The organism is Saccharothrix sp., from assembly GCF_031180885.1.
In the GTDB taxonomy this organism is placed as follows: Bacteria; Actinomycetota; Actinomycetes; order Mycobacteriales; family Pseudonocardiaceae; genus Actinosynnema.
The window spans coordinates 112,256-154,416 of record NZ_JAPSLK010000017.1; the positions used below are offsets into that span (position 1 = coordinate 112,256).

Annotated in this window: 43 protein-coding genes and 1 tRNA gene (1 of these 44 cut by a window edge); 27 read left to right on the forward strand and 17 right to left on the reverse strand. The window is 71.4% G+C overall.

The genetic code is table 11. From position 1 onward, the window contains the following. From RIN75_RS21260 to RIN75_RS21285, 6 genes are all read left to right on the forward strand, one after another. Positions 1–753 carry the 3' portion of a hypothetical protein gene (locus tag RIN75_RS21260; protein WP_309113734.1) on the forward strand. The gene continues 360 nt to the left of window position 1, outside the view, so only the last 753 of its 1,113 coding nucleotides appear in the window; the start codon falls outside the window, past its left edge; the stop codon is at positions 751–753. 51 nt (positions 754–804) lie between these two features. Continuing rightward, positions 805–1,281 carry a hypothetical protein gene (locus RIN75_RS21265; protein ID WP_309113735.1) on the forward strand — a complete coding sequence of 159 codons (477 nt, stop codon included), beginning with the start codon at positions 805–807 and terminating at the stop codon, positions 1,279–1,281. A 318-nt stretch (positions 1,282–1,599) separates the two neighbouring features. Next, a complete protein-coding gene (locus RIN75_RS21270) occupies positions 1,600–2,115 on the forward strand; it encodes a hypothetical protein (RefSeq protein WP_309113736.1) in 516 nt (171 codons plus the stop codon). A 31-nt stretch (positions 2,116–2,146) separates the two neighbouring features. Further along, on the forward strand, positions 2,147–3,076 hold the full coding sequence (locus RIN75_RS21275) for a hypothetical protein (protein WP_309113737.1): 930 nt from the start codon (positions 2,147–2,149) through the stop codon (positions 3,074–3,076). A 34-nt stretch (positions 3,077–3,110) separates the two neighbouring features. Then, positions 3,111–3,848: an SDR family oxidoreductase gene (locus RIN75_RS21280; protein WP_309113738.1), complete on the forward strand. Its 738-nt coding sequence runs from the start codon at positions 3,111–3,113 to the stop codon at positions 3,846–3,848. 15 nt (positions 3,849–3,863) lie between these two features. After that, positions 3,864–4,211, forward strand: coding sequence for a MerR family transcriptional regulator (locus tag RIN75_RS21285; RefSeq protein ID WP_309113739.1), 348 nt, complete (start codon positions 3,864–3,866; stop codon positions 4,209–4,211). Here RIN75_RS21285 and RIN75_RS21290 read toward each other — a convergent pair. After that, entirely contained in the window at positions 4,195–5,862 is a 1,668-nt protein-coding gene (locus tag RIN75_RS21290; RefSeq protein ID WP_309113740.1) for a fumarate hydratase, read from the reverse strand. The two genes, RIN75_RS21285 and RIN75_RS21290, sit on opposite strands and share 17 nt — an antisense overlap. Positions 5,863–5,951: 89 nt before the next feature. Between RIN75_RS21290 and RIN75_RS21295 the strand changes: the two genes are divergently transcribed. After that, positions 5,952–6,866, forward strand: a complete 915-nt coding sequence (locus RIN75_RS21295) for an aminoglycoside phosphotransferase family protein (RefSeq protein ID WP_309113741.1) — start codon at positions 5,952–5,954, stop codon at positions 6,864–6,866. Positions 6,867–7,213: 347 nt separating this feature from the next. On the opposite strand, the gene RIN75_RS21300 is transcribed toward RIN75_RS21295, so the two are convergent. The 4 genes from RIN75_RS21300 to RIN75_RS21315 form a co-directional block, all read right to left on the reverse strand. Beyond that, positions 7,214–8,206, reverse strand: coding sequence for a sigma-70 family RNA polymerase sigma factor (locus tag RIN75_RS21300; protein ID WP_309113742.1), 993 nt, complete (start codon positions 8,204–8,206; stop codon positions 7,214–7,216). Positions 8,207–8,400: 194 nt separating this feature from the next. Further along, a complete protein-coding gene (dtd, locus tag RIN75_RS21305) occupies positions 8,401–8,826 on the reverse strand; it encodes a D-aminoacyl-tRNA deacylase (RefSeq protein ID WP_309113743.1) in 426 nt (141 codons plus the stop codon). Further along, entirely contained in the window at positions 8,823–10,307 is a 1,485-nt protein-coding gene (locus RIN75_RS21310) for a methyltransferase (RefSeq protein ID WP_309113744.1), read from the reverse strand. The genes dtd and RIN75_RS21310 overlap by 4 nt, the downstream gene beginning before the upstream one ends. A gap of 54 nt (positions 10,308–10,361) precedes the next feature. Continuing rightward, entirely contained in the window at positions 10,362–11,855 is a 1,494-nt protein-coding gene (locus tag RIN75_RS21315; RefSeq protein WP_309113745.1) for a helix-turn-helix domain-containing protein, read from the reverse strand. A gap of 92 nt (positions 11,856–11,947) precedes the next feature. On the opposite strand from RIN75_RS21315, the gene RIN75_RS21320 reads away from it, so the two are divergent. After that, entirely contained in the window at positions 11,948–12,262 is a 315-nt protein-coding gene (locus tag RIN75_RS21320; protein WP_309113746.1) for a DUF3099 domain-containing protein, read from the forward strand. Here RIN75_RS21320 and RIN75_RS21325 read toward each other — a convergent pair. Together RIN75_RS21325 and RIN75_RS21330 are read right to left on the reverse strand one after the other, a co-directional pair. After that, positions 12,244–13,134 carry a sugar kinase gene (locus RIN75_RS21325; protein WP_309113747.1) on the reverse strand — a complete coding sequence of 297 codons (891 nt, stop codon included), beginning with the start codon at positions 13,132–13,134 and terminating at the stop codon, positions 12,244–12,246. The genes RIN75_RS21320 and RIN75_RS21325 overlap by 19 nt on opposite strands. Continuing rightward, complete coding sequence (locus RIN75_RS21330) at positions 13,131–14,036, reverse strand: pseudouridine-5'-phosphate glycosidase (RefSeq protein WP_309113748.1); 906 nt, start codon at positions 14,034–14,036, stop codon at positions 13,131–13,133. The genes RIN75_RS21325 and RIN75_RS21330 overlap by 4 nt, the downstream gene beginning before the upstream one ends. Before the next feature lie 31 nt (positions 14,037–14,067). On the opposite strand from RIN75_RS21330, the gene RIN75_RS21335 reads away from it, so the two are divergent. Then, the gene (locus tag RIN75_RS21335) at positions 14,068–14,316 is read left to right on the forward strand and encodes a DUF3039 domain-containing protein (RefSeq protein ID WP_309113749.1); all 249 of its coding nucleotides are present in this window, start codon (positions 14,068–14,070) and stop codon (positions 14,314–14,316) included. A gap of 183 nt (positions 14,317–14,499) precedes the next feature. Here the strand turns inward: RIN75_RS21335 and RIN75_RS21340 are convergent, their stop codons facing one another. After that, on the reverse strand, positions 14,500–15,576 hold the full coding sequence (locus RIN75_RS21340) for a YihY/virulence factor BrkB family protein (protein ID WP_309113750.1): 1,077 nt from the start codon (positions 15,574–15,576) through the stop codon (positions 14,500–14,502). A gap of 133 nt (positions 15,577–15,709) precedes the next feature. On the opposite strand from RIN75_RS21340, the gene RIN75_RS21345 reads away from it, so the two are divergent. The 5 genes from RIN75_RS21345 (at position 15,710) to RIN75_RS21365 (ending at position 22,670) form a co-directional block, all read left to right on the forward strand. After that, positions 15,710–17,428: a DEAD/DEAH box helicase gene (locus RIN75_RS21345; RefSeq protein WP_309113751.1), complete on the forward strand. Its 1,719-nt coding sequence runs from the start codon at positions 15,710–15,712 to the stop codon at positions 17,426–17,428. 639 nt (positions 17,429–18,067) lie between these two features. Further along, positions 18,068–19,201, forward strand: a complete 1,134-nt coding sequence (locus RIN75_RS21350; protein ID WP_309113752.1) for a substrate-binding domain-containing protein — start codon at positions 18,068–18,070, stop codon at positions 19,199–19,201. A 71-nt stretch (positions 19,202–19,272) separates the two neighbouring features. Next, positions 19,273–20,046: an ATP-binding cassette domain-containing protein gene (locus RIN75_RS21355; RefSeq protein ID WP_309113753.1), complete on the forward strand. Its 774-nt coding sequence runs from the start codon at positions 19,273–19,275 to the stop codon at positions 20,044–20,046. Between the two features lie 10 nt (positions 20,047–20,056). Further along, positions 20,057–21,496 carry an ABC transporter permease gene (locus tag RIN75_RS21360; RefSeq protein ID WP_309113754.1) on the forward strand — a complete coding sequence of 480 codons (1,440 nt, stop codon included), beginning with the start codon at positions 20,057–20,059 and terminating at the stop codon, positions 21,494–21,496. 1 nt (position 21,497) lies between these two features. Then, positions 21,498–22,670: an ROK family protein gene (locus RIN75_RS21365; RefSeq protein ID WP_309113755.1), complete on the forward strand. Its 1,173-nt coding sequence runs from the start codon at positions 21,498–21,500 to the stop codon at positions 22,668–22,670. A gap of 90 nt (positions 22,671–22,760) precedes the next feature. Here RIN75_RS21365 and RIN75_RS21370 read toward each other — a convergent pair whose 3' ends face one another. From RIN75_RS21370 to ppgK, 3 genes are all read right to left on the reverse strand, one after another. Further along, positions 22,761–22,940, reverse strand: a complete 180-nt coding sequence (locus RIN75_RS21370) for a hypothetical protein (RefSeq protein WP_015800348.1) — start codon at positions 22,938–22,940, stop codon at positions 22,761–22,763. A gap of 637 nt (positions 22,941–23,577) precedes the next feature. After that, positions 23,578–24,885 carry an RNA polymerase sigma factor gene (locus tag RIN75_RS21375; RefSeq protein ID WP_309113756.1) on the reverse strand — a complete coding sequence of 436 codons (1,308 nt, stop codon included), beginning with the start codon at positions 24,883–24,885 and terminating at the stop codon, positions 23,578–23,580. Positions 24,886–25,084: 199 nt separating this feature from the next. Beyond that, positions 25,085–25,846, reverse strand: coding sequence for a polyphosphate--glucose phosphotransferase (ppgK, locus tag RIN75_RS21380; protein WP_309113757.1), 762 nt, complete (start codon positions 25,844–25,846; stop codon positions 25,085–25,087). Between the two features lie 96 nt (positions 25,847–25,942). Here ppgK and RIN75_RS21385 point away from each other — a divergent pair, with 96 nt between their 5' ends. Beyond that, entirely contained in the window at positions 25,943–26,740 is a 798-nt protein-coding gene (locus tag RIN75_RS21385; RefSeq protein WP_309113758.1) for an inositol monophosphatase family protein, read from the forward strand. A gap of 87 nt (positions 26,741–26,827) precedes the next feature. Here the strand turns inward: RIN75_RS21385 and cei are convergent, their stop codons facing one another. Continuing rightward, on the reverse strand, positions 26,828–27,562 hold the full coding sequence (cei, locus tag RIN75_RS21390) for an envelope integrity protein Cei (RefSeq protein WP_309113759.1): 735 nt from the start codon (positions 27,560–27,562) through the stop codon (positions 26,828–26,830). 430 nt (positions 27,563–27,992) lie between these two features. On the opposite strand from cei, the gene RIN75_RS21395 reads away from it, so the two are divergent. After that, positions 27,993–28,292, forward strand: a complete 300-nt coding sequence (locus tag RIN75_RS21395) for a DUF4193 domain-containing protein (RefSeq protein WP_121003693.1) — start codon at positions 27,993–27,995, stop codon at positions 28,290–28,292. Between the two features lie 152 nt (positions 28,293–28,444). On the opposite strand, the gene RIN75_RS21400 is transcribed toward RIN75_RS21395, so the two are convergent. Beyond that, positions 28,445–28,918 carry a DUF3093 domain-containing protein gene (locus RIN75_RS21400; protein ID WP_309113760.1) on the reverse strand — a complete coding sequence of 158 codons (474 nt, stop codon included), beginning with the start codon at positions 28,916–28,918 and terminating at the stop codon, positions 28,445–28,447. 24 nt (positions 28,919–28,942) lie between these two features. Here RIN75_RS21400 and dut point away from each other — a divergent pair, with 24 nt between their 5' ends. Next, entirely contained in the window at positions 28,943–29,410 is a 468-nt protein-coding gene (gene dut / locus RIN75_RS21405; RefSeq protein ID WP_309113761.1) for a dUTP diphosphatase, read from the forward strand. Between the two features lie 7 nt (positions 29,411–29,417). Then, positions 29,418–30,041 (forward strand): DUF3710 domain-containing protein, encoded by a 624-nt coding sequence (locus tag RIN75_RS21410; RefSeq protein ID WP_309113762.1) that lies wholly within the window; start codon positions 29,418–29,420, stop codon positions 30,039–30,041. Here the strand turns inward: RIN75_RS21410 and RIN75_RS21415 are convergent. After that, positions 30,038–30,703, reverse strand: coding sequence for an alpha/beta hydrolase (locus RIN75_RS21415; RefSeq protein WP_309113763.1), 666 nt, complete (start codon positions 30,701–30,703; stop codon positions 30,038–30,040). The two genes, RIN75_RS21410 and RIN75_RS21415, sit on opposite strands and share 4 nt — an antisense overlap. A gap of 109 nt (positions 30,704–30,812) precedes the next feature. Here RIN75_RS21415 and RIN75_RS21420 point away from each other — a divergent pair, with 109 nt between their 5' ends. Together RIN75_RS21420 and RIN75_RS21425 are read left to right on the forward strand one after the other, a co-directional pair. Continuing rightward, positions 30,813–31,190, forward strand: a complete 378-nt coding sequence (locus RIN75_RS21420; RefSeq protein WP_309113764.1) for an OB-fold nucleic acid binding domain-containing protein — start codon at positions 30,813–30,815, stop codon at positions 31,188–31,190. Next, entirely contained in the window at positions 31,187–31,864 is a 678-nt protein-coding gene (locus tag RIN75_RS21425) for a DUF3159 domain-containing protein (protein WP_309113765.1), read from the forward strand. Before RIN75_RS21420 ends, RIN75_RS21425 begins: the two co-directional genes overlap by 4 nt. Before the next feature lie 12 nt (positions 31,865–31,876). Here the strand turns inward: RIN75_RS21425 and RIN75_RS21430 are convergent, their stop codons facing one another. The 3 genes from RIN75_RS21430 to RIN75_RS21440 form a co-directional block, all read right to left on the reverse strand. After that, the gene (locus tag RIN75_RS21430) at positions 31,877–32,518 is read right to left on the reverse strand and encodes a LysE family translocator (protein WP_309113766.1); all 642 of its coding nucleotides are present in this window, start codon (positions 32,516–32,518) and stop codon (positions 31,877–31,879) included. 74 nt (positions 32,519–32,592) lie between these two features. After that, complete coding sequence (locus tag RIN75_RS21435) at positions 32,593–33,249, reverse strand: TrkA family potassium uptake protein (RefSeq protein ID WP_309113767.1); 657 nt, start codon at positions 33,247–33,249, stop codon at positions 32,593–32,595. A 1-nt stretch (position 33,250) separates the two neighbouring features. Continuing rightward, on the reverse strand, positions 33,251–33,955 hold the full coding sequence (locus RIN75_RS21440) for a potassium channel family protein (protein WP_375295998.1): 705 nt from the start codon (positions 33,953–33,955) through the stop codon (positions 33,251–33,253). Positions 33,956–33,996: 41 nt separating this feature from the next. Between RIN75_RS21440 and RIN75_RS21445 the strand changes: the two genes are divergently transcribed. The 7 genes from RIN75_RS21445 (at position 33,997) to RIN75_RS21475 (ending at position 41,914) form a co-directional block, all read left to right on the forward strand. After that, positions 33,997–35,997 carry an APC family permease gene (locus tag RIN75_RS21445; protein ID WP_309113769.1) on the forward strand — a complete coding sequence of 667 codons (2,001 nt, stop codon included), beginning with the start codon at positions 33,997–33,999 and terminating at the stop codon, positions 35,995–35,997. Then, positions 35,994–37,223: a class I SAM-dependent RNA methyltransferase gene (locus RIN75_RS21450; protein ID WP_309113770.1), complete on the forward strand. Its 1,230-nt coding sequence runs from the start codon at positions 35,994–35,996 to the stop codon at positions 37,221–37,223. Before RIN75_RS21445 ends, RIN75_RS21450 begins: the two co-directional genes overlap by 4 nt. A 71-nt stretch (positions 37,224–37,294) precedes the next feature. Further along, positions 37,295–39,193, forward strand: a complete 1,899-nt coding sequence (gene dxs, locus RIN75_RS21455; RefSeq protein ID WP_309113771.1) for a 1-deoxy-D-xylulose-5-phosphate synthase — start codon at positions 37,295–37,297, stop codon at positions 39,191–39,193. A gap of 73 nt (positions 39,194–39,266) precedes the next feature. Further along, positions 39,267–39,325 (forward strand) — tRNA-Ser (locus tag RIN75_RS21460). A gap of 111 nt (positions 39,326–39,436) precedes the next feature. After that, entirely contained in the window at positions 39,437–40,069 is a 633-nt protein-coding gene (locus RIN75_RS21465) for a slipin family protein (RefSeq protein ID WP_309113772.1), read from the forward strand. Between the two features lie 34 nt (positions 40,070–40,103). Next, positions 40,104–40,778 (forward strand): response regulator transcription factor, encoded by a 675-nt coding sequence (locus tag RIN75_RS21470; protein ID WP_309113773.1) that lies wholly within the window; start codon positions 40,104–40,106, stop codon positions 40,776–40,778. Then, entirely contained in the window at positions 40,775–41,914 is a 1,140-nt protein-coding gene (locus RIN75_RS21475; protein WP_309113774.1) for a HAMP domain-containing sensor histidine kinase, read from the forward strand. The genes RIN75_RS21470 and RIN75_RS21475 overlap by 4 nt, the downstream gene beginning before the upstream one ends. Positions 41,915–42,161 lie beyond the last annotated feature (247 nt).

Genomic DNA, 42,161 nt, shown 5'->3' on the forward strand with positions numbered 1-42,161 from the left:
AACGCTTTCGGCGACGACTACCCGTACGCGCTGTGCCCGGCGCAACCCGATGTGGTGGAGTACGCGCGCGCGTTGGTGTCCGAGGTGCTGGAACTGGGGCAGCCGGACGGGATCGTGCTGGAGGCGTGCGGGCCGTTGGGGTTCGTGCACGGCGGCCACCACGAGAAGACCGACGGCACCGATTGGACTCCCGTTCAGCAGAAGTTGCTGTCGCTGTGCTTCTGCTCGGTGTGCGCTGCTCGGTATCCCGAGGGGACCGCCGACGCGGTGCGGGCCGGGGTCGACGGTGGTGCGGAGTCGGTCGAGGAAGCGTTGGGGGAGTTGGCGTCGGACGTCCGGGCGGTCCGGACGGGCGTGTCACGCGACCTGCGGCGGGAGTTGGTGGCGCTGGCGGGTGACGTGCGGGTGGTCGTGCACGCGACGGCCGATCCGTGGGGCACCGGGCCGTTCGCGACCGTGGCGGACGGGGTGGGCGCGGAGGTCGACGTGCTGACGTTGACCTGTTGGCCGGGGCCGGAGGTGGCGGTGCCCGCGATCGAGGCGTTGCGGGCGTTCGACGTGCGGACGGCCGCTTACGTCCTGGGTCTGCCCCCGCGAGCCGTCGACGGGGACGAGCTGTTGGCGGAGTGGCTGGCGTATGCCAAGGCCGGGGTGGAGGAGTTCCACGTCTACCACGCCGGACTCGCCTCTTCAGCCAGGCTGGACGCGCTGCGGCACGCCGTCCACGGCATCCGGAGTCACCTGAACGGGTAACTGTGAAAAGGGCGGAGCAACCCGGTGCGCGGGCGGCTCCGTCCTCCCGACATGAGAAGCCTAGGAACCGTCATCGGCGCGGGCGCGCTGCTCCTGCTGACCGCCTGCGCTTCGACCCAGCCCTCGGTGGCCCCGGGCAACAGCGGTCCGACGCTGACCACCGCGCCGAGCACCGCGCCCTCCGCCGAGGAACCGGAATTCGACAGCCCCGTGCCGCCGGGCGCCAGGGAAGTGCCCAAGGAGAAGGTCGACGCCGCCGCCGTCCCCGAGGACCGGCCGCGCACGGTGTGGACCGAGGGCGACGGCAGCACCATCGGCCTGGTCGCGCAGGAAGCGGGCTGCGGCAAGGCCAGCGTGGAGGTCGCCGAGCAGGGTCCGCAGGTGGTGAAGGTGGTGATGGTGGAGACCACGCCCAAGGAGTCCCAGATCTGCACCATGGACATCCGCTACCCACCGCTGACCGCCAAGCTCGACGCCCCGCTGGGCCAGCGCGTGGTCGTTCTGACCACCAGGCAGGACCAGAAGTAGGTCCAAGCCTGTTGGACGCTCGCGCGGTTCCGGGGCCGGCAAATACGCGAGCGTCCAGCAGCCTGTCCCCCAAGACGCCCGCCGCTCACGTGCGGCGGGACCAACGTTCCACCTCTCCCCCCGGTGCCCGGTCGCGAGGCCGCGTCGGCTTGTCGTGCCGCGTTTCGCTCCGATCACGTTCTTCGATCGGAGCGAAACGCGGCACGACGGGCCGACTAAAGGCGGGCTCGCCGCGACGCCGGAGGCGGCGCCATCCAACACAGCCCCGTCGGCCGGGCACCTTGCAACCCTTGCGCGGCGAAGTACCGTCCTACGGCTATGAGGAAGTTCGCCGTCGCCCTCGCCGCGCTCGCCCTGGCCGGCTGCACCAACAGCACGCCGACGTCCCCGTACCCAGGCGGCACGTCGCCCGGCGGTCAGTCGACGGCCACCGCACCCTCGTCACCGTCGACAACGTTGTCATCGCCGACCGACCGACCTCAGCCGCCGCCGCAGTCGAGCGCCGAGCCGTTGCCGGGTGGTCCGACGCCGGTGCCGGCCGAGCGAATCGACGCCAGCACGTTGTCCGAGCTTTACAAGAAGGACGTTCAGGTTTCGGCAGACGGTCGGACCCTGCGCGTGATCGGTCTCGCGGGTGGCTGCAAGCGGGCGTCGGCCGAGGTCGCGGCGCAGGCGGCGGACCAGGTCTGGATCACGCTCGTCACGACCTACTACCCGCCCGCCGGCGGTGGCCTGTGCACCCAGGAGTTGTACGACGTGCCCCTCAACGTCACCCTGGACGCCCCGCTGGGCGACCGCCGAGTGGTCCTGGAGTCCCGTGAAGACACCGCATGACCACCCGATCGGGTGATCTAGCATTCGGCGGATGCCGATCCCCGACGCGTTGAACACCGCCTTGGCGGACCCGAAGTTCTGGGCGATGTACTGCTTCGAAGAGGACTTCGAGGGCTACGACGAGTACTTCGACGAGGACAACCACGTCCTCGCCTTCCCGCTGGGCGGCGGGTACTCGCTCGACCTCGACATCAGCGACTCGTACTTCGACCTCGGCCTGCGGGTGCCGGGTGCGGACGAGCCGGTCACCGTCGGCTGGTCCGACGAGGCCCACTTCCACCCGCACACCCTGCGCTGGGACGAACTGGACCTGGTCTGCCGGGCCGCTGCCCTGGTCGACCCCGACCTGCGCCACCCCGGCCCGGGGCTCGCGCTGCTGAGCCGGTTCGTGGTGATCAGCGCGTACGACGACATCGACACCATCGAGTCACTGCTGCACGCCGCGTTCACCGGCCTCAAGCCGAAGGACGCCGAGGGCTTCTGGCCCGACGCCGACGACATCGCGGGCCGCGTCGACTTCCGGCACCAGGCCGTGGTGTGGCACCGGGACACCGACGGCAACTACAGCGTGCACAAGGACATCACGGCGTTCGACGGCACGGACGTCTACAGCACCCGCATGCGCGGCTCGGAGTTCCCGTGGGCGGACTGGAGGTCCATGCTCGACCAGGCCGAACGCACCCTCGCCGGCGCCGTCGACCCGACCTGGCTGGAACCCCTGGCCGTCGGCAAGCTCCTCGACCGCGCCGTCACCGACCGCGACCCGGCCGCCGCACCGGAACTGGCCCGCACCCTGGCCGACGCCGGCTGCGCGAACCAGACGATCCTGAACGCGCTCACCGACCCGGTCCACCCCGCCGAAACCGCGTGGGTCCTCGAACTCCTCAGCACCGCCCCGCGCGGCACCCTGCTGCGCGGCCTGCCGACCACCGACGCCCGCGTGTGGTGGCCGCGCGCTTGACCTTCACGCGGGCGTCAATCTTTACGTTCGCGGCATGACGTTCAACGGCAAGGCAGTGATCGTGACGGGCGGCGGCACGGGCATCGGGCGCGCCACCGCCCGCAGCTTCGCCGAGCGGGGCGCGCGGGTGCTGGTCGTCGGCCGCACCGCCGCCCGGCTCGCGGAGACCGCCGAGGGCCTGCCCGGCATCCACCCGCTCGCCCTCGACATCGCCGACCCGGACGCGCCGGGCACGATCGTCGACACGGCGGTGCGCGAGTTCGGCCGGCTCGACGTGCTGGTCAACAACGCCGGCGTGGTCCGGCACGGCTACGACCGCGACGCGGTGATGGACATGGTGACGACCAACCTGCTGGCCCCGTCCCACCTCGCCGAAGCCGCCCGCCCGCACCTCGCCGAGTCCAAGGGCGTGATCGTCAACGTCAGCACGTCGATCGGGCAGCGGGGCTGGCCGATGCCGGGCGGCGCGCTGTACGCGGCCCTGAAGAGCGCTTTGGAGTCGCTGACCCGCAGCTGGGCCGTGCAGTTCGCGCCGGACGTGCGGGTGGTCGCCGTCGCGCCCGGTCCGATCGCCACGCCGATCGGCCTGCACCAGGGCCTGACGCCGGAGCAGAACACGGCGGTGCAGGAAGCCCTGGTCGCGCACGTCCCGCTGAAGCGGATCGGGCGGCCGGAGGAGGTGGCGTTCTGGATCACCCGACTGGCGAGCCCCGAGGCCGCCTTCACGACCGGTGTGGTGCTGCCGGTGGACGGGGGCGCGGTCGTCGCGTGACGTACCGTCGGACGGGTGAAGATCGGGGAGTTGGCGCGGGTCACCGGGGTGTCGACGCGGGCGTTGCGGTTCTACGAGGAGAACGGGCTGCTGGAGTCCGACCGCCTGGCCAACGGCTACCGCGTCTACCCGGACACGGCGGTCGCGCGCGTCCGCAACATCCGGAACCTGCTGGACCACGGCCTCACGCTGGAGGACGTGGCCCACTTCAGTAGCTGCCTGGATGGTGACGTGATGTCGGCGAACCCCGATCCCCAACTCGTGGCCGTCGCGCGGCGGAGGTTGGCCGTCCTGGACGAACGCATCGAAGCGCTCGTCCAGGTCCGCGACCAACTGGCCGAAGCGCTTACTTCCGGAAGGTGATCTGGAAGGTCGGCGCGGAGGTCTCGGCGAAGAAGTCGTTGCCCTTGTCGTCCACCACGATGAACGCCGGGAAGTCCTCCACCTCGATCTTCCAGACCGCCTCCATGCCCAGCTCGGGGTATTCCAGCACCTCGACCTTGCGGATGCAGTCCTGCGCCAGCCGCGCCGCCGGGCCGCCGATCGAGCCCAGGTAGAAGCCGCCGTGCGTCTGGCACGCGTTCGTCACCTGCGCCGACCGGTTGCCCTTGGCCAGCATCACCATCGAGCCGCCCGCCGCCTGGAACTGCTCGACGTAGGAGTCCATGCGGCCGGCCGTGGTCGGGCCGAACGAGCCGGACGCGTAGCCCTCGGGCGTCTTCGCCGGACCGGCGTAGTACACCGGGTGGTCCTTCATGTACTGCGGCATCGGCTCGCCCGCGTCGAGGCGTTCCTTGATCTTGGCGTGCGCGATGTCGCGGGCCACCACCAGCGGACCGGTCAGCGACACGCGGGTCTTCACCGGCAGCTTCGACAGGGTCTCGCGGATCTCCGCCATCGGGCGGGTCAGGTCGATCCGGACCACCTCGTCGGACAGGTCCTCGCCCGGCACGTCCGGCAGGAACTGCGCCGGGTCGCGCTCCAACTGCTCCAGCCACACGCCCTCGGGCGTGATCTTCGCCTTGGCCTGGCGGTCCGCGGAGCACGACACCGCGATGCCGACCGGGCAGGACGCGCCGTGCCGGGGCAGCCGGATCACGCGCACGTCGTGGCAGAAGTACTTGCCGCCGAACTGCGCGCCGATGCCGAAGTTCCGGGTCAGCTCCAGGACCTGCTGCTCCAGGTCGACGTCCCGGAACGCGTGGCCCGCGGCGGAGCCCTCGGTCGGCAGGTGGTCCAGGTACCGGGCGGACGCGAGCTTGGCGACCTTCAGGTTCTGCTCGGCGGACAGCCCGCCGACGACCACGGCCAGGTGGTACGGCGGGCACGCGGCCGTGCCCAGGGAGCGCAGCTTCTCGTCCAGGAACCGGGCCAGGCGCGCGGGGTTCAGCAGCGCCTTGGTCTCCTGGTACAGGAACGTCTTGTTGGCCGAACCGCCGCCCTTGGCCATGAACAGGAACTCGTACTTGGGTTCCGTGCCGGGCGCGGAGAACAGGTCGATCTGCGCGGGCAGGTTGGTGCCGGTGTTCTTCTCGTCCCAGAAGGTGACCGGCGCCATCTGCGAGTACCGCAGGTTCAGCTCCTGGTAGGCCTCGAAGATGCCGCGCGAGAGGGCTTCCGCGTCCGTGCCGCCGGTGAGGACGGACTCGGTGCGCTTGCCCATGACGATCGCCGTGCCGGTGTCCTGGCACATCGGCAGCACGCCGCCGGCGGAGATGCACGCGTTGCGCAGCAGGTCCATGGCGACGAACCGGTCGTTGCCGCTGGCCTCGGGGTCGTCGACGATCGCGCGCAACTGCTTGAGGTGCGACGAGCGCAGCAGGTGCTGGATGTCGCGGATCGCCTCCTTGGCGAGCAGCGTCAGCGTCGACGGCTCGACCTGGAGGAACTTCCGGCCGGCGGCTTCGACCACGGACACGCCTTCGGAGGTGACCAGGCGGTACTCCGTGGTGGTGTCCGGGCCGAGCGGCAGGACGTCGGTGTACTCGAAAGCTGTGGTGGGCACTGCGGGCACGTCGCGGGCTCCCTTGCGCGCGTTCGGGTTCCGACGAACCTATACCCAGCGGTCCGGTCCGGTCCCTCCACCGTGGTGTGATTCGCGTCGTGGTGGAGAGCACTTCGAAGCGGCGGCTGGGTGTCGGGGAACTCGACGCGGTGGTGCGGGAGGCGTTGGGCGTCGGTCTCGCGTCTTCTGCCGAGCTGACCGAGGGCATGTTCAACACGGCGTACCGGCTGACGACGGTCGACGGCCGCGAGGCCGTGCTGAAGGTCGCACCGCCCGCCGATGTGCCGTTGATGACGTACGAGCGCAACCTGATGCGCACGGAGGCCCTGGCCTTCTCCCTGATGGCTGCTCGCGGCCTGCCGGTCCCGTCGGTGTTGCTGGCCTCGGACGACCTGCTGCTGATGACCGCTTTGCGGGGAACCCCTTGGAACGCGGCTGCTCTGTCGGACGCCGAGCGGGCGGCGCTGCGGCGGGAGCTGGGGGAGATCGTGCGGGCGCTGCACGGGATCACCGGGGACGTGTTCGGCTATCCCCAGGGGCCCAACGGGTCGACGTGGCGGTCGGCGTTCCTGGCGATGGTGGACGCGGTGCTGGCGGATGCGCGCCGGTTCGGGGTGGAGCTGCCGGACGTGCGGCCGGCGTTCGCGGCGCGGGCTCACCTGTTGGACGAGGTGACGTCACCTGTGCTGGTGCACTTCGACCTGTGGGAGGCCAACATCTTCTTGGCGGACGGCCGGATCGAGGGAATCATCGACCCGGAACGGGCGATGTTCGGCGACCCCTTGGCCGAGTTGGCAACGGTGGCCCTGTTCACAGACGTGGATGCGGACTTCTTGGCCGGCTACGGACGCAGCGAACCGTTCACGCCGGCGGAAGAGACCAGAATCGCCCTGTACCGGGCATATCTCTGCCTGATCATGATTGTCGAGGGCGTGCCGCGGGGTTACAGCGGTGAAGAACGTGACGCGCACGTGGCGTTCTTCCGGCAGAAGCTCGCCGAGTACCTGGGCTGACGACCACCGCCGCGAGGCCGCGTCGGCTTGTCGCGTCGCCTTTCCCGACGATCATGCTTTCGATCGGCGGGAAGCACGGCGCGACGAGTCGACTTTCAGGCGGCCTCGCCGCCGCGACGCCAGTCGCGGCCGAAAATGCGGAAGGCCGGGCCGGCCCCCGACCGCCCCGACCTTCCTCAGCGTGCGACAGCCCTCGCGAGATGGGGCGGGGGTGTCGCAAAGCTCGTGTAACACGCGACCGTGCCGTGATCGGCGTCACAAGTCAACACGGCTGAACGGGTGATCCGCGTCACCGGCCGGCGCAGCCCGCAGTCGCCGGCCGGTGCACCGCGATCAACCGACGATCACTAGCTGGCGTAAGCGCGCAGCTTGGCGGCCCGCTCGCCCTGCCGCAGCTTGGCCATGACCTCGCGCTCGATCTGCCGCACCCGCTCCCGCGACAGCCCGAACTGCTTGCCGATCTGGTCCAACGTGCGCGGCTGGCCGTCCTCCAGGCCGTAGCGCAGCCGGATCACCGCCTGCTCGCGCGGCTCCAGCGTGGCCAGCACGCGGCGCAGGTCGTCCTGCAGCAGGCCGGAGATGACGGCGCTCTCCGCGTCCGTCGCGTCGGAGTCCTCGATGAAGTCGCCCAGCGGGGCGTCCTCCTCGGTGCCGACCGGCATGTCCAGGCTCACCGGGTCGCGGGCGTGGTCGAGCAGGTCGGCCACCTTGTCCGGCGTCAGGCCCGATTCGCGCGCCAGCTCGTCGTTGGTCGCCTCACGGCCCAGCTGCTGGTGCAGGTCGCGCTTGATCCGCGCCAGCTTGTTCACCTGCTCGACGAGGTGGACGGGCAGCCGGATGGTGCGGCCCTGGTCCGCCATTCCCCGGGTGATCGCCTGGCGGATCCACCACGTCGCGTAGGTCGAGAACTTGAATCCCTTGGTGTAGTCGAACTTCTCCACCGCGCGGATCAGACCCAGGTTCCCTTCCTGGATCAGGTCGAGCAGCGGCATTCCACGGCCGGTGTATCGCTTGGCCAGCGAAACGACCAGGCGGAGATTCGCTTCGAGCAAGTGGTTCTTCGCGACGTGGCCGTCGCGGATCAGCTGGCGCAGTTCCCCCTTGCGCGTGGCCGACAGGTTCGAGCCCGTCTCCAGCATGTGCTGGGCGAAGACCCCCGCCTCGATCCGCTTCGCGAGTTCGACCTCCTCGGCCGCGGTGAGCAGCGCTGTCTTCCCGATCCCGTTCAGGTACACCCGAACCAGGTCGGCGGCCGGGCCCTGGGCGTCGAGGTCGAACTCGGCGCTCGTGGTGGTCGTGTCGCTCTCGACCTCGCGGTCGAGGACCTTCGGGACGGTCATGGAGCTTCCCTCCCCCTTGTCGCGGGCTGGCAGTGCGGTCACGCATCCCGCGCTGCGCTGCGCGAGGTTGCCTTTCGGCTGTCATCGGGGGAAACGTTCGCCGGTGCGAAATGGTTCCCGCCTCCCCGATCTGAGAGACGTCAGTGCCGTCACAGCGGTTGCGCCACGAATCCTGAGATTTGGCTGAGAAGGATCTAGAGTTCCACCAACACGGTGAAGGGACCGTCGTTCACACTCCGCACCGACATCATCGCCCCGAACCGCCCGGTTTCCACCCGAGCGCCCTTCTGGCGCAGTTCCCGCACCACCGCGTCGACCAACGGCTCCGCGTGCTCGGGCCGTGCGGCGGCGGTCCAAGACGGCCGCCGACCCTTCCGCGTCTCTCCGTAGAGTGTGAATTGGCTCACAACGAGCAGGGGTGCGCCGGTCGTGGCGCACGACTCCTCGTCCCGCAGGATGCGCAGCTCGTGCAGTTTCCGCGCCATCAACGGGGCTTTGGCCTCGGTGTCGTCGGCGTGGACGCCCAGGAGCACGAGAAGTCCCGGCTCGTCGATCGCGCCCACGCGCTCCCCGTCCACGGTCACCTCCGCCTCGGTGACCCGCGCCACAACTGCTCTCACGCCGGCACCACCATGCCGTGCCGCACCAGCTCCCGGACGACCGGCAACGCCGCGTGCGCGAGGTCCTCGGCCGACAGGTCGTTGGCGTAGGCCAACAGGGTGATCAGGTCTTCCAGGGGCAGCGCGCCCCGGAAACCGGCGAGCAGGCGCGCGGCGGTCTCGTCCAGCTCGTGCTGCCACCCCGGCCCGTCCGTGCGGTGCAGGCGGCGCACGACCGACGCCCAGCCGTCCTCGGCCGGCGCGGAGACCTCCTCCAGCAGAACCGTCTCCGGCACGGTGAACCGGGTGGCCAGGAGCGCGTCGTTGTCGTGGGTGCGCAGCCACTCGACCCGGTCCAGCCAGGCCGCGGACTCCGGCCCCAGCGGGTCGTCGTAGGCGTGGCGCAGGTCTTCGCAGACCACCTCGGGGTGCGCGGCGTCGGTCCGGCGCAGGGTCACGAAGCCGAAACCGATGCCCTCCACGTCCTGCTCGGCGAACCAGTCCAGCCAGGCCGACGCCTTCGCGCGGCCCTCCTCGGACCGGGGGTCGACGCCCGCGTCCCGCAGCCACGTGCCGACGTAGAGCGTGGGGTCGGCCACGTCCCGCTGGACGAACCAGGCGTCCACGTTGCGCGGCAGCCACGACGAGACCCGGTCCGCCCAGTCCTCGCCACGCCGGTGCAGCCAGGACGCGAGGAGCTGGCCGATCCCGCCCTCGCTGAGGAACGACGGCAGCTGCCGCACCACGAGCGCGCTCGCGTCGTCCCCGCCCAACCCGGAGTCGCGGTAGACGTAGTCCACCCGCGGCGGCCCGACCACGAACGGCGGGTTGCACACCACCTGGTCGAACTTCCGGTTGCGCAGCGGCGCGAACCACTCGCCCTGCCGGAGTTCGACGTCGATGTCGTTGAGCCGGAACGTCCCCTGCGCGAGCCGGAGCGCCCGCTCGGACACGTCCGTCGCGGTGATCTTGCGCGCGTGCCGGCTGGCGTGCAGCGCCTGGACCCCGCAGCCCGTGCCCAGGTCGAGCAGCGTCTCGACGGGTCGGCGTGACGTCGCCCGGGCGAGGCTGATCGACGCGTGCCCCACCCCGAGCACGTGATCGGCCGGCACCGGCCCGCCCCGCTGCTCGGAGTCCAGGTCCGCGATCACCCACCAGGACCCCTCGTCGTCCCCGTACGGCCTGATGTCCAGGCCCGCGCGCACCCGGTCCCCGTCCCGGACCAGCACCTGCGCGCCCACGGCCTCGTCGAGGTCCAGGCCGTCCAGCGCCTTGCGCACGGCGGCGGGCTCCTCGGCGTCGCCGAGCAGGAACAGCCGGACCAGGGTGCCCAGCTCGCCGGCGTCGGCGGTGGCGCGCCGGGCGGCCTCCGGCTCACCCCGGCCCAACGCGGCGTGCGCCTGGGGCCCGAGGACGTCCACGACCCCGTCGGCGTCGTACCCGGCGTTCTGGAACGCGCCCCGCAGGCGCGCGGTCAGCGATGTGGAGAGATCAGGAAGCACACCGGATTCTCCCACTCCACCCCGACCGGGTCCCGATTGAGCTATGCGCACGAATCAAAGAAAGATGGCGAGAGCGATGGCCATGGCGAGTCGCTGGTCCGCGTCCTCCAAAGGAAGTGGCGTGACTTCAGCCATTTTCTGCATCCGATAACGCAACGTGTTCGGGTGAACCGAAAGCGCCCGAGCCGCCTCCCGGGCGTCACCCTGAGCCGCCAGCCAAGCCCGCAAAGTCGCCGCGTACTGGGTCCCGTGCTCCTCGTCGTGCCGCACGAGTTCCGCCACCGGCCCGCGCGCCGGCAGCCGGCCGCTCGACGCGACCGCGGCCAGGCGCCGGAGCAGGACCTGCGCCCACGAGTGGTCGTACACGACCGGGTCACCCGTCGAGAGGGCCAGGCACTCGTCGGCTTCGTGCCGCGAGGCGGGGAGCTGGGCGGCTTCCGCCCGCCCCCCGATCCCGGTCTCCAGGACGACCTCCGGCGGCAGTTCGCGGCGCAGCGAACGGACCCAGTCGATCGCCGCCGCCGGGTCGTCGCCGCACGGCAGGACGGTGTAGAGGACGTTGCCGAACAGGGCGCTCCGGCCCGGCCTTGACCAGCCAAAACCGGCGGTTGCGCGTTCGAAGGCGAGCAGCGCCGCGCCGTGCTCGCCCTCCCCGGCGTGGGCCTGCACCGCGATCACCCGCAGGTCCGTGCTCGGCAGGCCCAACCGGGGCAGGTTGGCCCCGCTGTCCAGCGCCCCGATGACCAGGTCGGCCTCGGCCTGCCGCTCCAGGTCCGCCGAGGCGCGTGCCCGCAGCAGGTGCAGGGCGGCGGTGCGAGCCCCGTCCGCCAGGGCGGCGTGGCGGGCCGGGTCGACGTCCTGGTCGACCTCCACCCACACCGACCCGAGGAGTTCCCGACCGGCCCGGACCGCGGCCACCAGCCGGCCCCCGAGCTGGTCGGTCAGCTTGGGCACGAACAGCGGCTCGTCGCTGCGGGACAGGTGGGTGAAGACGCCGTACTCGTCCAGGGCCTGCCGCGCCTCCTCCGGCACCCGCCGGCCCAGGATGGTCTGCACCCGCACCTGGTCCACGCCCTGCTGCCGGTACGAGTAGGCCAGCACGCGGGACTGCTGGTCCTCGATGGTGACCGGGCCGCCCACCACGGCGGCGATGGCGTCGGCCACCGCGAACAGGTCGCCGGAGCCCTTGCGCCGGCCGCCCAGGACCAGGGTCTGCGCCACGTTCGCCAGCTGCCCCCACGGCACCGAGGGCTCCACCAGCAGCACCGCCGCGCCCGAGCGCTTGGCGGCCGCGATCACCCGTTCGTCCAGCGGCGGCCGGCCGTGCAGGACCACGGCCGCCGCGGCGGTCGAGCCGACCAGGCGCGCGGCGGCTGTGGGGGTGGGGACGCCCAGGCCGAGGAGGACGTCGTCGGGGGCGGCGGTGGCGGGTTCGGCCGGGTCGTGCAGGGCGACGCCGCGCAGTTCGACGTCCCGGCCGCGGGGCGCGCAGCTCAGGTGCGTGCCCAGGCTGCCGAGCACGTCCACCAGCCGATCAAGGGCCACCACTCCTCGGATCGTACGGTCACCCTGTGCGAACGTGCGCGAATACACCGCCCTGACGGTGTCGCCGGGGACGGCGCAGTGGGACTATGGGACACATGGTCGACCACGAGCGCGACGGCACTCCGGTGCTGATCACCGAAGCGGCGCCCTCCTACGAGGAGCAGCACGCCGCTCGCAAGCGCAAGTACGCGATCATGATGGGCGCCCGCATCCCGTGCCTGGCACTGGCCATGGTCTTCTACCAGACGTGGTGGCTCGCGCTGCTGTTCCTCGTGCTGTCCGTGCCGCTGCCGTGGATGGCGGTGCTCATCGCGAACGACCGGCCCCCGCGCAAGGCGGAGAAGGCCAACCGGTTCGTCAAGGAGCACCGCGCCCTCGAAGCCCCCGGGCATCAGGTCATCGACGGCTGAGCCCTCGCCACCGGCTGTGCCCCCACGTGGGAAACGGCCGAAGCCGCCGCCCGGACGCCCCCGGCCAGGGACTCCGCCCGGGACGCGCCGCTCAGCCACGCCGCGAGCAGCCCGGCGTCGAACGCGTCCCCGGCTCCGGTCGAGTCCACGCACTCCACGTCCAGCGCCGGCGCCGACAGCACGCCCTCCCGGTCGACCCAGCTCGCGCCGTCCGCGCCGGAGGTCAGCGCGACCGCGCCCACCACGTCCAGCAGTTCCACCGCACTGGCCGGCTCCGGTGACCCGGTGAGCGCGACCAGTTCCTCGGTGTTGGGCAGCAGCAGGTCGACCCCGGCGATGTCGTCCAGGAACCCGTCGTAGATCAACGCCGCCGACTGGGGGTCCACCGAGGTGGTCAGCCCGGCCTCCCGCGCCGCGCGCAGCACCGCCAGCCCGGCGGGCCGGGACGAGGCGTCCAGCAGCACGTACCCGGACAGGTGCAGGTGCCGGACCCCGGCCAGCAGGCCGGGGTCGAGGTCGCCGGGGGAGAAGCGGGCGTTCGCGCCCCGGTCGGGCAGCATCGTGCGCTGGCCGGTGTCGTCCACCAGCACCACGACGCAGCAGGTCGCGGCCTCCGTGTCCACGGCGAACGCGCACCGCACGCCCGCCGCCGTCAGCTCCGCGTGCACCTGCCGCCCGGCGGAGTCCGCGCCCACGCGCGCGACCAGCGTCGGCGTCGCGCCGCACGCCGCCAGCCACACCGCCGTGTTCGCGCCCGCCCCGCCGGGTTCGATGGTGACCTTGGCGCGCGAGTCGCCGCCGTGGACGATCGGGCCGGAGTGCCGGGCCACCACGTCCAGCCCGGCGTCCCCGACGACCACGACCGACGTCACTTCGCCAGCTCCACCGCGACCTCGGCGGCCAGGGCCGCGTTGGACAGCACCAGCGCCTCGTTGGCGTCCAGGCTGACCCCGCCGCTCGCGGTGTGGAAGTGCTCCAGCAGCGCCGGGGTGACGTCCTTGCCGTGCACGTCCCGGGTCTTGTCCAGGCCTTCGCGCAGCAGCCGGTCGTGCAAATCCTGGTCCATCTCGAACCCGGCCGGGATCGGGTTGGCCAGCAGCACGCCCGCGCTGCCCGGGACCTGCCCGAAGTGCGCCGCGACCACGGCCGCCGCCTCCTGCGGCCCGTCCACCCGCCAGGGCACGGTGTGGCCGGACTCGCGCCGGTAGAACGCGGGGAAGGCGTCGGTCCGGTAACCCAGGACGGGCACCGACCGGGTCTCCAGCAGTTCGAGCGTGGCCGGGATGTCCAGGATCGACTTCACGCCCGAGCAGACCACCAGGATCGGGGTCGTGGCCAGCACGTCGAGGTCGGCGGACACGTCCCAGGTCTCCCGCGCGCCCCGGTGCACGCCGCCCAGCCCGCCGGTGGCGAACACCCGGACGCCCGCCTGGCTCGCGATGGCGGAGGTCGAGGCCACGGTGGTGGCACCGTCCTTTTGGAGGGCGTAGGCCGCGCCCAGGTCCCGCCGGGAGAGCTTGACCAGCTCGTTGGCCGGGTCGCACACGTGGTCCAGCTCGGCGTCGGTCAGCCCGACCTTCGGCACCCCGCCCAGGACCGCGATCGTGGCGGGCACCGCGCCCGCTTTGCGCACCACGTCCTCCAGCCGCGCGGCGACCTCGCGGTTGCGGCCGGGCGGCAGGCCGTGGGACAGGATGGTGGATTCCAGGGCGACCACGGGCCGGTTCTCGGCCAGGGCGGTGCGGACCTCGTCGGTGATGCTCGGCGTACTCACGAGGGGCCATCCTCCCAGGTAAGCTGGCGACGTGAGCACGCAGACTCTGCCCGAGGTCGACGTCCGCCCGGAAGGCACCGACCACACCGGCGACGACACCCCGAAGATGTTCCACTACGTGCGCAAGAACAAGATCGCGGAAAGCGCGGTCATGGGCACGCACGTGGTGGCGCTGTGCGGTGAGGTCTTCCCGGTCACGCGGTCGCCGAAGCCCGGCTCCCCGGTGTGCCCGGACTGCAAGAAGATCTTCGACGGCCTGCCCAAGGGCGGCGGCGAGTAGGTCGCACGGACCCCGGTGCCCCGACGCCTGCGACAGGCGCCGGGGCACAGCGCTGTCCGGGTCCGGCCGACCGCGTTCGGTGGCCGGTCTGGCGGGACCGCGTTCCGGGATCTGCTTGGCCGAACCGCGTCCAGGGCCGGCCTGGCGGGACCGCGTTCGGGGGCCTGCTCGGCGGGACTGCGTTCAGGGCCGGCCTTCCGCCCGCAGCGGCTCGGTGGCGGGCGGCGGTGTGACGTCCGCCGGTGAGCCGGCGTCGGCGTCGGTCGGCTGCCAGGCCTGCTTGCCCTCGTCGGCCTTGATCCGTTCCGCGGCCCGCTCCAGCTCCAGCCGCCGCCACCGCCGGCGCTGCCGACGGGTCATCTTCGCGGGCCACATCTCCTGGATGGCGCTGTTGAAGTACGCCCCGATGACGATGGCCAGGCCGATGAAGAACGCGAACAGCAGGAACGCGATCGGCGTGGCCAGCGCGCCGTAGGTGTACCCGGTCGTGGTGATCCACCGGATGTAGAGGCGCAGGCCGATCGACGACAGCAGGAACACCGCCATCGCCAGGACCGCCCCCGGCACCAGCCGGTGCCACGGCAGCTTGTTGGGCAGCGACAGCTTGTACAGCGTGGCCAGCGCCAGCACCAGCAGCACCGCCACGCCCGGGTAGTAGAACGCGCTCAGCCAGAACTCGATGGTGTCGCGCCACCCGCTCGGGAAGATCTCCGGCAGCAGGTCCGGCCCGAGCGCCAGCACCGGCAGCCCGACGATCAGCAGCACCAGGCTCGCCATGTACAGCAGCAGGGCGAAGATCCGCTGCCACACCTCGTTGCGCACCCCGTACTGGTCGTGCGCGGCGGTGATGGCGTCCACGAACGACGACATCGCCGACGACCCCGCCCACAGCGAGATCAGGAAGCCCACCGACACGATCTCGCCCTTGCCGATGGTCAGGATCTGGTCGACCGTCGGCGCGATCACGTCGTTGACGACGTCCTGGCTGAAGATCGTCCGGCACGTCGAGATGATCCGGTCCTTGACCGCGCTGACCACCTCGGGGCCCATCCAGTCGCCGAGGTAGCCCATCGAGCCCAGCAGGCCCAGCAGCAGCGGCGGGAAGGAGAGGGTCTGCCAGAACGCCGCCTCGGCGGCCTCGGAGAAGATGCTGCCCTCCCAGGCCTTGGAGAGCGTGCGCGCCAGCAACCGCAGTGGTCCCTTCCGGGGCCTGCTGCGTGCCGTCTCGTCAGTCGGCGAACCCATCGCAGGGTCAAGCATGGTGCATCGGGGGTGATTTCGCGGCATCGGCGCCGTGGTGTCGCGGCGCGGGCAGGTAGGCTGTCGGTGCCCTCGACGGTCATCCACCCGAGGGCATTCGCATGTCCACGATTGCCGCAGGAGGGGTTCGAGGTTGTCGCAACCGCAAGTCGCAACGACCCGCCCGCTCCGCGCCTGGCAGCGCCGCGCCCTGACCAAGTACCTGGCGGCCAAGCCCAAGGACTTCCTCGCGGTCGCGACGCCGGGCGCCGGCAAGACCACCTTCGGCCTGCGGGTCGCGGCCGAGCTGCTGGCCGACCGGACGGTCGAGGCGGTGACCATCGTCGCGCCGACCGAGCACCTCAAGCACCAGTGGGCGCAGGCCGCGGCGGCCGTCGGCATCGCGATCGACTCGAACTTCCGCAACACCAACGCGGTGACCTCCCGCGACTACCACGGCGTCGCCGTCACCTACGCCCAGGTCGCCGCCCACCCCACGCTGCACCGGGTGCGCACCGAGAACCGCAAGACCCTGGTCCTGCTGGACGAGGTGCACCACGGCGGTGACGCGAAGTCCTGGGGCGACGCGATCCGCGAGGCGTTCACCCCCGCGACCCGGCGCCTGTGCCTGACCGGCACCCCGTTCCGCTCGGACGACTCGCCCATCCCGTTCATCAGCTACGAGCCCGGCCCGGACGGCGTCCAACGCAGCCGCTCCGACCACTCCTACGGGTACGCGGACGCGCTCAAGGACGGCGTCGTCCGCCCGGTGATTTTCCTGGCGTACTCGGGCGAGGCGAGCTGGCGCACCAGCGCCGGCGAGGAGTTCTCCGCCCGTCTGGGTGAACCGCTGACCCAAGAGCAGACCGCCCGAGCGTGGCGGGTGGCCCTGGACCCGACCGGCGAGTGGATGCCGTCCGTCCTCAAGGCCGCCGACGTGCGCCTCACCCAGCTCCGCGAGGGCGGGATGCCCGACGCCGGCGGCCTGGTGATCGCGACCGACCAGACCGTGGCCAAGGCGTACGCCGAGATCCTGAAGCGGACCACCGGCCACGACGCCACCCTGGTGCTGTCCGACGACCCCAAGGCGTCCGGCCGCATCGCCGAGTTCTCGGAGTCCACGGACCGGTGGATGATCGCCGTCCGGATGGTGTCCGAGGGCGTCGACGTGCCGAGGCTTGCGGTCGGCGTGTACGCGACCAGCGCCTCCACCCCGTTGTTCTTCGCCCAGGCGATCGGCCGTTTCGTGCGCGCGAGGGCGAAGGGCGAGACGGCGAGCGTCTTCCTGCCCAGCGTGCCGGTGCTGCTCGGCCTGGCCAGCGAGCTGGAGCAGCAACGCGACCACGTCCTCGGCAAACCGCACCGCGAGAAGGACGGCTGGGACGACGAGCTGCTGTCCCAGGCCAACCAGGTCCAGGACGAGCCGGGCGAGGAGGAACGGGCCTACACCGCGCTGGGCGCGTCGGCCGAGCTGGACCAGGTCATCTACGACGGTTCGTCCTTCGGCACGGCGGCGTTCGCGGGCAGCGAGGAGGAGCAGGAGTACCTGGGCCTGCCCGGCCTGCTGGAGCCCGATCAGGTCCGGGCACTGCTGCGCCAGCGCCAGGAGAAGCAACTGGTCGAAGCCAGCCGCAAGGCCGCCAACGCCCCAGCGGCCCCCGCACCGGCCGCCACCCGCCCGGCGAGCGTCCAGGAACGCCTTGCGCAGCTGCGCAAGGAACTGAACACCCTGGTCGCGATGCACCACCACCGCACCAAGAAGCCGCACGGAAAGATCCACAACCAACTCCGCGAGTACTGCGGCGGACCTCCCACGGCCATGGCGAGCATCGAGCAGCTAGAGGAACGCATCGCCACCCTGCGCTCCTGGTAACCCCTTCCCCCTGGTTCTCCCCTTCGGGCCGCCGCCCCACTGCCTTCACCGCGCCAGCGGCCGTTTCCGCCGCGCAGCGGCTGCTTTTGCGCCGCAGGCGCCCCCTATGGGCTATCAGCCACAGGAAGGGCCTCGGTTCGTCCCCCGTACGGCCTGGGCGCAGCCCAACCGCGCTTCGCCCTTCTTGGCAACCAGCTTTTCCGGTTGCCAAGAAGGGCGAAGGGTGGTTGCCTCCGGCAGGCCGTACGGGGGACGAACCGACGCCCTTCCACCCCCCGGGGCCTGCCGCGCGGCGAGCGCCGCTTTTGATCTTTCAGGCTTTGATCCTTCAAGCTTTCGATCTTTCGAGCTTTTGATCTTGAGAGCGCGCCGGCGCGTACGTCCTGAGAGCACGAAGCGCGTTCCTCCAGCAGGGGCAAGCCGGCCACATTCGGAGGAGCCCGCAACAAACCCCCGGTAACCCCTCCGTTGACCCGTCGTAGCTGACTACTCCGTTCAGAGTAGTCAGATGTCCGTTCGGTTACCTCCTCGTTAGCTCATCGTGCCTACTTTATCGGTCAAGTGTGCTTCCGGTCACGGGTGGTCGCGGCATACGTTGTGCGCCACAACATTTCCCGCGTAGCTCTGAAAGGGATGCGGATGCGCAGCAAGAGCCTCGCCCTCATCGCCGTCGGCACTGGCCTCGCCGTTGCCATGACGGCGTGCGGCGCCAACACGTCCGGCGGTGGCACCACCACGGGCACGAACACTGACAGCGGCTCGGGCGGCGCGAAGGTCGGCGTCATCCTCCCCGAGACCGCCAGCTCCGCCCGCTGGGAGGGCTTCGACAAGCCGCTCCTGGACAAGGCCCTCAAGGCCGAGGGCCTCACGCCGGACATCCAGAACGCCCAGGGCGACGTGCAGAAGTTCTCCACCCTGGCCGACGGCATGATCAACGCCGGCGTCAAGGTCCTGATCATCGCCACCCCGAACAGCGAGGTCGGCGCGGCCGTCGCGAAGAAGGCCGAGGCCCAGGGCATCGCGGTCATCGACTACGACCGCCTCAACCTCGGCGGCAGCTCGAAGTACTACGTGTCCTTCGACAACGTGAAGGTCGGCGAGCTGCAGGGCCAGGGCTTCGTCGAGGGCATGGCCAAGCTCGCGCCGGGCAAGAAGCCGGCCGAGGTCATCGAGATCGAGGGCGCCCCGACCGACAACAACGCGACCCTGTTCCACGAGGGCCAGCGCAAGGTCCTCCAGCCCAAGTACGACGCCGGTGACTTCAAGCTCGTCCAGTCGCAGGCGATCGAGAACTGGGACAACCAGAAGGGCGGCACCACCTTCGAGCAGATCCTGACCGGCAACGGCCAGAAGGTGGACGGCGTCGTCGCCGCCAACGACGGCCTCGCCGGCGCGGTGATCACCGTGCTCAAGAAGTACGGCCTCAACGGCAAGGTCCCGGTCACCGGCCAGGACGCCACGCCGGAGGGCCTGCAGGCCGTCCTGCGCGGCGACCAGTACATGACCGTGTTCAAGCCGATCGCCGACGAGGCGCAGGCCGCCGCCAAGCTGGCCGCCGCGCTGGCCAAGGGCGACACCGCCGCGGCCGACAAGATCGCCACCGGCAAGACCAAGGACACCAAGGGCAACCGCGACGTCGCCTCGGTCCTGCTGACCCCGCTGCTGATCACCAAGGACAAGGTGAAGTCCGTCGTGGACGCGGGCTTCGTCAAGGCGTCGGAGATCTGCGTCGCCGACACCCAGGCCGCCTGCACCGAGCTGGGCATCAAGTAATCAAGCGCTAGCCGCTGCGGGGTGTGGCCACCACACCCCGCAGTGGTGCGCTTCAACCCAGGAGACCTCTAGTGACTGAGCCGATCCTCGACCTGCGCGGCATCAACAAGAGCTTCGGCCCCGTGCACGTCCTGCACGACATCGACTTCACCGTCCAGCCCGGCGAGGTGACCGCGCTGGTCGGCGACAACGGCGCGGGCAAGTCGACGTTGGTCAAGTGCATCGCGGGCATCCACCCGATCGACTCCGGCGAGGTGTACTTCGAGGGCGAGCAGGTCCACATCCACGGGCCGCGCGACGCCGCCCACCTCGGCATCGAGGTCGTGTACCAGGACCTCGCGCTGTGCGACAACCTCGACATCGTCCAGAACATGTTCCTCGGCCGGGAGCGCGGCAAGGCGGGCCTGCTCGACGAGGCCGACATGGAGCAGGCCGCCCGCAAGACCCTGACGTCGTTGAGCGTCCGCACGGTCAAGTCCGTGCGCACCCAGGTGGCGTCGCTGTCCGGCGGCCAGCGGCAGACCGTCGCGATCGCGAAGGCCGTGCTGTGGAACAGCAAGGTCGTCCTGCTCGACGAGCCGACCGCCGCGCTCGGCGTCGCGCAGACCCGGCAGGTGCTCGACCTCGTCCGCAGGCTCGCCGAACAGGGCCTCGGCGTCGTCCTGATCAGCCACAACATGAACGACGTCTTCGAGGTCGCGGACCGCATCGCGTGCCTCTACCTCGGCCGCATGGCCGCCGAGGTGCTCACCAAGGACGTCACCCACGGCCAGGTCGTGGAGCTGATCACCGCGGGTCGTTCCGGCGACCTCGGCATCGCCCGCCCCGAATCCGCCACCATCTGAGGACCCCGGCATGACCAACACCACCAGCGAGACCTCGTCCGCGGACACCCCGCCCCCGGCCCAGGGCGCGATCTCCGACTTCGGCATCGACACCACATCCCAGTCCACCGGCGAGGCGGTGCGCGACTACGTCGCCCGGCTGCGCGGCGGCGAACTCGGCCCGCTGCCCGCGCTGCTCGGCCTCGTCGCCCTGCTGATCGTGTTCAGCTCGCTCGCCGACACGTTCTTCACGCTGGGCAACATCGCGAACCTCCTCGCCCAGGGCGCGAGCATCACGATCATCGCCATGGGCCTGGTGTTCGTGCTGCTGCTCGGCGAGATCGACCTGTCCGCGGGCACCGCGTCCGGCGTGTGCGCATCGGTGATGGCGCTGCACCTGGTCAAGGGCGGCAACCTGATGGGCGGCATGGGCGACACCGTCTTCTACCTGTTCTGCGCGCTGCTGGCGCTGGCCGCGGTGCTCGCGGCGCTGATGCGCATCTGGGCGGGCACCGCGCTGTCCGCGGTGGCGCTCCTGATCTCCCTGATCGGCGTCCCGGCCAACCCGTGGGTCGAGATGCTGCTGGCGATCTGCGTCGGCACCGCGATCGGCTGCATCACCGGCTTCCTGGTCGCCAAGGTCGGCATCCCGTCGTTCGTCGTGACGCTGGCGCTGTTCCTCGCGTGGGGCGGCGTGGTGCTCCAGTTCATCGGCCAGGGCGGTGTCCTCGGTCTCAACAACGAGGTGATGTTCAAGGTCGCCAACGGCAACCTGACCACCGCGGGCTCGTGGGCGCTCTTCGCGATCGCGGTCGGCGGTTATGCTGCGGTCGTGCTCGGCAGGCATTTCTCCAGGCTGCGCAAGGGCTTGGTCGCTCCGCCCACCCCGCTGGTGCTGACCAAGGTGGCGGCCGTGGTGGTCCTCGGCGCGGTCGGGACCTACCTGCTGACGCTCAACAGGTCCGCCTCGTCGCTCGTGGTGATCACGGGTGTGCCGTACGTGGTGCCGATCGTGCTGGTGCTGCTGGTGATCGGCACGTTCGTGCTGGAGCGCACCCGGTACGGCCGGCACGTCTACGCGGTGGGCGGCAACAAGGAAGCCGCGAACCGGGCGGGCATCAACGTGGCCCAGATCCGGATGAGCGTGTTCGTGATCTGCTCCTCCGCCGCGGCCATCGGCGCGATCGTGTACTCGTCCAAGGTCGGCTCGGTCGACCCGAACGCCGGTGGCGGCAACACCCTGCTGCTGTCGGTCGGCGCGGCCGTCATCGGCGGCACGTCGCTGTTCGGCGGCAAGGGCCGGCTGCGGGACGCGGTCATCGGCGCGGCGGTGCTGGCGACCATCAACAACGGCATGGGTCTGCTCAAGCAGCCCGCCGCCGTCGTGTTCATCGTGACCGGCCTGGTGCTGCTGCTGGCCGCCAGCGTCGACGCGCTGTCCCGGCGTCGGGCGGCGGTGGCTCCGCGCTGACGTGACCACCCCCACCGCCGGTGCCCGACCCGACGAGGTCCGCAGGCACAACCGCACCGCGCTGTTGCGCAAGCTGCACGTGGACGGACCGTCCACCAGGGCGTCGCTCGCGGCCGAGCTGGGGCTCAACCGCAGCACGATCAAGGCCCTGGTGGACGGGCTGGCCGAGTCCGGCGTGGTGGCCGAACGCGTCCCAGCCCAGCGCTCCGGCGCCGGGCGGCCGTCACTGCTGGTGCTGCCGCAACCGCACGCCGCGGTCGTGATGGCCATCGACGTCCGCGTCGAGCAGGTGGCGATGGCGCTCGTCGGGCTGGGCGGCGACATCCTCGGGCGCGACTCGTGGAACCTGCACCACCGGTCCCGCGACCCCGGCGAGGTGATCACGCACATCGCCGACTCGGCCAAGCTGCTGGCCGACGAGCTGGACGTGGTGCCGGTCGGGGTCGGGGTGTCGGTGCCCGGGGTGGTGCGGCGGGCGGACGGTCTGGTGCACGAGGCCCCGAACCTGCACTGGACGGACGTGGCCCTGGGGTCGCGGTTGTCGGCGGTGCTGAAGGTGCCCGTCCAGGTCGGCAACGACGCCGAGCTGGGCGCGCTGGCCGAACACGTCCGCGGTGCCGCCCGCACCGCGTCCGACATGGTCTACATCACCGCCGACGTGGGGGTCGGCGGTGGCGTGATCTCGTCCGGGAGGCCGTTGCGCGGCACCGGCGGGTACGTCGGCGAGCTGGGGCACATGGTGGTGCGGCCCGGCGGCCGGCGGTGTTATTGCGGCTGCCAGGGGTGCTGGGAGACCGAGGTGGGCGAGGCCGCGCTGTGCCGCGCCCTGGCCCTGCCCGAGGACGCGCCGCGGGGCGCCGTGGTGGCGGAGCTGCGGTCGCTGGCGGCGTCGCCGGAGGCCGTGGCGCACCGGTTGGGGGAGTTCACCGAGTGGCTGGCGATGGGGCTGGTCACGGTGGTGAACATGCTGGGGCCGGAACTGGTGGTCCTGGGCGACCTGTTCACGGCGTTGCCCGACCAGGTGGTGGACGAGGTGCGCCGGGTCGTGCAGAAGCGCTCCCTGGTGAGCCGTGCTGTCGGCGGCACCCGCATCCTGTCGTCCCCTCTCGGCCGCGACGCGAAGCTCCTGGGCGCCGCCGAGCTTGCCTTCGAGCCAGTGCTCTCCGAGGTCTGAGCGCCGTCTGAAAATGCAGGGGGGCGGAGACCCCGATCGGATCTCCGCCCCGGACGGCTAGGGTGCTGGCGGGCTTCGCGCCCGCCGTGATCAGCCCTGCTGCAGTTCAGCAGCGAGTTCGCGCAGCTTCGTGCTGTGCTCGCGGGCGTGGTGCCCGCAGAACAGCAGCTCGCCCCCGGACGGGAGCACGGCGCGCACCTGGGCAGCAGCCCCGCAGCGGTCGCAGCGGTCGGCAGCGGTCAAAGCGGGGCGGGTGAGCGTGGTAGTCATGGAAATCTCCCTCCGTCCCGGCACCGTGGTTCGGTGCCCTCACACCTAGCTGCGACCACTCCGCATCTGGCGGGTGCGTCGTGTTCGCTGCTTCCACTCTTGCAGACGCACGGGCGTAAGTCAGTGTTCCCGGGGTCGTGGCGACCCGCGTCACTCATCATTTACCCGGGCACCGCACTCCCCGAACCCCCGACTTTCCACCGGTTCGCCACGGGAACCGCTCACGTTCCGCTGTCGTGCCAACGCTTCCGGACCTGCGAATACGACAACGGGCGCACGCCCGTTGCTCCGAACGGTGGGTGCCCACTGCTCTTCGCTGTGACGGGTAACACTTTGGTCAGCCGAGAGCGAACACGCCCCGCCATTCCACGATTCGGACGCGTTTTGTCCGATTCACCGCCCGTCAACCGACCGCCGGCTCGCGCACCGCACCGAATCCAGTCGCACGCCACCCGCCGAACCTGCCGCGGCCGAACTGCCGCTGCTGCCCGCGCTCGCCCGCCGCTGCCGCGCCTGCCCGCATCGCCGCCGCGCTGTCTCGCCGCCCGCCGAACCGCCCGGCCCCGCGTGCGCGTCGCGCCGAAAACGAAAACGCCGGTGGCCCCGAAGGGCCACCGGCGTTCGCCGTTCGAAGTGCTCAGTCGAGGTAGTCGCGCAGCACCTGGGACCGCGACGGGTGGCGGAGCTTCGACATCGTCTTCGACTCGATCTGCCGGATCCGCTCCCGCGTGACCCCGTACACCTGCCCGATCTCGTCCAACGTGCGCGGCTGCCCGTCCGTCAGACCGAACCGCAGCCGGACCACGCCCGCCTCGCGCTCGGACAGGGTCGCCAGCACGGACTGGAGCTGGTCCTGCAGCAGCGTGAACGACACCGCGTCCACGGCCACCACGGCCTCCGAGTCCTCGATGAAGTCGCCGAGCTGGCTGTCGCCCTCGTCGCCGATCGTCTGGTCCAGCGAGATCGGCTCCCGGGCGTACTGCTGGATCTCCAGCACCTTCTCCGGGGTGATGTCCATCTCCTTGGCCAGCTCCTCCGGCGTGGGCTCGCGGCCCAGGTCCTGGAGCAGCTCGCGCTGGATGCGGCCGAGCTTGTTGATGACCTCGACCATGTGCACCGGGATGCGGATGGTGCGGGCCTGGTCGGCCATCGCGCGGGTGATGGCCTGGCGGATCCACCACGTGGCGTAGGTCGAGAACTTGTAGCCCTTGGTGTAGTCGAACTTCTCGACCGCGCGGATCAGACCCAGGTTGCCCTCCTGGATCAGGTCGAGGAACGCCATGCCGCGGCCGGTGTAGCGCTTGGCCAGCGACACCACCAGGCGGAGGTTGGCCTCCAGCAGGTGGTTCTTGGCGCGCTCGCCGTCCCGCACGATCCAGCGCAGGTCGCGGCGCAGCTGGGGGGTGAGCTTCTCGCTCTCCTCCTCCGCCCGGCGCACCCGCTCGGCGGCGTAGAGGCCGGCCTCGATGCGCTTGGCGAGTTCGACCTCCTCCTCCGCGTTGAGCAGGGCGACCTTGCCGATCTGCTTGAGGTAGGCGCGGACGGAGTCGGCCGACGCGGTGAGCTCGGCGTCCTTGCGGGCCTGCCGGAGGGCCTCGGACTCCTCCTCGTCCCAGACGAAGTCGCCCTCGCCCGGCTTGGCCTCCTCCTCGGCCGGCTCGTCCTCGACGGGCTCGTCGATCAGTTCGACGTCGTCGACCAGGTCCTCGTCACCCGGCAGGGCTTCGAGGTCTTCGGGCTCGTCGCCCTCGGTCGCCTTCTTGGCCTTGGCAGGCGCGGCGGCACCGGCCTTGGCGGCCGTCTTGCGCGGCGCCCGCGTGGCCGTCTTGCCCGCCGCGGCGGTCTTCGCCGCCGGCTTCTTGGCCGGGGCCTTCCTCGCCGAGGTGGCCTTGGGCGTCTCCTCGGCGTCAGCCTTAGCTGCCTGAGTCGTCTTCGCGGCTGCCACGTACGCCCTTTCGCGACTGTCGATCAAGGCAAACCGAAGGGCGCGAACCTCGGTCGCCGGAGTACGGGGGAGAGCCCGCCGGATGTTCGTCGGCGGGGCACCGTTCCATTGTAACGACGAGAATCGCGCGCAGATGCGCATCACCCGCATCAGATGCGCATCGACACGCGTTTCCGCAGCTAGAACGGACGCGAATGGTTCAGTGTCGGAGACCCTGCGTGGCGGCCACGGCCGCGCCCACGATGCCCGCGTCGTTCTTCAGCGCCGCCGCCACGACCTCGGTGCGCACCTCCAGCAGCGGCAGCCACTTCTCCGCCTTCTTGCTGACCCCGCCGCCCGCGATGACCAGGTCCGGCCAGATGAGGTCCTCCAGCACGTTCAGGTACCGCGACACCCGGGGCGCCCACTCCGCCCAGCTCAGGCCCTTGTCCTCCTTCACCGAGGCGGCGGCGCGCTTCTCCGCGTCGTGCCCGTCGACCTCCAGGTGGCCGAACTCGGTGTTGGGGATCAGCTCGCCGTCGACGAACAGGGCGCTGCCGATGCCGGTGCCGAACGTCAGCAGCACCACCAGGCCGTCCTTGCCCCGCCCGGACCCGAAGCGCATCTCGGCGATGCCGGCGGCGTCGGCGTCGTTGAGCACGACGACGTCCTCCTTCGGCTTCCCGAGGCGGCGGGCGAACAGCTCGGCCGCGTCGGTGCCGATCCACCCCTTGTCGACGTTCGCGGCGGTGTGCGCGACGCCCCGCTTGACCACGCACGGGAGGGTCACGCCGAGGGGGCCGGTCCACTCGAACTTCTCGACGATCTCGGCGACCACGTCGGCGACCGCGTCGGGCGTCGACGGCTGCGGCGTCAGGATGCGCAGTCGCTCACCGTCCAGCGCGCCCGCCTCCAGGTCCACCAGGCCGCCCTTGATGCCCGAACCGCCGATGTCCACGCCGAACCCGCGGGTCATGCCCATCCCCGTGGCCCTTCCTACTCGATTCAGTAACCGTGGCCGCAGACCTTAGCCTGGACTTCCCCGATAGTCCCGTGAGAGTGACGCAGGAGGAACACCTTGCCTTTCGATCCGAGCGGATTGGTCGAGGTCGCGGTGCAGGTCGGGCGCGAGGCGGGTGATCTCGTGCAGTCGACGCGGGCCACCGCGGTGTCCGATTTCGACACCAAGAGCACCCTCACCGACGTGGTGACCGCCGCGGACCGGGCCTCCGAGCGGCTGGTGCGCGCGCGGCTGGCCGAGCTGCGCCCCGGCGAGCCGGTGGTGGGCGAGGAGGAGGGCGGCGACGAGGTCGAGGGGCTGACCTGGGTCGTGGACCCGATCGACGGGACCGTGAACTACCTGTACGGCATCCCCCACTACGCGGTGTCCATCGCCGCGCAGGTGGACGGGGTGTCGGTGGCGGCGGCCGTGGTGGAGCCGGCGAGCGGGCGGGTGTGGACGGCGTGGCAGGGCGGCGGGGCGTGGCTGGACGGCCGGCGGCTGGCCGTGTCGGACCAGACCCGGCTGGACCTGACCCTGCTCGGCTACGGGTTCGCCTACCGGGCCGACCGGCGCAAGCGGCAGGCGGAGGCGTGGGCCGGCTTGGCCGCGGTGGTCCGGGACATGCGGCGGGCCGGCGCGGCGTCGCTGGACCTGTGCGCGGTGGCGGCGGGCCGGCTGGACGCCTACGCCGAGCACACCCTGGGCCGCTGGGACTGGGCCGGCGGCGCGCTGCTGGCCCGCGAGGCGGGCGCGGTGGTCCACCTACCGGGTGAAGCCCCGGAGTTGGGCGCGGACGCCACGTTCGCCGCCGCGCCGGGCATCGCGGACGCCCTGTTCGCCGCCCTGGTCGAACACGGCTTCAGCAAGGTCTGACCGGATTTCCCGGAAATCGCCCGCGCGGGGGAGCAACCGCCCCGCGCGGGGATGCCCCGACCCAGGCGGCGAACCCGGCAGCGGACGTCAGCACTGGACGTCGCGGGCGCCCTTGAGGTGGTCGGGGTTCACCGACGGCGGCGGGATCTCGGCGACCTGGCCGCCCTGCCGGTCCGGGTACTGCTCGGCCCACGTCGTGAGCTGGTCGAGCACCCGGCGGGCGTCCTGGTTGGGCTTGACCTCGCCGAACTTCTTGCCGATCGCCAGGTCCACCGTCGCGTCCTGGCGCCCGTCCTGCACCAGCTCCAGGCACGGCGCGATCAGGCTCAGCGTCCGGGCCGCACCCGCGCCGGGCGCGCCGAAGCGGATCTGGCCGCGGCACGTCATGTCCTGCGCCGGGTACAGCGGGTCGTTGCCGGGTTCGGCGGCCTGCTTCAGGCCCAGCTCGGTCAGCGTGGTGGCCACGAACCGCGCCTGGTTGCGCTGGGTGCTGGCGTTGACCACGCGGAACTGCACGTCGCTGACCGGGACCGGGTCCGTGCGGTCGAGGGCGTCGTGCGAGAGCACCGTGCCCAGCGCGGGCGCGGGCTGCGGCGGCTCGGGCGCGGGCGCGCCGCCCGGCACGGGGGCCGCCACCGACGACGAAGCGGCGCTGCCCGGCGTATTGCACTTGATGGCCGCGTCCACGTCCCCGGCCTCGGACAGCACGCGGTTCCACACCACCACGGCGGAGACCGCGAGCACCAGGAACAGCACTATGGCAGGCCACGGCCGCCGCCTCCGGTACCGCGACGACCCGCTGCTCCCCGACCCGGGTCCCACGTCCGCCGACCTCCCTGGCGTAGTGCTGTTGGTGATCAGGCTATTCCGCCCCGCCGCGATCCGCGTTCCGGGCCCTGGCGTAGCGGGCCGCGATCACCCGGTGGCGGACGGTCAACGGTGCTCGCAGGCATCGCAACACGGCCGGCACGGGTGGGCAAGGCCCGTTTCCAGCCTATCGGGCCTGGCAGGGAAGGGCCTCTCACCCGTCTGCTCAATTAGGGGGAACCCGCTGCACGCCCACCCGATCAATGAGCTACCCTCTCGGCGCTCCGCGCGCTCCCGGACAGCCTGATGCGTCGACGTACAGGGGGTTGGCGCCCGGCCGCGCGGGCGAGACCTCCGTCACTGGGGACGGAGGGCACAAACAGGGGCGCTGGTGCGTTTACCAGCGACACGAACAGTCTCCGTAGACCGCAGGGGTGAAAAGACAATGGCGACCGACTACGACGCACCGCGTCGCAGCGAGGCGGACGAACTCGCTGAGGACTCCCTGGAGGAGTTGAAGGCGCGGCGCAACGAGACGCAGTCCGGGGTCGTCGACATCGACGAGGACGCGTCCGCCGAGAACTTCGAGCTGCCGGGCGCCGACCTGTCCGGTGAGGAACTGACCTTCAAGGTGCTGCCCAAGCAGGCCGACGAGTTCACCTGCTCGAAGTGCTTCCTGGTGCACCACCGCAGCAGGCTGGCCGAGGAAGTCAACGGCCAGTACATCTGCCGCGACTGCGCCTGACACCGCGCCACACCTGCCGCGACTGGCCCTGACCAGCGCGGACAGTCGACCGGACCGAGCACGACCCGTTCCTGGGCGCTCACCCCAACCGCCGGGGTGGCGCCCAGACGCGTTCGAGGGGTCGGATGCGAGCAGTCCTCGCGTCCGCCCGATCAGGCGGACTTCGCCGCCTCCAGCGCGGCCACCAGCTTCTCCGGCGACCGGACGCTGAACAACCAGTACGGCGTCGGGTCGGCCGGGTCCTCCAGGGCCACCTTCACCACCGGACCGATCCACCCGCGGTGCGCGACGAACGCCGCCGGGTCCAGGTTCGGCCCCATCGCCTTGCGCTTGGTCTTCGCGTCGAACACCTCGACCGCGCCGAGCAGGTCCACCGGCACGTGCGCGTCACCGACCCGCAGCTCCCCGCCGGACACCTCGACCTTGAGCGAGCCCATCCGCCACAGCAGCAGCAACGCCAGCGGCACGGTCACCACGTACGGCAGCCACGACCGCACGCCGGGGAACCCCATGTGGATCTCGGCGGCCAGCAGCACCGCCGCGGCCAGCGGCAGCGGCCAGCCCCACCAGGGCACGAACAACCGCTCCCGGAAGGCGATCGGGGCGGTCACAGCACTCTCGCTCACGCCACCAGGGTAGTCTCGCGCGCCGTGCCCAGCGTCGAGGTCCTGCTGTCCCGGCTCGATCCCTCCGTACCGCTCCCGTCGTACGCCAGACCCGGCGACGCGGGCGCCGACCTCGTGACGACCACCGACGTGGTGATCGAACCGGGGGAGCGGGCCGTGGTCGGCACCGGCATCGCGATCGCGCTGCCCGAGGGGTACGCGGGGTTCGTGCACCCGCGCAGCGGACTGGCCGCCCGGGTGGGGCTCAGCGTGGTCAACACGCCCGGCACGATCGACGCGGGCTACCGGGGCGAGATCAAGGTGTGCCTGGTCAACCACGACCTGCGGGAGCCGGTCGTGCTCTCCCGCGGCGACCGGATCGCCCAGCTGGTGGTGCAGAAGGTGGAGCACGCCGTGTTCCGCGAAGTCGACGAGCTGCCCGACTCGGCGCGGGGCGCGGGCGGCTACGGCTCTACTGGCGGGCACGAGGTGCTCGCCCGGACGGAGGGGTGAGGGCGAGATGTTCGGAAAGCGCCGCAAGCGCGGTAGGCACTCCGCGAACCGGGGGACGGCGCCCGAGGTCGAGGTCGACCTCGACATCCCGGAGGTCGGCCCGTACGACTCCGAGCACGCCCCCGACGACGGCCTGAACCGGCTGGACCTGGGCTCGGTCCTGCTGCCGGTGCCCGAGGGCGCGCAGCTCCAGGTCGAGATGGACCAGGCCGGCGCGGTGCGCGCGGTGCACCTGCTGACTCCGGTCGGCCAGCTCACCATCAGCGCGTTCGCCGCGCCGAGGACCGACAGGCTGTGGCCGGAGGTGGGCGCGGAGCTGATCACCCAGCTCAAGGGCGACGGGTTCCGCATCAACCGCGAGAACGGCCAGTGGGGCGAGGAGATCACCGCCCGCAACAACGAGGTGTTCCTGCGCTTCGTGGGCGTCGACGGCCCCCGCTGGATGCTGCGCGGCGTGGCGGCGGCCCCGTCCGAGCAGCAGGGCGAGCAGGCCGGGTACGCGCTGTACGAGCTGATCAAGCACACCGTGGTCAAGCGCGGCGAGCAGCCGATGCCGGTCCGCACGCCGCTGCCGATCGAGCTGCCGGAGGCCATCGCCCGGCACATCGCGGCCCAGCAGCAGCAGGGCTAGGCGTTCCGCAGCGCGTCGAGGGCGGCGCGGCCCAGGGCTTCCCGGTCCGCGCCCACCTCGGCCAGCGTGGTCGTGCGCAGGGCTGCTCTGGGCAACGCCGACACCCACTTGCGGGCTACCTCGAACGGGTGGACCGGGTCGTCCGTGCACGCGGCCACCCCGACCGGCACGTCCAACCCCCGCAGCTCGGCCACGGTGGGCGCGTCCGACGAGGCGGCTTCCCGAAGCACTCCCGCCAGCGCCGCCCCGTACCGGGGCCACGCCCGCCGCAGTTCGTCGCCGACCCACCCCTCCACCCCGGCCACCGCCGCGTCGACCCCCTCCGCCGACACCACAGCGGCACTGGCCGAGGCCGCCAACGCCGCCGGCGCTCCATCCGGCTGCCCGGTCCACGCAGGCAGCACCGCCAACACCCCCGCACACCGCGACGGATTCCGCACCGCCCACCGCGCCGCGATGTGCGCCCCCAGCGACACACCCCCGACCACCAGCGGTTGTCCGTCGTAGGCGGCGTCCAGTGCCGCGAAGTGCTCGTCGACCGACCGCGACTCGGGCGCGACGAGCGCGAAGCCGGCGGCGGCCAGTGGCCGGGCGAACACGGAGCGCACGAACACCTCGTCGGAGGCGGTGCCGGGGAGGAGGACGGCGGTGGCGGAAGTCATCGAGTGAACATCCTCCCCCAGTCGGATACCCGGTCGGGTGTACCCGGTTACCCTGGCCTCGTACGGGCCTCACAGCCGAGGTCCACGGAGGAGCACCCAGGAGTCGGGGATGACTGGAACTGGGGGCGGCTACTGGCGCCGCCTCGTGCGTCGGCTGACCACCGACGTGAGCGAGCTGGACGCCGACGACCTCTCGCGAAAAGCCGTGGAGGTCGGCGCCGTCCGGGCGTGCGACTGCAAGTCCGGCCAGGAGGTGACCGTGCTCGGGCGACTGCGGACCGTCGAGCTGTGCCCCCGGGACGCCGCCGCGACCCTGGAGGCCGAGCTGTACGACGGCACCGAGGGCGTGACCCTCGTGTGGCTGGGCCGGCGGCGGATCGCCGGCATCGAGCCCGGTCGGACCATCAAGGCCCGTGGCCGCATCGCCGTGCGTGACGGTCGCAAGGTGCTCTACAACCCCTACTACGAGTTGCAGACCGCTTCATGACCTCAACCGAATCAGAGAAGCAGCCGACCCTTCTGGAGCAGATGGGCGGGGTCAGCGGCCTGCTCTTCTCGTCGTTGCCGGTGGTGGTCTTCGTCCTGGTGAACGCTTTCGCGGGGCTCATGCCCGCGATCTGGAGCGCGCTGGGGTCGGCCGTGGTCATCGGCATCGTGCTCGCCATGCGGAAGGGCAGCGTCCAGCCGGCCGTGTCCGCGGTGTTCGGCGTCGGCATCGCCGCCTTCATCGCCTACCGGACCGGTGACGCCAAGGGATTCTTCCTGTTCGGCATCTGGCAGAGCCTGGTCTACGCGGGCGTCTTCGTGGCCTCCATCCTCGTCCGCTGGCCCCTGGCCGGCGTGATCTGGAGCTTCCTCAACGGCCAGGGCACCGCGTGGCGCAAGGACCGGGCGTCGGTCCGCGACTACGACATCGCCACGCTCGTCTGGGCGCTGGTGTTCGGCTCGCGCTTCGTGGTCCAGCGCTGGCTCTACGACGAGGCCTCGGTCGGCTGGCTGGCCGCCGCCAAGCTCGCGATGGGCTACCCCCTCATGGCCGTGGCCCTGATCGTGACCGTCTGGGCCGTCCGCCGCTCGGACAAGCGCCTCAAGGCCGCCCAGGCCAAGGAGGAAGAGGAGAACAGAGCCGCCGAAGCACGGCTCCGCTCCCAGTACGACTAGCCAGTTCCTTCGCTAGTCCTTGCGCCCGGTGACGGCCACCGTCACCCCGAGCCCGATCATGGCGAGCCCACCGGTGCCCCCGACCAGCGCAAGCCGCTTGGGCGACCGCGCGAACCACCCGCGCGCGGTCGCCGCGGCCAGCCCCCACACGCTGTCGGACACGACGGCGATCACGTTGAACACCAGCCCGAGCACGAGCATCTGCACCACGACGTGCCCTTGAGCCCGGTCCACGAACTGCGGCAGCACGGCGGCGAAGAACACGATCGTCTTGGGGTTGGCCACCCCGACCGCGAACCCTTCCCACAACGTCCGCCAGACACCCCGCGCGACGCCCCCACCCCCGTCGAACGAGGCGACCATCGCCCCACGCTCCCGGAACGCCTTGACCCCCAGGTAGACCAGGTAGGCGGCCCCCGCCAGCTTGAGCACGGTGAACACCAGCACCGACCGCTCAACGACCGCGCCGATCCCCAGCGCCACCGCCACCACCAGCGCGTACGCCCCGAGCGTGTTCCCGAACACGGTCATCAGCGCGGCACGCTTGCCCTGCGCCAACGCCCGTCCCACGACGAAGAGCACGCTGGGCCCGGGGATGATGATGAGCAGGAACGACATCGCCGCGAAGGCGAGCAACCGATCAGTGGACACCATGCCGGGATGCTAAGCGCCCACCAGCACGAACTCACCCGGGTTTCCGCCCACCGCAAGCCGGCCCCGCAGGCGCATCAGTACCCGAGCGCCGACCGGATCTCCCGCTCCACATCCGCCGCCGCGACGAAAAGCAACTCGTCCCCACCCTCAAGCGTGTCATCCGGCGTCGGGACGATGACCCTGCCACCCCGCAGAATCGTCACCAACGCCGCATCCCGCGGCAAATCCAGCGAATTCACCGGCGACCCGGCCAACGGGGTGTCATCCGGCAAGGTGATTTCCACGAGGTTCGCCTGCCCCTGCCGCAACGTCAGCAACCGCACCACGTCACCGACCGTCACCGCCTCCTCCACCAGCGCCGACAGGATCCGCGGCGTGGACACCGCGACATCGACGCCCCAGGACTCGGTGAACAGCCACTCGTTGTTCGGGTCGTTGACCCGCGCCACCACCCGCCGCACCGCGAACTCGGTCTTGGCCAGCAACGACACCACAAGGTTCACCTTGTCGTCGCCGGTAGCCGCGATCACGACATCACACAACTGCATCCCGGCGTCTTCCAAAGAAGACAGCTCGCAGGCATCCGCCTGGACCCACTCCGCCTGCTCCACCGTGTGCGGCTCGAAGTGGTTCCGGTCCCGCTCGATCAGCATCACCTGGTGACCGTCGGCCACCAGCTCCGCCGCGATGGACCGGCCGACAGCCCCCGCCCCAGCGATCGCGATCCGCACGTCAGGCCTCCTCAGGGGCATGGGCCGCCGCCGCGGCCACATCGGTCACCGTGCCGGACAAAGCAGCCACGTAAACGACGTCGTCCGCCTGCAGCACCGTCTTCGACTCCGGCAGCACGCCGGTCCCGAACCGCATGATGAACGCCACCCGCGCCCCCGTCGCCTCCTGGAACGAGCGCACGGAGTGCCCCACCCAGCCCTCGTCCAGCTCCAACGGCAGCACCGCCACCGCGCCGGACGGGTCGCGCCACGCCGTCGCCGCCCCCTCTGGCAGCAACATCCGCAGGAACCGGTCCGTCGTCCAGGGCACGGTCGCCACGGTCGGGATGCCCAGCCGCTCGTACACGGCGGCCCGCTTCTCGTCGTAGATCCGGGCGACCACGGCCTCCACGCCGAACGTCTCCCGCGCGACCCGCGCCGAGATGATGTTCGAGTTGTCGCCGCTGGACACCGCCGCGAACGCGCCAGCCCGCTCGATGCCCGCCTCGATGAGCACCTTCTGGTCGAACCCGTTGCCGACGACCTGCTGGCCGTGGAAGTCCGCACCCAGCCGCCGGAACGACTGGGCGTCCTTGTCGATCACCGCGACCTGGTGGTCCAGGCGTTCCAGGGCCTTGGCCAGGGAGGATCCCACCCGGCCGCACCCCATGATCACCACGTGCACGAAAGCCTCCTGAACGACGCCTGGGGAGAACCTACCGACGATTACTCCGACCAGGGGAGGAGGACCCCTTACGCTTTGCACCCGTGTCCAAGCTCGCAACCGCGGCCAAGCGCCTCCTGGTCGGCAGGCCCTTCCGGAGCGACCGTCTCGCCCACACGCTCCTGCCGAAGAGAATCGCGCTGCCGGTGTTCGCCTCGGACGCGATGTCCTCCGTGGCCTACGCGCCGGAGGAGATCTTCCTGGTCCTCTCGGTCGCGGGCCTGAGCGCCTACGCGATCGCGCCGTGGGTCGGCATCGTCGTCGTCATCGTCATGCTGACCGTGGTCGCGAGCTACCGCCAGAACGTGCACGCCTACCCGTCCGGCGGCGGCGACTACGAGGTCGCCACGGTCAACCTCGGCCAGAAGGCGGGCCTCACCGTGGCCAGCGCGCTGCTGGTCGACTACATCCTCACCGTCGCCGTCTCCATCTCCTCCGCCGCGGCGAACATCGGCTCGGCGGTCCCCTTCGTCGCCACCCACAAGGTCGAGTTCGCGGTGGTGGCGATCGTCGTCCTCACCGCCATCAACCTGCGCGGCATCCGCGAGTCGGGGGCGGCGTTCGCCATCCCGACCTACGCGTTCATGGTCGGCATCCTGGTGATGATCGGCTACGGCCTGGTCCGGGGCGTGGTCCTGGGCGACGACATGCGCGCCGAGAGCGCGGGCTTCGAGCTGCGCGCCGAGGACGACCACCTCCTGGGCCTGGCGTTCGTGTTCCTGGTCCTGCGCGCCTTCTCCTCCGGCTGCGCGGCGCTGACCGGCGTGGAGGCCATCTCCAACGGCGTCCCGGCGTTCCGCAAGCCGAAGTCCCGCAACGCCGCCACCACGCTGCTGATGATGGGCCTGATCGCGGTCACCATGCTGATGGGCCTGATCGTGCTGGCCCAGATGACCGGTGTGAAGATGGCCGAGGACCCGGCCCACCAGCTCGTCGGCGCGCCCGAGGGCTACGAGCAGAAGACGATGGTCGCCCAGATCGCGGGGGCGGTGTTCGAGGGCTTCCCGGTCGGCTTCTTCTTCATCACCGCGGTGACCGCGCTGATCCTGGTCCTGGCCGCGAACACCGCGTTCAACGGCTTCCCGGTGCTCGGCTCGATCCTCGCCCAGGACCGCTACCTGCCCCGCCAGCTGCACACCCGCGGCGACCGGCTGGCGTTCAGCAACGGCATCGTCTTCCTCGCCACCGCCGCGATCATCCTGGTCATCGCGTTCGACGCCGAGGTCACCAAGCTCATCCAGCTCTACATCGTGGGCGTGTTCGTGTCGTTCACGATGAGCCAGGCCGGCATGATCCGGCACTGGAACCGGCTGCTGGCGACCGAGACCGACCCGGCCGCCCGCAACCGGATGCGCCGCTCGCAGGGCATCAACGCGTTCGGCCTGTTCATGACCGGTTCGGTGCTCGTCGTCGTGCTGATCACCAAGTTCACCCACGGCGCGTGGATCGCCATCGCCGCGATGGCCGCCATCTACGCGCTGATGACCGCGATCCGCCGGCACTACGACCGGGTCGCCGAGGAGCTGCGCCAGCAGGAACGGCAGAAGCTCCTGCCCGCACGCAACCACGCCATGGTGCTGGTCTCCAAGCTGCACATGCCCACGCTGCGCGCCGTCGCCTACGCCAAGGCCACCCGCCCCGACGTGCTCGAAGCGGTCACCGTCAACGTCGACGACGCGGACACCCGCCGGCTGGTCGCGGAGTGGGAGAAGGAGAACTTCAAGGTCCCGCTCAAGGTCATCGAGTCGCCCTACCGGGAGATCACCAAGCCGGTGCTGGACTACGTCAAGCGGGTCCGCACCGACAACCCGCGCGACGTCGTCACCGTGTTCATCCCGGAGTACGTGGTCGGTCACTGGTGGGAGCAGTTCCTCCACAACCAGAGCGCGCTGCGGTTGAAGGGCAGACTGTTGTTCCAACCCGGGGTGATGGTGACGAGCGTGCCGTGGCAGCTCGCGTCGTCGTCCAAGGTGACCGAGAAGGACGTGATCGCGCCCGGAGCCATCCGGCGCGGCCTGGACAAGCGCGGCGGTAACGAGAAGTGACGGCCACCTGGAAGCAGCGGCTCATCGAGGTCGAGGTCGGCGCGGTCGCCCACGGCGGGCACTGCGTCGCCCGGTACGAGGGCCGCGTGGTGTTCGTCCGGCACGCCCTGCCCGGCGAGCGCGTGCGCGTGCGGATCACCGAGGACACCGGCGGGTCGTTCTGCCGGGGTGACGCCGTCGAAGTCCTCCAAGCCTCACCTGATCGGGTGGAACCGCCGTGTCCGTTCTCCGGGCCGGGGCTCTGCGGCGGCTGCGACTGGCAGCACGCCTCGTGGGAGGCGCAGCGCGAGCTGAAGGCCGCCGTGGTCAGCGAGCAGCTGCGCCGGCTGGCCAAGCTCGACTGGGAGGTCATCGTCGAGGACCTGCCCGGCGGCCCCACCGACTGGCGCACCCGGATGCGGATGGCGGTCGGCCCGGACGGCCGGCCCGGGTTCCGCGCGCACCGCAGCCACGACGTGGTCCCCGTCGACCACTGCGTCATCGCCGCACCCGGCGCCCTGGACCCGGTGGTCGGCCGCACCTGGCCGCCCGGCTCCGAGCTGGCGGTGACCCGCGACGCGGGCGGGCAGGTGCACGTGACCGAGATCGGCCCGCCGGTCGTGCGGCGCGGCCGACCCGTCCCCGGACCGGTCAAGCGGCGCAAGGGCAGCGGCACCGCCACCGAACTGGCCGCCCACCGCACCTGGAACCTCCGGGCCGACGGCTTCTGGCAGGTCCACCCGGCCGCCGCCGACACCCTGGCCGCCGTGGTCCGCGCCTGGGCCGACTGCCACCCCGGCGACCGGGCCTGGGACCTCTACGGCGGGGCGGGGCTCTTCGCGTCCGTGCTGGCCGAGCAGGTCGGCCCGGAGGGCTCGGTGGCCGTGGTCGAGTCCTCGGTGGGCGCGGTCGAGGACGGCCGGGTCAACCTGTCCGACCTGCCGCAGGTCGGCTGGCACCCGGGCCGCACCGAGCAGGTGCTGGAGACGCCCGAGTTCACCGACCTCCCGCCGGACGTCGTCGTGCTCGACCCGCCGCGCAAGGGCGCCGGCCGGGTCGTGGTGACCGCGATCGCCCGGAGCCGACCCGCACGTGTGGTGTACGTCGCGTGCGACCCCGCCGCCCTGGCCCGCGACATCGCCTCCTTCGCCCACCACGGCTACGAGTTGACGCAGCTCAGGGCGTTCGACGCGTTCCCGATGACCCACCACGTCGAATGCGTCGCGCTGCTGGAACCCGTTCGCTGAGCAGCGTCTCAGCCTCTGGTCCGTAGACTGGCCGGACGATCGGGGAGAGAAACCACAGGCGAGGTGGAGCGGTGGGCTTGCTGGAATCCGTGCACGGACCGGCGGATCTGAAGCGGCTGGAGCACGACGAGTTGGTGCGGCTCGCCGAGGAGATCCGGCGGTTCCTGGTCGACAAGGTCTCCCGGACCGGCGGCCACCTGGGACCCAACCTCGGCGTGGTCGAGCTGACCATGGCCGTGCACCGGGTGTTCGACTCGCCGCGCGACCCCGTGGTGTTCGACACCGGCCACCAGAGCTACGTGCACAAGATCCTCACCGGCCGGGCGGACGGGTTCGACACGCTGCGCCAGAAGGGCGGCCTGTCCGGCTACCCGTCGCGCGCCGAGAGCGAGCACGACGTGGAGGAGAACAGCCACGCCTCCACCGCCCTGTCCTACGCCGACGGCCTGGCCAAGGCGTTCCAGCTCACCGGCCGCGGCGGCCACGTCGTCGCGGTCGTCGGCGACGGCGCCCTGACCGGCGGCATGTGCTGGGAGGCGCTGAACAACATCGCCGCCGGCACCGACCGGTCCGTGGTGATCGTGGTCAACGACAACGGCCGGTCCTACTCGCCGACCATCGGCGGCCTGGCCGACCACCTCGCGTCGCTGCGCCTGCGGCCCGGCTACGAGAAGGCCCTCGAACGCGGCAAGAACGCCCTCCAGAACGCCCCGATCGTCGGCAAGCCCCTCTACGCGGCCCTGCACGCGGCCAAGCGCGGCATCAAGGACGCGCTCAGCCCGCAGGCCATGTTCGAGGACCTGGGCATGAAGTACATCGGGCCGGTCGACGGGCACGACATCGTCGCCCTGGAGTCCGCGCTGCGCCGCGCCAAGTCCTTCGGCGGCCCGGTCATCGTGCACACCGTGACCCGCAAGGGCATGGGCTTCGCCCCGGCGGAGAACCACGAGGCCGACCAGATGCACGCCACCGGCGTCATCGACCCCATCACCGGCGAGAACGTCGGCCCGTCGAAGCGCACGTGGACCCACGTGTTCGCCGACGAACTGGCCGCGCTGGGCGGCGAGCGCTCCGACATCGTGGCCATCACCGCCGCCATGCGCGGCCCGACGGGCCTGGACAAGTTCGCCGGCCTCTACCCCGACCGGTGCTTCGACGTCGGCATCGCCGAGCAGCACGCCATGACCTCGGCGGCGGGCCTGGCGATGGGCGGGCTGCACCCGGTGGTCGCGGTGTACGCCACGTTCCTCAACCGGGCGTTCGACCAGCTGCTGATGGACGTCGCCATGCACAAGCAGGGCGTCACCGTCGTGCTCGACCGCTCCGGCATCACCGGCCCGGACGGCGCGTCCCACCACGGCATGTGGGACCTGTCGATCTGCGGCCTGGTCCCCGGCATCCACGTGGCCGCCCCGCGCGACGCCGCGACCCTGCGCGAGGAGCTGCGGGAGGCGGTCGCGATCTCGGACGCGCCCTCCGTCGTGCGCTACCCGAAGGCCTCGGTGGGCGAGGACCTGCCCGCTGTCGAGCGCATCGGCACGGTCGACGTGCTCAGCCGCTCCGGTGACGACGTCATGCTGGTGACCGTGGGCGCGTTCGGCGGCCTGGGCGTGTCCGCCGCGCAGCGCCTGGCCGACCAGGGCATCGGCGTGACCGTGGTCGACCCGCGCTGGGTGTTCCCGGTCTCCGCGGACCTGGTGACCCTGGCCGCCCAGCACAAGCTCGTGGTGACCGTCGAGGACGGCGGCCGGCACGGCGGCTTCGGCTGGGCACTGGCCGCCGCGCTCCGCGACGCCGGCGTCGACACCCCGCTGCGCGACCTGGGCATCCCGCAGTCCTTCCACCAGCACGGCGAACGCGCCGAGGTCCTGGCCGACCTCGGCCTCACCGCGCAGGACGTGGCTCGCCGCATCACCGAGTGGGTCGTCGCCTCCCAGCCGGAAGAAATCGACGCGACTGTGGAGAAGTAGGGCCGCTACCCTTCCTCCCGCCCGGTCAGTGGCCCGGACGGCGTTGCCGCTCCGGGTTCCGCGATCGCAGCCGGGCGCACTGGTAACCGCGCTGTCAACGCGAATCAGGGGTTCGACTCCCTTACCTCGCCGCGACCCCGGCCGAGCACCGGGTGGAGGGCTCTGCGGGCTTCGGGCCCCCGCCCGACACCCCACGGCCGGGGTCGCGGTCCGCGTTCGGAGCGTCTTCGGGAGGAGGGGGATGTGAAGCACACGCTCATGCCGTGGGAACGCGGCGTGCACTTCAGCAAGGGCTCCGTGGTGGGCGAACTGGGCCCCGGCGAGCACCGCGTCCCGCGCCGCGACCTCGTCCAGCGCGTCGACGTCCGCCCCCGCTCCCACACCCCCGCCTGGCAGGACATCCCGACCGCCGACGGCGTCCTGGTCCGCGTGACCCTCGTGATCACGTGGTCGGTCGACGACGCCACCGCGTTCGTGGTCACCGCGCCCAACCCCGAGCACGAGCTGCACCTGGTCTTCCAGCTCGCCCTGCGCTCCGCCGTGCTGGGCCGCACCCACGACCAGGTCGACCCGGACCGCGACGCCATCGCCGCGGAGGTCTTCGAGGCCGTGCGCCCCCGGGCCGCGTCGCTGGGCGTGCTCGTCGCGTCGGTCGCCGTGCGGGACGTCGTGATGCCGCCCGAACTGCGCAAGGCCGCCCTCGCCGAGATCGTGGCGCGCGCGGAGGCCAAGGCGGCTTTGGAGCGCGCACGGGGTGAGACGGCCGCGATGCGGTCACTGCTCAACGCCGCCCGCCTCGCCGAGGACCACCCGGCCCTGCTCCGGCTGCGCGCTTTGCAGTCCGCGCAGACCGTCGTGGTCGAACAGCCGTCCTAAGCACGCTCTCAGGGATCTGTGGCACCTTTGTGAGGTGCGCATCCTGGTAGTCGAGGACGAGGTGCCGCTGGCCGACGCGATCGCGCGCGGCCTGCGGCGCGAAGGCATGGCCGTGGACGTCGCCTACGACGGCGAGACCGGCCACGAGAAGGTCTCCGTCACCCGCTACGACGTCGTCGTGCTGGACCGCGACCTGCCCGGCATGTCCGGCGACGAGCTGTGCAAGGAGATCCTGGGCTCCGGCGCGCTGACCCGGGTCATGATGCTCACCGCCAGCGCCGGCATCGACGACCGCGTCGCCGGCCTGTCCCTGGGCGCCGACGACTACCTGGCCAAGCCCTTCGCGTTCCCCGAGCTGGTCGCGCGGGTGCGCGCCCTGGCCCGGCGCGCCACCCCCGCCACCCCGCCGCTGCTCACCGCCCGCGACGTCGAGCTGGACCCGGCCCGGCGCACCGTGCGGCGCGGCGGGCAGCCCGTCGAGCTGACCCGCAAGGAGTTCGGCGTGCTGGAGGTGCTGCTGGCCGCCAAGGGCTCCGTGGTCAGCAGCGAGGAACTGCTGGAACGGGTGTGGGACGAGAACGCGGACCCGTTCACCACGACCGTCCGGGTCACCGTCATGACGCTGCGCAAGAAGCTCGGCGAGCCCGGCATCATCGACACGGTCGTCGGCTCCGGGTACCGCGTGCCCACCGCCGGCCTGCCTGAGTGACGCCGGCGCTGCGCCGCCGCGGGCCGGGTCTGCGCACCCGGCTCACCCTGCTCGCCACCGGGCTCGTGGCGTTCGTGTCCGGACTGCTCCTGCTGCTGGGCTGGATGCTGGTCGGCCGGGTGGTCGCGTCCTCGCCCCGGTTCCCCGAGGGCAGCACGGTCGTCGTGGACGGCGTCGAGGTCGACTCCGGGGTGCTCGCCGACGCCCTCGGCCAGCAGGCGCGCGACGACGTGCTGCGGTCGGGGACGATCGCCTTCCTGTGCGTGGTGGCCGCCGCCGCGCTGCTCGCGTGGACCATCGCCGGCCGCGTCCTCCAGCCCGTGCACGACGTGACCGACGCGGCCCGGCGGCTGTCCGCCGAGTCCCTGGGGGAGCGGCTGCGCCTGGCCGGCCCGCGCGACGAGGTCGCCGAACTGGCCGACACGTTCGACGAGATGCTGGACCGGCTGCAGGCCGCGTTCGACTCGCAGCGCCGGTTCGTCGCCAACGCCTCCCACGAGCTGCGCACGCCGCTGTCGGTGATCCGGACCGAGCTGGACGTGACCCTGTCCGACCCCGACGCGGACGAGGAGGAGCTGCGGCGCATGGCGTCCGTCGTGCGGTCGGCGACCGAGCGGGCGGAGCAGTTGGTGAGCGCCCTGCTGCTGCTCGCGCGCACGGACGGGCTGGGGTTGGCCGTGCGGGAGCCGGTGGACCTGAACGCCGTGGTCGAGTCCGCGTGGAAGGCAGTGCGGGCGGAGGCAGACGAGCGCCAGGTCCGTGCGTCGTTCGTGACCGCGCCCGCGCCCGCCGTGGGCGACCCGGCCCTGCTTGAGCGGATCGCGGGGAACCTGCTGGAGAACGCCGTGCGGCACAACGTGCCCGGTGGGTGGATCGAGGTGCGCACCGAGGGCGGGCCGGAGTGGACGTCCCTGCGGGTGTCCTCGTCGGGTCCGGTCATCGCGCCGGACCGGGTGGAGGAGCTGTTCGAGCCGTTCCGCCGGGGCGTCGCGGACCGGACCGCGCGCACGGGGACGGGACTGGGGTTGTCCATCGTGCGGGCCGCCGTCGCAGCTCACGAGGGTCGCGTGCAGGCGTCCGCCATCCCCGGCGGCGGCCTGTCCGTGGCGGTGCACCTGCCGTGCGCGCCCCGCTGAAAAGTCGTTCGGGTGGCCCCGGTCACACATGATCCGGTTTTGGGTCGACTGCACGTAGTCCGACCTGCGAAGACGGTGCCCCAGGACCCCGATTTGTCTCCGCGTTGGGCGGGGTGTAACTTTCTCTCTGCCAGCGCGGAACGGGCCGGACAGACCGGAACGGAGCGCGGCGCACAAGCCCCGGAGAAAGTCACTCGGATCGAGTGGGTTGCGATGGTGAGCGCGTGTTCTTTGAGAACTCAACAGC

What these genes read in the sequence shown, in the direction of transcription:
- RIN75_RS21420 (WP_309113764.1), top strand. Translation starts at nt 30,813, where the DNA reads ATGACTGGAACTGGGGGCGGCTACTGGCGCCGCCTCGTGCGTCGGCTG.
- RIN75_RS21300 (WP_309113742.1), bottom strand. Translation starts at nt 8,206, where the DNA reads ATGACCGTCCCGAAGGTCCTCGACCGCGAGGTCGAGAGCGACACGACC.
- RIN75_RS21270 (WP_309113736.1), top strand. Translation starts at nt 1,600, where the DNA reads ATGAGGAAGTTCGCCGTCGCCCTCGCCGCGCTCGCCCTGGCCGGCTGC.
- RIN75_RS21430 (WP_309113766.1), bottom strand. Translation starts at nt 32,518, where the DNA reads ATGGTGTCCACTGATCGGTTGCTCGCCTTCGCGGCGATGTCGTTCCTG.
- RIN75_RS21275 (WP_309113737.1), top strand. Translation starts at nt 2,147, where the DNA reads ATGCCGATCCCCGACGCGTTGAACACCGCCTTGGCGGACCCGAAGTTC.
- RIN75_RS21340 (WP_309113750.1), bottom strand. Translation starts at nt 15,576, where the DNA reads ATGCTTGACCCTGCGATGGGTTCGCCGACTGACGAGACGGCACGCAGC.
- RIN75_RS21320 (WP_309113746.1), top strand. Translation starts at nt 11,948, where the DNA reads ATGGTCGACCACGAGCGCGACGGCACTCCGGTGCTGATCACCGAAGCG.
- ppgK (WP_309113757.1), bottom strand. Translation starts at nt 25,846, where the DNA reads ATGGGCATGACCCGCGGGTTCGGCGTGGACATCGGCGGTTCGGGCATC.
- RIN75_RS21395 (WP_121003693.1), top strand. Translation starts at nt 27,993, where the DNA reads ATGGCGACCGACTACGACGCACCGCGTCGCAGCGAGGCGGACGAACTC.
- RIN75_RS21280 (WP_309113738.1), top strand. Translation starts at nt 3,111, where the DNA reads ATGACGTTCAACGGCAAGGCAGTGATCGTGACGGGCGGCGGCACGGGC.
- RIN75_RS21415 (WP_309113763.1), bottom strand. Translation starts at nt 30,703, where the DNA reads ATGACTTCCGCCACCGCCGTCCTCCTCCCCGGCACCGCCTCCGACGAG.
- RIN75_RS21410 (WP_309113762.1), top strand. Translation starts at nt 29,418, where the DNA reads ATGTTCGGAAAGCGCCGCAAGCGCGGTAGGCACTCCGCGAACCGGGGG.
- RIN75_RS21370 (WP_015800348.1), bottom strand. Translation starts at nt 22,940, where the DNA reads ATGACTACCACGCTCACCCGCCCCGCTTTGACCGCTGCCGACCGCTGC.
- RIN75_RS21360 (WP_309113754.1), top strand. Translation starts at nt 20,057, where the DNA reads ATGACCAACACCACCAGCGAGACCTCGTCCGCGGACACCCCGCCCCCG.
- RIN75_RS21350 (WP_309113752.1), top strand. Translation starts at nt 18,068, where the DNA reads ATGCGCAGCAAGAGCCTCGCCCTCATCGCCGTCGGCACTGGCCTCGCC.
- RIN75_RS21425 (WP_309113765.1), top strand. Translation starts at nt 31,187, where the DNA reads ATGACCTCAACCGAATCAGAGAAGCAGCCGACCCTTCTGGAGCAGATG.
- RIN75_RS21265 (WP_309113735.1), top strand. Translation starts at nt 805, where the DNA reads ATGAGAAGCCTAGGAACCGTCATCGGCGCGGGCGCGCTGCTCCTGCTG.